Origin of the sequence: Desulforegula conservatrix Mb1Pa, assembly GCF_000426225.1 — a bacterium.
In the GTDB taxonomy this organism is placed as follows: domain Bacteria; phylum Desulfobacterota; class Desulfobacteria; order Desulfobacterales; family Desulforegulaceae; genus Desulforegula; species Desulforegula conservatrix.
Genome location: NZ_AUEY01000029.1, coordinates 1 through 43,951 on the forward strand (window position 1 = coordinate 1; position 43,951 = coordinate 43,951).

Genomic DNA, 43,951 nt, shown 5'->3' on the forward strand with positions numbered 1-43,951 from the left:
CGTCAGTTCAGGAAACTGACCAAGACCAAAGGGGCTTTCCCTAATCAGGACAGCCTCTTGAAACTCCTTTATATGGGTATTCAAAACGCAAGCAAAAAGTGGACTATGCCGGTAAAGAACTGGTCTCAGACACTTTCACAATTGGCAATTTATTTTGAAGGAAGACTGGATAAGGAGTTAAAACTCTGATAGGTCTTTCAAAGGTATAGATGATATCGCAGATTCGCTCCAGCAGAAGCCAGCTCCTCCGACGAGCTACACTTTGGCCCATTCTCGGAGCTGACTTCTGCTTACTCTCATCTATATGACGCTTTGGAAATCAAAAATGTGACACAGAACTTTGAATACTCCCACTATCTGTTTTTTTTCTTGCCTACATTGCACGCTTCAACATATCTGTGCAGCCTCACGTAAGGAGCATATCGTCCGTCCCAGTAATCCGAATGATGTTCCAGCCATTCCTCTATAAGCCTGATATAGTCATCTTTAACCGTTGCGCAGTCATCGGCAAACATTTTTCTGAACATTATTATCTTGCGGATGAATTCCCTGTGATCTTTCCTGTGCTGCTGGTGGTCAGGAAAATGGCATGCGACCATCCCCTTTTCTTCCTGATTAAATCTGTGTCTCACAAAATCAGTGAGATCGGAAATCATGTCATAGATTTCCTTCTGGTCACCAGACGCGTTAACAGCATCCACTATTCCATTTATTCGCTCTATGATCTGTTTCTGCTGATCATCTATTTCAGGCAGTTTTACACAAAAACGATCAGACCATTTTATTTTTACCATCATAATTTAAGAAATACCCCTTAATATACAAAATTTTAAATCTAAACATTTAGATAATAATCAAATAAATACAAAATGCAATAATGAGTATGGGATCTACGGCAATATCAAATAAACTTTGTAATAGACGCCAGAATTTTCCTCGCTTCATCAAATTTATACTCATCAATACAATTCTTGATATCATTCAGTAAACCATTAATTTCAGAACCCAGGCCATTTTTCTCAAGGAAATATGCTTTAAGATTCTGAAAAGTCTTTTCTGAATTTACAGGATCAAAATCCTGGAGCTCGCGGTCAAGAATTGGGAGAATATAATGAAGGTCGGATTCCTCGATTGAAAGGCAAGCCTCAGGTTGCTGCAGGGATGATGCTTCTTTCGTAGCCATGTTCTCAATTTCGAGCTTATGCACGGCTGAAAAAACCTCAGAAAGAGCCACATCAAGATCATCAAGAATTGAATAAGCGGCGCCTGTCTCGTTCTTTTCAAGGGCTTTTTCCATGGACATGGCAAGCTGCCTTACTTTGAGAGCAGATATGTTTGCGGATGCTCCATTCAAAGAATGGGCAAGAAGTCTGGCCTCATTGAAAGAATCTTTATCCATAAGTTCCCTGAGATCTTTGGCCACATTTGTAAAATGCTTAGAAAAAAAAGAAGCAAGCCTGAGGTAAAAATCCATGGAATCCCCCAGCCTTTCCATACCGTCTTTAATGTCAAGCACCTGTGACTGAATCATTTCATTGTTTTCTGTTTTATTTGACATATTCATATCAGCTGCGGATTTGATGTTGTCTGCATCTTTCATATTCAGATTGTTCTTAAGAGCCGAAAAAAGAGCATTCCTATTTATCGGTTTCGTGACATAATCATTCATACCTGCGGCAATGCATTTTTCACGATCTCCCTGCATTGCATGGGCTGTTATAGCTATAACAGGAACGTCAAGCTTAAGCTCCTGCCTTATGATCTTGGTAGCTTCGATACCATCCATATCCGGCATCTGCACATCCATGAGAACAACATCATAGGATCTCTTTGCCAGGGATGAAATGGCCGCGACCCCGGTTGAGGCCCATTCAATCTTCGCTCCGGTGCTTTCCAGTATCTCGAATACGACTTTCTGGTTAATGGGGTTATCCTCAACAAGGAGAATATTGATACCGGCAAAGGAATGATTTTTCAGCGAAGAACTTTTAGTTTCATGTGATCTTTTAATGTTATACCCGAAAACTTCCATAAGTGTATCAAAAAGTATGGATTGCTTGACTGGTTTAAGAATAAACCCTTCTGAGCCGGCGTCTTTTGATCTTTGAAAGTCTGAGTCGCCGCCATAGGCACTTACATTTATGACACGCATCCTTGACCTCAAAGAACCATCCTTGAGTATTCTGGAAAGATCTATTCCGTCCATATCGGGTAAACCTACATCAACTATGGCTAACCCAAAAAAGTCCTTATTTCTTATGCTTTCATCATGGGTAATCATTGCCTGGGAAGCATTTGCCGCCATTTCCACCCTGAAGCCAAAGGAATCCATATAGCGTTTGATCACCAGCATTGTGGACGGATTATCCTCAACAAGAAGAACTTTCATGTTCTTCATATTTTCAGGAAATACAAGGCCAGAATCCCTCTCTTCGATATATCTGAAAATGCCGGTGAAGAAAAAACAACTCCCCTCACCAGGGGTGCTTTCGACCCAGATATCTCCATCCATCATTTTCACAATTTTCTTGCAGATTGCCAGCCCAAGGCCTGTTCCCCCATATTTTCTGGTCGTGGACCCATCAGCCTGGGCAAAAGCATCAAAAAGCCTGTCAAAGAGTTCGGGCTTCACGCCAATTCCGGTGTCCCTCACAGATACAAGCAGTTCAACGCTTTCAAAACCTCTACTCTTGACATTTAAGGAAACGCAGATTTCTCCTTCGGATGTAAATTTAAATGCGTTTGAAACAAGATTTATAAGTACCTGTCTGAATCTCAGTGGGTCTGTGAATATTTTTGATGGAACATCAGAAGATATGTCGATCACGAATTCAATATTTTTTTCAATATTTCTGCCTGAAAACATATCACAGACCTCATAGACAACATCCCTGACATGAAAATATACTGTTTCAAAGTCAAGCTTGCCGGCCTCTATTTTCGAAAAATCGAGGATGTCGTTGATAAGCCCAAGGAGTGATCTTGCAGAAGATCTGACAATATTGACATATTCCCTTTGTTTTCGATTAAGATCAGTCTCGACAGCAAGCTCGCACATGCCAAGTATCGCGTTCATAGGAGTGCGTATCTCATGGCTCATATTTGCAAGAAACTCACTTTTTGCCCTTACTGATGCATCAGCCATTTCTTTGGCTTTCTGAAGCTCCAGATTCATTCTTTTCAACTCTGAAGTACGCTCGTCCACCAGTTGTTCAGCTTCTCCATGGGCCTTCTGGAGGTCGTATTCAACTTTTTTACGTGAAGTTATATCTATGAGGGAGGCAATGCTTTTTGTAGTATCAGGGAGAAGACCAACCCTTACAAAAATATCCTTGATATTACCATTTACGTCAACAAACCTGAATTCATACTCGGAAGGGGCACTGGCCTCACAAGTTCTCCTGTTTCTGTGATATTCAGCCATCTTAGGCAAATCTGATGAATGAACAAAACTTGACCATTTCAATTTGCCCTCAATCTCTTCCTTGGGTCCACCCCAAAGTCTTACAAAAATGGCATTTGCCATGGATACGGTCATATCTTCTTCAATTATTATTGTTGCAGTTCCAGTGTTTTCGAAGACACTTCTGTACCTTGCCTCACTTTCCTGCAGATCCCTTGTTCTTGTCTTGTCTATATTTTTTATTAGCTCAATTCTGTAAACAAGGAGGTAAATATAAAAAATAAGAAAGATGCATATGACGAAAAAAACGATTGAAGCCGGATTATAGCCGAACTCGTTGAATCTCAAAGCAAACACGACTGGGGACAGAAGGCCGAGAAAAACAATCAGGGACTTGAGAATCTTCAAACCATGCTGAAGTCCGTTACCTATTACTGCAACCAATATGAAAATTGAGCAGGGCGGGGGCTGATACGGATCAAAAAGCCATACCATTGCTCCTGCAAAGATATCAACCAGACTGCTAAGGCTGACAGACAGATTTTTTCTTCTGGATGATAAAAAAAAGGCTATTATTGCATGTATCAGAACATACGATATTGCGGCAGATACTGCGGCAATTTTTGAAAAAAAGGGAGAAGGTCTGTCAAGTATGCCAATATAAATCAAAAGCAAAACAATGGCAGATGCCCTGACAAAATACTGTATATTCATCGAGTTTGTTTTATTGCGATGAAGAAAATGATCCAAAAAACTCATACCATGAATCCTGTATGCAAATCAGGCGCAATATACAGTAAAAGCCGCATCCTTTAAATGACACGCACCTGAAACTCTCATAAATTATAAGCTAACTCTAACGAAAACTTCATTAATCAGTAACTGTTATATTAATAGAGCATTTTGATCAATTCAACTTTGTAAAAAAAATACGGAATCCCCATAAATGCTGACAATGACTCAAAAAGCCCGATTACCGTCATTCCGGCGTAGGCCGCAATCCAGAAGCATTTGTAAATACCGGATGCCGGATTAAGTCAGGCATGACGCTGAAGGCCTGTATTGGAATGACGGAATCCGGCTGGTTTTTGTCCATATTTTGACGACTTCAGCCATTAAATTATATGGCTATGGTCAATTCTCAGTAATATATGAAAAGGTCATGGCCTGAACATTTGTAAGACTCTAAAAATATCAGTATTTTTGCCTACTAACAAAACCACAAAGTTTTTGCGGAGCTTTTTCCAAAAAGCAACCCGCCGGAGGCACCCTGCTTAACGTCGGATTATGGACAAAGGGCGTCCTAATCCGACCTACGCATCACCCTTATTTTGATAACAAATTAACCATAAAAGATACTTCTTAACTGAAAATCAGGCAGAGCCAGCTTAATTTATTACCAGGTATACTGATCTTTTTCTGCGACCCGGCCTTTTTGCGACCTTGCCGATTTGGTAACACCACCGAGCTTTATAAGGCCTTTCTATGATAACAATATTTTATTGACCGCAAACGGAGTATCCATTATGTTTCGATAAAAAAATTTAATTGTATGCAAGTTACAATTATTCTTTCCATAACAGCAATGGAGTCGAAATGCGCGGAGACAGAGCAGAGGCAATAGAAGCGGAATGTCCGAAATGCAAGACAACCCAGATTGTCTACATTCCAAAGGAAGAAATACCAATATGCCATATATGCAAAGTCAGAATGGTAATTAAAGAATTGCTTGATGAAGGCAAGAGTAGCTAATATTTTTTAAACATAGGGGAGATTTTTAAATGAAAAAGAACTGGATTCTTGGAGCAGTGACCTTGGTTCTTCTTGTTGCCGGTTTTGCAGGGATTTCAACTGCGGCAGACATCGAACTTGCAAAGAAATCAACACTCGAGGATATCATCAAACGTGGTGAACTAAGGGTTGGTTTTGAAGCCGGGTACATTCCTTTTGAAATGACAGATAAAAAAGGCGGATTTGTCGGTTTTGATATTGATATTGCAAAAGAAATGGCAAAAGCTCTTAAAGTAAAATTTGTTCCGGTGAACACTGCATGGGACGGAATTATTCCGGCTCTTGTAACCCAAAAATTCGACATAATTATGAGCGGGATGACCGTTACCCAGGAAAGAAATATTCAGATAAACTTTGCTGATCCATATATTGTAGTTGGTCAGACAATCCTTCTCAGCAAAAAACATGAAGGCAAGGTAAAATCCTACAAAGATCTGAATGATCCGAAATACACAGTGGTTTCAAAACTTGGTACAACAGGCGAACAGGCCACCAAGAGAGAAATTCCTAAATGTACTTACAAGTCTTTTGAAACAGAAGCAGAAGCCCTTCTTGAAGTTGTCAACGGCAAGGCAGACGCTTATGTCTACGACAAGCCAAACTGCGTTGTTGCCCTTGCAGAACAGGGATCTGACAAACTTGTTTTCCTTGACCAGCCTTTCACATACGAGCCTCTTGCATGGGGCGTACGCAAAGGCGATCCTGACTTCATGAACTGGCTGAATAATTTTCTCAGACAGATCCAGAACGATGGAACCTATGAGAGAATCAACAACAAATGGATCAAATCAACTGACTGGTACAAAGATATCAAATAGTTGATATTTTAATTATCAAACAGGCTGCCAGAATGACCGGGCAGCCTGTTTGATTTTTTTGGCTTAGTCAAACCCCGGAATTTTCCGGGCCAAGAGCAACATAAATACCAAAGGACAGAAAATGGCCTTTTCTCTTAATCCGGGCGCACAGGAAAAAAGCAGACAATATTACGTGATGTGGACCAGCGCGTTTTTTCTTGTAATACTTGGAATCGTTTTCAGCCTGTACTTTTCAACAAAACAGATTGATTATGTATGGCGCTGGAACAGAGTTCCCCAGTATTTCATATATCAGGACAATGTTGGCATTGCAGCCGAGTTACCCGGCGAAATCGGTAATATCGAAAACAAGGGCGAAAACTCAATCGTCACTTTAAAAACCGATGAAGGTTTGAAAGACTATACAGTACCGTCAAAGGGATTGCTTGTCAGCCAGGGAGACATGATAAAAGCAGGAGATATTCTTTCTTCCGTGAAACAATGGAAGCCAGGGATTCTTCTTGAAGGCATGTGGCTGACATTGGTCGTAAGCTTCATTTCGACCATAATAGGAGTAATAATCGGACTTTTCACAGGACTTGCGAGAATCTCCGAAAATCCTGCTCTCAAATGGTCTGCAATAACTTATATTGAAATCATCAGAGGATCACCTCTCCTCGTTCAGATATACATCTGGTATTTTGTTCTTGGAACTCTCACAAACTCGATGCTTGAAAAATACAGCGCAACAGGATGGAAAATCCCTCCTCTGTGGTTTGGCATAGCCTCAATGGCTTTTTTCACAGGCGCATATGTCGCAGAGATAGCAAGAGCTGGGATTCAGTCCATACACAGGGGACAGGTGGAGGCCGCTAGGTCTCTTGGAATGACGGCATCCCAGGCAATGATACATGTCATTCTGCCACAGGCGCTGAGACGTATCCTTCCGCCTCTGGCAGGGCAGTTCATAAGTCTTATAAAAGACTCTTCACTTCTTGGAATAATTGCTGTGAGAGATCTTACCAAGGCAACTAGAGAAGTTGTTACAACAAGCCTTCAGCCTTTTGAGCTATGGTTTCTATGCGCCCTGCTCTACCTTGTTCTTACGTTCGCGCTTTCAATTTTCCTTCAGTATCTTGAAAGGAGAGTAGTCTCAGCATGATAGAAATCAAAAATGTCATAAAAACATTTCGTGTACCGCATGAAGTAAGGGCTCTGAAAAGTGTCTCCTGTTCAGTCGTCCAGGGAGAGGTTGTGGTCATAATAGGCCCTTCAGGATCAGGCAAAAGCACCCTTTTAAGATGCATAAACCAGCTTGAAAGACCTGACTCCGGCAGCATAATCATAGATGGAACAGATATACTCAAACCAGGAACAAATATTAACAAGATCAGGGAAGAAGTCGGGATGGTTTTTCAATCATTCAACCTTTTCCCACACAAGACAGTTCTTGAAAATGTAATGCTCTCACAATTGGTAGTAAGAAAAAGGAGCAAGGCCGAAGCTGAAAAAAAAGCTTTGTTTCTCCTTGAGAAAGTTGGAATAAAGGACAAGGTCAATGTTTTCCCGGACCAGCTTTCAGGTGGACAGCAGCAAAGAGTGGCCATAGCCAGGGCTCTTGCCATGGATCCCAAGGTAATGCTCTTTGATGAACCCACATCGGCCCTTGACCCTGAAATGATCGGAGAGGTTCTGGACGTAATGAAGAGCCTTGCAAAAGAAGGCATGACAATGGTCGTGGTTACCCATGAAATGGGCTTTGCAAGGGAAGTGTCTGATAGAATAATTTTTATGGATCACGGACTCATTGTTGAAGAGGGAATCCCTGACAAAATATTCAATGCAGCAGAGAGTGACAGAACCAAACTGTTTTTGAGCCAAATACTTTAACCAGACATATTAAAAGACTGATCGCTTCCTTAAGGATTATGTTTTAAGGGGCATAAAAAATAAAAAAACAACCACCTGCCATAAAAGTAGGTGGTTGTTTTTTTCTGTCCCCCAAAGGGCAATTCTTAAGTCTGATCAGAACGTCTTTTAGCCGTAATCAGACATCGATCCGAATAAACACCCCATTATAAGCCACAGACTGTGGCTTATATTTGATCAGGCTCATTATATACTTCACATCGTCATAAATAGAACTTTTCTGTTAGATAAAAGGTCAAAGGCCGCTTTTTGAAAAAAGCTTGGCAAAAACTTTTCGGTTATGGGTTCTTTTGATCGAAAAACATATGTTCTCGACTCGTGATAAAAAAACATAAAAGTTTTGGGAAAGGTCTGGAAAACCCTTTTCCCAAAGGGTTTTCCAGTAATAATCCAACAACAGGCTTGCCATTCAAACGGCCTGACTTATTTCAAATGTTCAAGCTGTGACAGTGATGAGTATATTATATGGTCTATCAATTAAGATGGCAACGCAGGGCTCGGACTTTTTGCGAAGCCATCAATATTTCAAGCAGCCCGGCTTTTATTGAGCAGGGCTGTTGACCGTCACAAGACTTCCGACAATTGGCAGTGCCCCAGGCTCATTTTGGGGATCTGTCACAGCTCTTGCCACTATTATATAATTCCCTGGATCAGAAAAAGAATATGAGCATGAATTTGCAGATGAATATTCCTGAACAGTATTCCATGCGGTCGTATCATAGGTCGATGAGCCGTAATTACCGCAGTAAAAAAACTTGTAAGATATGGCGCTTCTGTCAGGAGTGGATGCATTCACAGATATACTAAAAGGAGATCCTGTAACAAGATCAGGCGTAGCTGTTGCTGTGTAACCGGATATATTGACCTGAGACGTACCGCCTCCAACAGAAATCATAGAACCGACAATAGGTAGCGCAGATGGTAAATTTGATGGGTCCGTAACTGCCCGGGCTACGACTATATAATTTCCTGAGCTGGGGAACGAATAGGTGCAGGAGTTTGACGTAGAATAATCCTGAACCTTTGTCCATTGAGTAGAAGAATACTCGGCTGTTCCGTAATTGGCACAATAATAGAACTCATAATAGACAGGAGCAGAACCTGTGGCAGAAGCGTTTACCGTGACTGTAACCGGCTCTGACGCCTGTATTGTCTGCTGGGATGACGAGATATTGTATCCGGTCACAGCAACGACAGGGCTGATACGGTTTACGGTTGTGCCTGAGCTTGAAAAAACAGCATCGGCAAGTCTCTGATGCGCCCTGGTCATGGGATGAATCATATCCCAGAAAAAATAATCCGAGGCAGGTTCATTATGCTCAAGGGTTCTGTTTCCGTTCGCATCATATTTCATATATGTTTCTGTGGTATTTGCAAATGCTCCGCTCGAAAGCTCAGCGTTGATATGACTGAAAACATCGAATTTAATTACGGAAGCGTCGGCATGGGAAGAGGCGAACTGATCAACAAGGTTCCACAGATACTGATTATACATGGTGCTCATCAAGGTAGCGACGGCCCTCATCTCTGATGATGAAGACGAAAATGCAGGGGCCTTGCCAATGTCAGGAAGATTCAGCACAAGAAAATTTCTGCCGCCTTTTTCATAGATATTTTCCATGGCCTGGACAGTAACTCCGGTTGCGCCTAAAATAAGAGAATCAGGTGATGTATATTTGGACTCTCCTCTGCTGTATTCAAGAAGATCATTTCCTCCGATCCATATGGAAAAAAGAGTTCCTGTTGAATCAATTACAGGGTTTGAGGCTAAATATGAATTAACCTGACCACTGAGACCAAGGTCCGGAAGAGCCCCGGAATTTATCATGGACTGGACACTTGAATTTTCGTGGCCTTCGGTCATGGCACCTGCTATTGCCCTGTCATCAAGATCAGAGTTCGTTCTTTTTTTTAGATAGTCAAGCCAAACATCTCCGTTGGACCAGGTCGTGAGCGCTCCGTTGGGATTTGACACAGGATCATAAGCTCCGATATATTTTTGAAGACCTCCGTGGTCACTAAGGCTGTCACCAAAAGCGACTATTCTGGGAAAACTGGCTGCGCCTGCGATGGCGGGCAAAAATAATAAAAAGCAAAGAACGGAACAGAACATGGCTCTTAAAAAACGATTTGGTAGAATTGGCATTCCTATCTCCTTTTTGACTAACAAGATCTGCAGATACAAATTGATCGGAAGTTCCGGAGTATAAATCCGGCCTTATAATGGCGAGAAACGCTGAATATTTATCATCAAAGCACTGTGATTTTCAATAGTAGATTGATTTTATGAAATAAGTATTTCTGTTTATATATCATAAATTTTGACAAAGTCTCATCTAAAGCAGATGGATCTTTAAAATCAAATAAACATTGATGGACTCGCAAAAAGTAAAAAAAGATCGACGCGTCATGCCGGACTTGATCCGGCGTCTTTGTATTCTCAGATGATTCTGGATTCAGGCGCAGGCCGGAATGACGAAAGTCGGACTTTTTGCGACGCTGTCAACATTCAATCATTAATGTGGCTCTGTCTTATTTTCAGCTTGAGAGCCTTCGGCGAGTCGCTTTTTGTAAAAATCTCCGCAAAAACGTTATGATTATGTCAGATGCTTGGAAAACAATACTTTCGTTATTTTTGTAAATCATTTTTTTCAGATCAGACAATCATACTGGAAATAGTGCATAGCCATTATCATTAATGTTTATTTTTAAAACTGTTCCATGGTATAAAAAAATAATAGCTGATCTTATAAGCCACACCATCTTTAACGCCCATAGTTCCGACAAATGTCTTTCCCGTCTTGTCAAGTTTCACGGACTTCAAAATTATTTACTCGCCATAAAAGCATATATTCAAAATGTTTTGTGGCTAAAGGCAAAGGTTTTGAATCATGAATCCTAAATACAAGTCTTGTCCCCAAAACTGTTTTTTCAGTATTAACAGTCTCATTCTGTTCATGTTTATTTTTATCTGCCTTGATTCTGCAATGGCCGGGCAAGGTAAAGGGAATGACCAGATCATCCATCAAATTAACATAATCGACTCATTGATGGATAAAGGGGATTTTAAGGAAGCCTCAATTCTTGCGGAAAAAACCGCTATAAGCTTAGAATCCCAAAAAAAACAAAAAATACGCGCCCAGTTTCTATGTATTCAGGCAGAAGCCTTGAGCTCAATGGGATTTAATTCAAAGGCTCTTGATATTCTGGATAAAGCAGGAAAAGAGGCGGTCAGTATTGATGACATGGACGTTAATACAAAGATTCATCTCCTGAAAGGATCCATTCTCATCCTGAAAATGAAAACCATCGATGCCAAGTCAGAGCTTGAAAAAAGCCTTGATCTGGCAGTAAAAACCGGGAACAAAAGGCTTGAGGCGCTGATATTCAATAGTCTGGGAAACCTTAATGTTGTTGATGGAAATTACGAAGGGGCCATAAGCTCATTTATCAAAAGTTCAGACCTTGCTTTAAGTGTCAGGGACAAAGTTTCATGTGTCAATGCCATGATCAACGCGTCTAAGGTTATGATTGATCAGGGAGACACAGGGAAAGCATATTCCTTACTTGAAAAGGCGCTGGCAGAAACCGAAAATCTTCCTGGTGACAGGGACAAGATATTCAGCATTCTCGCAATATCTGATCTTTCCAAAAACATCAGCTATACGGATCATGAACGCCAAGAAAATCTGAGCAAAAAACTCCCTTCACTCTACGACATGGCTTTAAAGATTTCCGAAAAAAACAGGGATCATATTGCCGCGTCATATGCTTTGGGAGGTCTTGGGTCTTACCACGAAAACAGAAAGGAATATAAAGAAGCCCTTGACCTGACCTACAAGGCAATTTTAAAGGCCCAGATTTCAGGCTCTGGGGAATCCCTGATGAGATTGCACTGGCAGGCTGGAAGAATAACAAAAGCAGTAGGTAAAAAGGATGAGGCCTTATCTGAGTACGAAAAATCCGTTTACTATATCAAAAAGTCAAGAAATGATCTTTCAGACGATTGCAGAAGTGGCAAATCAACATACAAGGACATCGTGGGGCCAGTCTATCTTGAGTTCGTCGATCTGATGCTTGAAAAATCATCAACAAGTGCCCAGGAAGAAAAGCAGACTCTGCTGAAAAAAGTCCTCGTTACCCTGGAAAGCCTTAAAACAGCTGAAATCCAGGATTATTTCAAGGATGAATGCATAACAGCAATGGAATCCAAAATATCTTCAACAGAGGCAGTATCCTCAAATACTGCTGCACTTTATCCTGTAATCCTTCCGAAGAGAACTGAGCTGATTCTAAGTATCCCCGGCCAGATTATCCAAAAAACTGTGAATGTTGATTCAGATAAAATGACTGAAACAATAAACAATTTCAGATCAAGACTTGAGAATTCCGGCAACTCGTATTTTATGAAGGATTCCAACAAGCTTTACGATTGGCTTATTCGTCCGATTGAAGAAATTCTTGAAAAGAATTCCATCAAAACAATAGTCATAATACCGGACGGCCCCATAAGGACAATTCCAATGGCTGCCCTTAACGACGGAGAGTCATTTCTGATCGAAAAATACTCGATTGTGACAACTCCAGGCCTCACCCTCACTGATCCTAATCCACTGGAAAAAAAAGGAATCAAACTTCTGATGGCAGGTCTTACTGAGTCAGTGCAGGGCTTTTCTGCCCTTCCGAATGTCGAAAAAGAAGTCGACTATCTGAACAAAAATTTCAAAAGCAAGGTACTTCAGAACGGAAAATTCACATCATCGAATATCGAAAATTCAATGGGAAACGCGCCATATTCAATAATTCACATAGCGACCCACGGTCAGTTTGACAGGAATCCTTCTAAAACCTTTCTGCTGACATATGACGGACGCTTGACACTGGATGACCTGGATAAACTCATAAAGCCAAGCAAGTACAGCGAAAATCCTGTTGAACTGCTTACACTCAGCGCATGCCAGACAGCGGTCGGAGATGACAGGGCCGCCCTCGGACTAGCTGGTGTCGCCGTAAAATCTGGAGCAAGATGCGCCCTTGCAAGTCTGTGGTTTATTGATGACGAAGCGACGTCCCGTCTCATTACAAGATTCTATGATGAACTTAAAAAACCCGAAATGTCCAAGGCCGAAGCCATCAGAATCGCCCAGGTCAGCCTTCTGAACCAGGATGACTTCAAACATCCGGCATTCTGGTCACCGTTTCTTCTCATAGGAAACTGGTTATGACTCTTTCATTTGTATTTTTCATTCAACATCTGACAACATCAATATCTGACTGATTAATGATCAGAATGGGGAAAATATGAAAAAAAACACATTAATCATGATTGTTCTGCTTGTTGTATTAATACCTTCTATTTCAGCATATTCAGACACAGGCAAAATAAATGTCAGAAAATTCGTATTCAGCGGGAATACCGCCTTTTCAGACAAAGAGCTTTCAGAAATATCCTCGGCTTTTGAAAACCGGGAACTGAGCTTAGGCGAACTTGAGGATCTGAGATACAAACTTAGCATGTTCTATATTGACAAAGGTTTTATAAATTCAGGTGTAATGATTCCTGACCAGAAAATGCCTGATGATAACGGAAATATCGTTCTTAAGATTGTTGAGGGCAGTCTTGATAAAATAGAAATCACCGGAAATGAGAGGCTCAGAAATAGTTACATAGAAGATAGAATAAGACTCGGAGCTGAACCACCATTAAACATGAACAAGATTCAGGAAAGACTTCAGATAATTCAGATCAATCCTCTGATTGAGACAATAAATGCAGATCTCAAACCTGGAATTGCTCCGGGGAAAGCAGACCTCGACGTAAAAATCAACGAGGCAAGGGCATATCATGGAGGACTGCAATACAGTAACAGTTATTCTCCGGGAGCTGGAAGCCAGGTTCTCGAAGCTTTTGCCTCACACGAAAACCTTACAGGCAACGGCGACACACTCGAACTCAAATACGGTTTTACAGAAAGCCTTTACGACTATTCAGGGTCATATTCCATTCCTGTAAGCCCCGAAGATACGCGTATAAGACTATCTTACTCAAGAAACTCTTCAACCCTTATTGAAGAACCTTTTGACGAGCTTGATATAGAAAGCAGAAGCGAAAACTATGAAATATCCATAACCCATCCTGTTTACAAAAAAATGGATTCTGAAGTCATATTAGGATTAATGGCAAAAAAAGAATACAGTGAAACCTATCTTCTGAACAAGCCATTCTCATTTTCAGAGGGAGTCATTAACGGGAAAAGCGATGTAAGCGTTATCAGATTCTCCCAGGATTTTGTCTCAAAAAGTGGCTATCAGGTTGTTGCCGCACGCTCATTATTAAGCCTTGGCATAAATGCATTCGGTTCAACAGATACTGCAATGGCTCCTGACAGCCAGTTTCTTTCATGGATAGGACAGATTCAATGGGCCAGGCAGATGGAAAAGCTATTAAATTCCCAGATGATAATAAGGACAGATATCCAGCTAGCAGCGGACGCTCTCCTGCCCATAGAACAGTTTGCCATAGGCGGAGGAAAAAGCGTCAGGGGGTACAGGGAAAACCAGCTTGTAAGGGACAATGGGATTGTTTCATCAATAGAGCTAAGGATTCCACTCATAAATCTGAAAATTCCGGGAGTAAGCAGTAATCCAGAAGACGGAAGGCTTTCGCTCGCGCCTTTTTTCGATTATGGAGCCGGATGGAACACGAGGAGAAGATCACCTGGAGCGCTAAATATCTCAAGCGCAGGACTCGGACTAAGATATGATCCTTCACAATACGCCCACGCCCATATTTACTGGGGATTCGCATTCAGGGATATTGACACTTCTGATGACGACCTTCAGGATGATGGAATACACTTCCTTGTGTCATGCTGGTTTTAGTTAGCGTTTGAAAATTCAAAAAGAATCATTAATTTAGAAAAGGTTCATGTTCCCCTTAAATGTTGAAAAGCGAAATACTGACCTTTTTGTAATACTGGATCTTGGGGAACTATTTTTAAAAAATTCCTTAAGTCCCCTCAAAAACCTTATGTTTTTTTTATTATCATGCGCAAAGGTTATAAAATTGTATATGCTCAGCTTACTTACCTGAAAGTTTTTGCGGAGCTTTTTTTAAAAAGCGACCCGCCGGAGGTATTCGGACCAATGTTCGGATTACGAGCAAAGGACGCTCTAATCCGACCTACTTATTGGCCTACGAATTGGCCTTTTTTAGCCGAATTACCCTTGATCGACTCGCAAAAAGTCAAAAAATGGCTTTAGCGTCATGCCGGACTTGATCCGGCATCTTTGTATTCTCAGATACTTCTGGGCTACGGCCTGCGCAGGAATGACGAGAATCGAACTTTTTGCGACATCGTCACCCTTAGGCTCATAATTTCTGATTGATGATTTTTGAAACAAAGCGATCAATCATAAATCCAAATTCTAAAATCAAAAATCGTGGTGATGTGGGGACGTTTTATCCCCACACTTATTTCAGAATTAAAACATACCCGGAATTACAGAGTTTTTATTCTTCTTCCTTAACAGCCTTGTCCTTTGGCTCACCAGTCTTTTTAGGAGACTGGGCCGCGGGCGCGACTTTAAGAATAGAGGTAACTTTTTCGCTGTTTTCCGCAAGGAAATAGGCCAGATCCTCCAGCTTTTTTTCATCTATTCCGAGTTCGGCTGTTTTCATGAAATCAAGCAAGCCCTCAGCCACATCCAGCATTTTATCGTAGGCATCAGCCTCTTTTTTGGTTGTGAATACCATTTTCTGGACTCCGTTTCGAACCACAACATACTGAATAACAACTGCCATGGAAAATCTCCTTGTTACACCGGAATCCCGGCGCTTTTTTACTTTGTCTCGACAATTTTCTGATGCGGTTTTACCATCTCTGTCTTTAGCATTTTACGAATAGCTCCCCTCATCTGGGGATCTTTTGTAAGCTCAAACATGGTTGCATTAGTATCCATTGCGCGCTTGTCATCCTGTGGAAAATCATAGATTCCATGATTGTCGAAATACATATGATCAGCCTGGAATACAAATCTGTGGCGACCATATACATCATCCCTGAAAACCTTCATCCCTGCTTTACCAAGAAACGTCGAAGGCCTGACATACGAATCTTTTGCCATCCTGAGGCTCTTTTCAGCCATTTCTCTGATAAGGGCATCAATCACTGAATTATCTGCTGGTTCGTCTGTTATTATATCAACAAGGTTTGCGCCCTGCCATTCAGCAAAGGCTTCCAGGACTTCGCGTATCGGGGCAATCTGGGCAAGCGGGCCTGAAATCATAAAACCAAGCTGTTTGCCGATCATTGTTGGTGTGTGGGTATTATAAAAGCCCCTGTCAAAAAACTGCTTCCAGGTCGATGAAAGGAATCTGTCCTTTATATCTCCGGCAAAAATGAGAATATCGGCAGGTTTTACCTTGTTTTCATAAAAGGCAATAAAATCGTCTTTATCACCATATACGCAATTATGGTCAAAACCACACTGAATGCAGCCAAGACAGCCCCCGCTTACATTTAGATCAGAAAGATCAAGCACTTCTGCTCTTTCAAACTGGGAAGCAATTTTATCTACCATTGCAGGTAGATTCGACCCTTGTCTTTTGGCGTCAATAAGAATAACGACTCTCTTGTCGCTTAAAAGCTTTAGTTCCGAAGTTTCAGTGGATTTATACGCAAAGGCGGATTTTAAAACAGGAAGAAATGCCCTGGAGCAAGGCCTTTTGCTTGTGGCTGTTTCAAAAATATGGCCTGCAAAACTAAGAAGTCTTGAGCGTTGTCCATCTTCAAGCAGATCATAGGAATCGGCTGAATAAGAACCGGCAAAATTCATTCCGAGATCCTCGCACACTGCCCTTAAATATGAATGGGCCGAATGGTCGAAAAAATTTATGGACGTGGTGATGCATGCAGCATATTTACCCTTGAATGCGGCAGCATTCCCGCTCGCAAATATCAATTCTATGAACCGCTTGAACTGGGAAGGGATATTAAAGGTATATACAGGTGTCGCCATAATGATCATTTCAGATGATGAAATCTGGGCTACAACCTCTGACACCTTGGCCGGATCCTTTTCAAGAGATTTGATTTCACGGCCTATGTGAATGATATTCATCTCGTGGGCAGGAAAATGCTTCTGAATAAAAAGTACGGACTGCAATGTGACGGACAGCTCGCCTTTGGGGCTTCCGCTTAGCACACAAATACGCATAATCGCTCCTTTAACGGTTTGTGTCTTAATTACCATGCAATCAATGCACGGAAATATGAAAAAGATAGGTTAAAACAAACTGCTGAACAAGAAAAAAGTGGTTTAAAAAATGTAAATCCTGCCTGTTTTTTGTTATCCATGAAATTTGCGTTTATCTTGCAAAAAAAATAATTCTGGACAGAATCCCGGACAAAAAGGTATGTATACAAAATAAATTAATACATGTTTTTCCCAATAAATAAAGCATATATATTGTCTTCACGCATATTAAATTATTTGGCATATAAAATATTGATTAGTAACCATTATCAATTTGGGCAACTTCAGAGTGCATGAACTTCCAATAACAAAAAGCATACTTGATGTGGTTGTAAAACACGCGGCCCTGAACAGGGTTGAAAAAGTGGTATCCATCACTCTGAATATCGGCGTTCTTTCTGATCTTGAGCCTGAATTCATCCAGAAATATTTTGACTGGATAAGCAAGGGAACTGTTGCTGACGGGGCAATACTTAAAATGAACAAATCACCGCTGATTCTTCTGTGCAGTGCTTGTTCATGGTCTTATGAACAGGACATATCTTCCGGCTCTTTCACCTGCCCTGAATGCGGGGCAAGCGAGGGATTCAGGATAGTATCTGGCAAAGGCTATTATATACAGGACATGGAGGTTATGTGATGGATGAGGTTCGTCTTATCGAAGTTAAGGAAGATATTCTTGCAGACAATGACATCAAGGCTGGAGAATTACGTGAGTCACTAAAGAAAAGCGGGACCTTTCTTATGAACCTCATGTCTTCCCCTGGTTCCGGCAAAACCAGCCTGATTCTGAGAACAGGCGAAAAGCTCAAAAAGAGCCTCCGGATCGGGGTTATAGAAGCCGATATCGATTCAAAGGTCGACGCTGAAAAAGTCGCTGCTTCAGGAATAAAGGCTGTTCAGCTTAAAACCGGAGGTTTTTGCCATCTTGACGCGTCAATGGTTGAAACAGGTCTTGATGCCATAGGAGTTGAGGACCTGGATCTGATCATAATTGAAAATGTCGGTAATCTTGTCTGCCCTGCCGAATTTGACACAGGCGCTGCTAAAAATGTCATGATCCTGAGCGTCCCCGAAGGCGATGACAAACCACTGAAATATCCCCTAATGTTTTCAGTATGCCATGTTCTTCTTGTAAACAAGACTGACTACATGGAACTGAGCGATTTCAGCATGGATGCCATGGAACAGAGAGTGCGCAGATTAAACCCGAACATAAAAATATTCCCTATTTCCTGCAAGACAGGCGAAGGGATTTCCGAATGGACAGAATGGCTTGAAAATGAGGTGAAAAATTTTCAGGGCTTATAGTTTACCAAGAGGCCAATTCGTCGGATTAGGACGTCCTTTGTCCGTAATCCGACATTAATCCGAATGCCTCCTTAGGGTCGCTTTTTTGGAAAAAACTCCGCAAAAAACTTTATGGTTTTTTGATTTTAGAAGTCTTTTTTTGATCATTAATGAAAGATGTTCAGCGTCTAAATGCTGATGGAGTCGCAAAAAGTCTAAAAATGGCTTTAGCGTCATGCCGGACTTGATCCGGCATCTTTGTAATTTCAGCCACTTCTGGATTTCGGCCTGCGCCGGAATGACGGTAATCGGACTTTTTGCGGCCTTGTCAAATGATGAATAGTTAATTTTTTCATATCAAAAGGTTTTTTTATGACTGATACATTATACCGCAAGCTTCAGGAGCACCTGGACAGACTTCCTATAGGATTCCCTGCAACGCCAAGCGGAGCAGATATTGATGTTCTCAGGATCATGTATGAACCATATGAAGCTGAAATAGCGCTCAACCTTACACCAGAGCCGGTTACGGCAGAAATTCTGGCCGGAAAAATGTATACGGCCAAGGATGAGCTTTTTGAGAGCCTCGAGAACATGGCAAAACGAGGACTACTTATGCGTATCAGGATCGAAGGCGTTCCCCGGTATGCACTTGTTCCTTACATAGTCGGCTCATATGAATTTCAGCTTAACAGGATCACAAGAGATTATAACAGAGCACATAACAGACTCATGGCCGAATCAATGGGAATGGAGGTTTTTTCAGGAAAGACCTCCCAGTTCAGAATTCTGCCTGTTGAAAGAAGTCTTGAAGGGAATCAGGCTGTTCTTCCGCATGAAACAATTCGTGAATATATTAAAAATGCAAAAAAAATTGCGGCAGTGGATTGTTTGTGCAGATTAAAAGCCGAAAAAATGGGCAAAGGATGCGGCCATCCCCTGAGAGTCTGCCTCAGCCTCAACGAATTTGCTGACTATTATCTTGAAGCAGATATGCCAGCAGAAGAAATATCTTCCGAAAAAGCACTTCAGATTTTAGACGAATGTGAAAAGCTCGGACTTGTGGCGCACACTCAAAATGCCGGCGACGACATATATTATATTTGTAACTGCTGCAAGTGCGGATGCGGAATCATGGGAGCCGTAAACATGTTCGGTCTTCACAGCCAGATTTCAAGTTCAACTTACGTGGCAAAAACGGATAAAAGACTCTGCACTGGCTGCCAGACATGCCTTGACAGATGCATATTCAGCGCAAGATCAATTGAAAACGGCGTGGCAAAAGTGAAAAAATCAAAATGCCTTGGCTGCGGGCTCTGCAAAACAACCTGTCCTTCGGGTGCCATTACAATGGAAAAAAGAGAAGAAAGCCGCCTTCCTGATGTTCCGGCTGATGTCCAGGAAATGTATGACAGAATTCAGATAGATAAAGGCAAACCCGTAAGAATACTATCCCTTAAAACCATCAAGGAAGGCTTAAAAAGCTGAATCTGGAACAGATCAATTCTTGATGGTCTCGCAAAAAGTCAAAAAATGGCTTTAACGTCATGCCGGACTTGATCCGGCATCCATTATTTTCAAATACTGCTGGATTCCGGCTCCCGGTTTTCACAGGGTCAAGCCCCGCCGGAATGACGGAAATCCTTTTTTTTTGCGAGTCCAGTCCAATTAAGCTTATTGACATTTGGCAGAATAATATCTAACATATGAACAAATGATCATATATAAAGGAATCTTATGAAACAGATCAGGTGTGAAACAGATATTTGCGAGCAACTATGCGAACATCCCAATAATATTTGTCTTGCAAAAGCTGAAATGCTGTCCGAGGAAGAGCTCCAGCGCATAGCAGAAATATTTAAAATACTCGGGGACGCCACACGCATTAAAATATTACATGCTCTTTCAAGACAGGAATTATGTGTCTGCGATATTTCTGCGGTTATTGGCATGGCGCAGTCAGCAGTATCCCATCAATTACGTCTTTTGCGAAGTTTACGTCTGGTCAAATATCGCAAGGAAGGCAAGATGGCGTGGTATTCTCTTGATGACAGTCATATTTTTTTGCTCCTGACCCAGGGTATTGAACATATTAAAAACAAACATTAGGTGATGGCTGTGAATATAAAGACTATAAAAAAGCAGGGTTGCCATGACAAACGCAATGCCTGTTCAACAGAAAATGAAGACAGACCCTCCTCATCAAACTGCGGAGCAGCAGGAGCATGCTGCTGCCAGGATCATGAAACCATGTCTGGCAGAGACAACAATACCTTTAGCGCATTTTATTTAGAGGGTCTGGACTGCGCCGATTGTGCTGCCAGCCTGGAAAATGCCATTAACAGGATAAAAGGCGTAAGCGCAAAAATAAATTTTTCATCAGCAAAACTGAAGGCAACCTATGACAAATCAATAACAGGGCCTAAAGAAATAATAAAAGTAATAGCCGGATTTGGATATAAGGCGACACTTGAAAAAAAAACCGACGAAGAGCCAGTTTTTCTAAGAACTGTTTTCCGCCTCTCTGGTCTGGACTGCGCTGACTGTGCAGCCAAGCTGGAAAAAAGGATAAGCGCCATGCCTGGAGTGGTTGCAGCGACGGTTAACTTCGGCGCAGGCAAGATGACGGTAGAGCATTCCATTAACGATTCAGACATCAGGCAGGAAATTAAGCATGCTGGTTATGACGCTGAGCAGGAAAAAACCGACGGATTGCCTGATAATAATCACAGATGGTGGATAAATGCAAAAACCCAGGCAACCATTGTTTCTGGTATTTTGCTGGCAATCGCCGTCATTTTGAATTGGGCCGGGGTAAATGGCCATATTACGATATCCTTATACATCCTGACCGCAATCATAGGCGGATACCACGCGGCAAAGAACGGTTTTTACGGACTAAAATTTTTGTCGCTCGATATGAACGTCCTTATGACCATAGCTATTATTGGCGCAATGGCCATAGGCGAGTGGAGCGAGGGGGCAGTAGTAGCATTCCTCTTTTCTTTAGGCAATGCCTTGCAGACATACACAATGGACAAAACCCGTCACTCCATCCGGTTGCTGATGGAACTTGCACCTCCTGATGCTCTTGTACGGAAATACGGAACCGAACGACGCATGCCAGTTAAAGACATAGCAAAAGGAGATATAATAATTGTCAAGCCAGGAGAGCGAATCGCCATGGATGGACTTGTTCATTCAGGATCATCATCAGTAAACCAGTCCACGATTACAGGAGAATCTATTCCTGTGGAAAAGACAGAGGGCGATATAGTTTACGCAGGGACTGTAAATGAAAACGGATCTCTTGAAATTGAAGTAACCAGAATTGCATCAGATTCTACCCTGACAAAAATAATGCATCTTGTTGAGGAAGCCCAGGCTCAAAGAGCTCCTTCCCAGCAGTTTGTTGATAAATTTGCAAAATATTACACCCCGGCAGTTATTCTGGCTGCCGCCGGAGTCATGATTCTGCCCTGGCTTTTTTTTAAACAGCCATTTGATCCCTGGTTTTATAAGGGATTGGTGCTGCTTGTAATCTCCTGTCCATGCGCCCTGGTTATTTCAACACCTGTATCCATTGTTTCCGCCATAGGAAATGCCTCACGGCAGGGAGTTCTAATAAAGGGCGGTGCTTATCTGGAGCAAATGGGCGCAATACGAGCCATGGCGTTTGATAAAACAGGCACTTTAACCAAGGGACGCCCAAAGGTTACAGATGTAGTAATGTTGAATAACTATTCAGATACAGATTTTTTGAGTCTTGCAGCCTCCATTGAAAAATTTTCAGAACACCCTTTGGCCCAGGCAATCTTGAAAAAAGCTGAGGGTCTTGAACTTAGACAAATGACTAATTTTAAATCCCTTACAGGCAGAGGTGCTCAAGCTGATATAGACGGCCAAACTATATTTATAGGCAATACCAGGCTGTTTGAAGAAATAGGCCATGATCTGGCCCGATATGAAGCAACCTTGGCCAATTTTGAGCTTCAAGGCAAAACAGTTATGTTGGTGGGAACCAAGGATACGGTTTTTGGAATGATAGCAGCGGCTGATATCATGCGCGATAACAGCATCGAGGCAGTCAGAGCCCTTCGCACGGCAGGCATGAAACACATTTCCATGCTGACGGGTGATAACCCTCGTGTCGCCGGCGTAATTGCAGAAAAATTAGGTCTTGAAAAATTTTACAGTTCCCTGCTTCCGGAGGATAAGGTTGCGGCTGTAAAAAAAATAGCAGCGGAATATGGCAATGTCGCAATGGTGGGTGACGGAGTAAACGATGCGCCTGCGCTGGCATCTGCCACAGTAGGAATTGCCATGGGCATGACCGGATCAGATATGGCGCTGGAAACGGCAGATATCGCATTAATGGCTGATGACCTGCATAAATTGTCCTATGTGGTCAGATTAAGCCGCAAGACCGTTGCAGTCATAAAGCAGAATATCGGTTTTTCTGTTCTGGTTAAGTTTTTATTCATTGTACTAACCTTTCTCGGTACTGCAAACCTATGGCTGGCAGTGGCCGCTGATGCAGGTGCGTCCATCCTTGTGACATTAAACGGAATGAGATTGATGAAAAACCTAAGGCAGAGATCTCCCATCGGAAATAAGACATAGCCATACCAAGTTTTTGAAGGGTTTGGGGAGCTTTTTACAAGGCTCTGTTCCCGTCAAATGTGGAATATTTTATCACCCCAATAAATATACTTTTAATAAAAAAGCTGCCTTGTATGGTTAAATTGCCGTTTAAAAAGGCAAATTCGTAGGTCTGATTAGAGCGTTCTGTGATCGTAATCCGACATTGATCCGAATGCCTCCGGCGAGGCTTTATAACCCAATCGACCAAAGTCAGACGAAGCGTATTCGTTCGGCTGTTTTGAAGTTGATAGGGCGAGTGCCTCGAGCGGGTCGCTTTTTGGAAAAAGCTCCGAAAAAACTTTCAATTATATAAATACAGACAAGGTCGTAAAAAGTCAGATTACAGTCATTCCGGCGCAGGCCGGAATCCAGAAGTAACTGAAAATACAAAGATGCCAGATCAAGTCCGGCATGACACCGATGCCTTTTAAAGACTTTTTGCGAGTCCATCAAATAAAGGGCTGATATCATAAAAAACTTAGAGTTTTTGAGGGGTTTGGGGAACCTTTTTGTAAAAAGTTCCCCAAGAAAAAAATAAAAACAATTTGTTCTACATATTTCAACATTTAACTGGAACACAGCCTTTTGAAAACCTCAACTTAAGACTGTGCCCAATATATACGGTTCATACCCGTCTAAAATTTTTTCCCGCAGCTCGGGCAAAATGCAAAATCATCAGATGGAACAGGATTTGAACAGTCCGGGCATGTTTTTGGAATCGGCCCAAGCTCTACGATCAGCTCGCCTTCCTTTATCGGAACCATCTTCTTGTTCACCTGATAATCAGCAAATTTAAGAACACGCTTGACAATTCCATCTGTCTTTGCGTAAACGCCCTTTTCCTGCTTCATAATTGAAAGGTTGAAAACCTCATCACCTTCCCTGACAATATCGCCCTGTTTGACGTGCATGATCCAAAGATCACCGTTACTTGGAGCGGCGACATGGAATTTGTTATCCTTGTCGGCGTTTTCAAATGAACCAGTCCTGTCTGACTTTGGAGCCTGAACCTTGACACCATATTCAATGGCCTCGAAATCAAGAGAATAACGAACCATGCATATTCCGTCGTCTCCGGGTTCTGAAATGGAATGTATGACTATATGATGGGGTTTTTCATCGCTGTCTGTGAAATCCATTTCCTTGCCAAGTTCAAGGCCTTCGAACCACACGTCAAGCGGAAGCCTGTTGGCCTCGCCGAACTCCTCACGAAATTTTATTGTCTTTATGGCGTCAGCAGGATGATTCAGAAACATGAGAAATTCCTCATGAGTAGGTTCGCGTTCAAGAAGTTTTGCAAGAGCTTCTTTTTCTGCGTCAATATCCACATCCACAAGGTGAGTCAGAGGAGAATCTTCTGTTCGTGATTTTATGGCATCCTGATATCCGGCGCCAAAAGCACTCTCATAAACCCAGTCAGACGGAAATCCGAGGGGAAGCTTACCAAATTTACCCACAAGAAGATTTCTGAAAGCATCATTACTGTCTCTGTAAAGTTTCAGCCTCTTTTTTCTTATATCAGGAGATGTTGGCTCTCCTGGATTTTGAACAGCTTCATCAAGAATCTCAAGAAGCTCAAGAACCCCGTTTTCACCGTCACGTTTGTAGCTTCCTGTAATGGCAAGGAAAGCGGTATTCCATGTAATCTGGGAACCAGGTGTCACGTCATGGTAACGATTGATCTTTCTGGTGCCAGCAAGAAACTTAAGCATGTAAGGCAGAAGATGGATATATCCCTGCTTGAGTGCTCCTTCCTGGGAAGATGATGTCGCGCCGCCAGGCATTCCGTGCTCAACCACATCGTAATCTATGCCACGGAAATAAGGGGAAGTATATTTGTCATAATAAGGCATGATCTGCTTTAGAACAAAATTGCAGTCCCTTATCATGTCTTTATCAAGATAGTTCTGTTTTCCGAACTCGTCTTCTATATATGCCGCAGTTGAAAGAACTTCGCCCTGACCATACCATCTTACTGATGCGCCGATTGCGGTATCAACAATATGCGCGCCTGCTTCAACAGCTGCGCCCACAGCAGGCACGAAAAGACCGTCTGTATAATGACGATGATAATGAACCACAAGCTCAGGGTATTTCTTGCGGATTGTTCCTACAAGCGCCCTCATGAATTTCGGAGGACAGACACCGGCCATATCCTTGAGACCAAGGATGATAATCTTTGTGCACTTGTCCTTCGGGAATCCTGTAACGCTTGAAACAAGGGTGAGAATATCCTCAAGCACGCCCATATAATGATCGACGTCAAAACCTTTTGCCCAGGAAAGCGAGATGGCAGGCTCGAATATATTTCTCTTGTTATTAAGAACAACTTCGGCAAAAGGTCTCATGTTCTCAATATGATTAAGGAAATCGAAACACCTGATTACGTCGTATTCCTCACAAATAGCCTCGCCTGTAAGTCTCATCAGATTCTTTGGCTGGGGTTTGTAACCAAGAACGTTTGTGGATCTGATAAGAATCTGTTTCATAGTTTTAGGAGCAAACTGATTCCATTCCCTTGCTTCTTCAAAAGGATTGGTCATGTTTGCCATCATCGCGACGTGGAAATGAGCTCCTCCGCCATTTTCAAGGGAGAAGAAATTACAGTTGTCAAGATATGGCCCGATCAGCCTGTCTTCGGCGAGCCTGAAACGGTTGCCGCTGTTTGACTGGGTAATATCCCTTGTGGTCGTATCCATGAAATGAATACGCTCAGAGCTTCTGATGAATTCAAGACAAGCGTCTCTGTCATATCTTGGATAAATGCTGTCGGAACACTTCTTGGCATTTGTAATTGCCGGAAGAACCGGATTGACAGAGCCGAGACGTTTGTCATATCTGCCGCGGTATTCTCCAAGCTGAACATAGGAGTTAAATCCTTTGGCTGATATATCCGCAACAAGCCTTGAAAGCCTCAGGGCCTGAGGTTCCTTATCAGTGTATTCCATCAGTTCAGGAGTTTTTTCTATGAATCTTGTGTCATATTTTCCTGATCTGAACTCAGTATTTGTCATTATCTGACTGTGGAAAGGTATGGTTGTCTTGATTCCGCTGATGAAATACTCTTTAAGAGCACGCTGCATTATGCTGACAACCTTATCCCAGCTTCTTCCATAGGCAATAAGAAGCGAGGCGGCAGAGTCATAGTTAGACGGGAATTCATAACCTGCTGCAAGGCAGGAATCAATTCTGATTCCCTGGCCGCCAGGAGATCTGTATCTTGTTATAAGTCCTGTATTTGGAGAAAAACCTTTCTGGGGATCTTCACAGTTAATTCTAACCTGCATTGCCCAGTTAAAAGGTTTTACAGTTTCTTCGCTGAACCTGAGTTTTGATCCGAATGCTATCGCAATCTGCTCTTCAACGAGATCTATTCCGTAGCGGCACTCAGTGATTCCATGTTCAACCTGAAGCCTTGTGTTGGCTTCTATAAGATAAGGCGTTCCTTCATGGTCAACAAGGAATTCGACTGTAACAAGGGAATAATAGCCAGTCGCCTTTACAAGTCTGGTTGAATATTCCTTGAGCCGGCTCCTTAGCTCTTCTGTCATGCCTGGCCACGGTGAAGGAGTGATCTCAACGAGTTTCTGATGATTTCTCTGAACAGTACAGTCACGTTCATCAAAGGCAAAGCAGTTGCCGTACTGGTCTGCAATTACCTGAATTTCAACGTGGCGAACGGATTCAAGATATTTCTCCACAAATAGTTTTGGATTGCCGAATGAAGCAAGGGCCATTGCCGATGCCTTCATAAAGGAATCTTCAAGCTGTTCCCTGGTCTTTATAATATGGATACCCCTGCCGCCTCCGCCGCCTTCGGCCTTGAGCATGACAGGAAGCCCTATTTTTTCTATTTCAGCCCTGGCTTCAGCAATATCAACCGCTCCCTCAGAACCAGGAACGACAGGCACGCCAACTTTCTTGGCAAGATTTCTTACCTCTACCTTGTTGCCAAGCAGATGCATCATTTCAGCAGGAGGGCCAATGAATATTATTCCAGCTTCCTTGCATTTGGATGGAAAACTCATGTCTTCGGCAGCAAAACCCCAGCCAGGATGAATGGCGTGAACTTTTTTTGCCTTGGCCTCGCTGATTATCCGGTCTAAATCAAGATAAGCTCTTGGATCAGATCCCAGAAGTAAAAGCTCCTGGGCGCCGCCTATGGCTGGAGACGTCTTGTCTACATCCGTGGCCGTGACAACAGGAATAGCCCTGAGCTGCTCCTGGATGGAGCGGACAATTCTGCGGGCTGGTATGCCGCGGTTTACGACTAGTATACGTTTCCCTTTGATTTCTTCCAAAACCTGATCAAAACTTTTCTGTTCCATTTTTCCTCCGGATAACCGCTCCTGATACTGGCTGCAAACAAATGCAGATATACATCCACCTGCCCCCCACCTTAAAATCAAATAATTATTGATAAATAAGGATTTGCCGGACAGGCAACCAGACAGGTAATATGATCAATTTAAATACCTCTATAAAAGCGAGGCATTCTATATAATGGCATGTTTAACGTCAACACTAATAATAATGATTTACCTATTATTTACTCTGACCACTGTTCCTGAAAAAATCTCCTTTTCACGGCATGATTCGCCGACTCTAAGACCGCCGGTTGCACCTATTCCAAGTATCTCACCGTAGATCTCGCCTTCCGGTATATCCGAGACCCTTACAAGCTCTCCTTTCCATACAAGCATGCCGCTTGCAATCGATATAAACCCAGACAATCCTATAGAGTAAACAATCTCATAAGTTCTTTTTACAAGTGTATTCATGAAGTCAATCCATATTTTCAGGGGCCCGCCTGCGTTTTCAGGCAAAGAAACCATTCCTGCCGGAAAAGCAAAACCTTCGCGCATTTCCGATAGTGCGGGATTATCTTTTAGGTTAACTCCTATACCCACGATATACCCGGATTGTTTTTTCTCAACGAGGATGCCGGCAATTTTTTTACCCCCAAAAATTATATCGTTCGGCCATTTTAATCCGGGTTCTATCCCGTGTTTTCTAAAAAACTCAATCATAATGACTGAAACAATCATTGAGGCAAGGCTGGAAAAATCTTCATAAATATCCGGGAACTGAATTGCCGCATGAATGTTTCCTGGAGTTGACTCCCATTTTCTGCAGAATCTTCCCCTGCCCTTTGTCTGGGTCACCGAAATTACAGAACCCCAGTCCCTGACAAGTTCCTGTTTTTTTAACATGGGAATCAGATCCATGACAGAAGAGCATTTTTCAAAAACAAAAACAGGATAAAGTGACTCACAATACTGCGCGGAAAAATATTCAAAGGAAAGATCTTTTGAATCAAATTTATTTAATGTCCAGGGCTCAAGGTCGAGGATATCTTTTTTCCAGTTTTCAGGACATTCAGTGAAGGGGAATCCTGAATTTAAAGTATTTATTCCGAAGATCCCTTCTTTGGGAATAATAATTCCGGTAATCATCCGGCAATACCTCCAGTAAGCATTCAATTCAGTAGATATCGCACAGTATAATCAAATTTACAAACACACAATAAAACACTTGATTCAAACAAGTGTTTAAAATATACCATAAGTGGTAATACCTACCCCCGCACAATCGAATTTGACAAAAATTATAAATGAAAGCTGGAGGATTTCCGTGAAAAAATGGATCATTGTTTCTGGCGCCGCACTTCTTTTATTTGCCGCAATCGGTGTCAAGTATATGGCAAAACAGAAAAACTCCGAGGAAAAAGCAGGCGACTCGTCAGATTTAGTTGCTGTTGACACAGCAAAACCTGAAAAAAAGGATCTCCAGCGTTTTGTCGAGGTTTACGGAAGTCTCGCACCCAAAACATCTACTGAAGTAAAAAGCGAGATACCCGGGAGAGTCGCTGAAATACGTGTCAAGGAATGGGACAGCGTTACTCCTCAAGACATCCTTCTTGAACTCGACCCCACAGATTTTAAGGTTGAGCTTAACAGAAACGAGGCAGGACTCCAGATGGCAAAAGCCCAGCATCTCGAAGCAAAGGCAGGTCTTAACAGGGCCATGCGAGAATGGGAAAGGACAATGAAGCTTAAAGAAGCCGGCCTTGTAACAGGTCAGGAAGTTGACGAAAGAAAGTCCGAACTTGAATCAGCAGAAGCAAGGGCAAACCTTGCAGAAGCCCAGATTGGCCAGGCCCAGGCCATGGTAGCTGAATCAAAAAGGAACATGTCCAAAACAAAGGTTTATGCTCCTATCACAGGGGCTGTTTCTGAAAGAAAAGTTGACAAAGGAGACTGGGTGGACAGGGGAGCACCGCTTTTTGCCGTGGTTGACAACAGAATTCTGGATTTAACGGCAAATGTTCCTGCCACAGAATTCCCAAAAGTCAGGGAAGGCCAGAATCTTGTATTTTCAGTTGATGGTCTGCCAGGCCAGACTTTCACAGGCAGTGTTAAGCGTCTTAATCCCCTTGTAAGCTCATCGGACAGATCAGGCAGAATTCAGGCAGAAGTAAGTAACGCAGAAGGCAAACTGAGGGGCGGAATTTTTGCCAGGGGCAAAATCGTAATTGAGGAAAAAAAACAGGCCCTCACTGTTCCAAAAAATGCCCTTCTTTCTTTTAATATTGAAAAAGGAACGGCCTCTGTCTTTGTTATTAAAAGCCCTGATACGGCTGTTCTTAAAAATGTCGCGACCGGTCTTGCCACAGAAGAAACAATAGAAATCACCTCAGGAATTAATGATAATGACGACATTGTTATAAGGGGGGGCTTTAATCTTAAGGACGGAACAAAAGTGACTGTTACAAACAGCAGACAGCAGGCAGAACCCGCAGCAGCAGACAAAGCCGGCAAAGGCAACTCAACCCAGGAAAAAAAATAACAGGCCAAAATCATGCTTATTACCGAAGTCTCAATAAAACGCCCTGTGTTTGCCACAGTTATGATGCTGACCCTTCTGGTTCTCGGCATGTTTTCCTACAGCAAGCTCAGTACGGATCTTTATCCAAATGTAGAATTCCCTGTACTAACAATAACAACTGTTTATGAAGGCGCTCCTCCTGAAACAGTTGAACGAGAGGTTACAAGAAAAATTGAAGAAGCGGTGAATCCTGTCCAGGGTGTAAAGCATATTTCATCTACGTCCCAGGAAGGCGTATCTTTCATTGTCGTGGAATTTACCTTAGAAACAAAGATAAACGACGCATCCCAGGACACAAGATCAAAAATAAACGCCATAAAGGGTGATCTGCCCAAGGAATGCGATGAATCCGTAATACAAAAAATGGACTCTGCATCAGCTCCGGTCATATCGGTTTCAGTGAAATCATCCAAGCTTGGGCCCAAAGAACTCACAACCCTTGTGGATAAAAGGATTAAGCGCAGACTCGAAAACTCGACCGGAGTCGGCAAGGTAAACCTCATCGGAGAGTCAATGAGAGAGGTCAATATCTGGCTTGACCCTGTCCGCCTCGAATCCTTGGGGCTTGGAGTGAATGAGGTGATCCAGGGACTCAGACAGGAAAACGTCGACACCCCTCTTGGAAGGCTAAACAGAAGCGGTTATGAATTCCCTGTAAGGGTTTCCGGAAAACCGTCCGAAGTCTCGGGCTATCCGGACATGATTGTGGCATGGCGTGAAGGCAGACCAATAAGACTCAAGGAAATCGCGTCCATAAAAGACGGAATCAAGGAACCAAGATCGCTCGCCCTTTTAAACGGAGTTCCGGCCATATCCCTTGACATACTGAAGCAGTCAGGAGCCAATACTGTTGATGTGGCCGAAGGGATCAAAAAGATTGTTTCCACACTTTCAAAAGAGCTGCCCGAAGGCGTTGAGATCGAAATCATAAGGGATATGTCGGTCTTTATCCTGGAATCTGTTGAGGATGTTCAGGTGACCATGATTCTTGGAGGTATCCTGACCGTTCTGATTGTTTTCTGCTTTCTTATTTCATGGCGATCCACGGTCATTACAGGCATAACCCTTCCAATAAGCGTAATCAGCTCCTTCATAATAATGCAGGCCCTCGGATTTACCCTGAATACACTTACGTTAATGGGACTTTCGCTTGCCATCGGGCTCCTCATAGATGACGCGATTGTTGTCCGGGAAAACATAGTGCGCCATCTCCAGATGGGGAAGGATCACGTAGCTGCCTCCCTTGACGGAACAAAGGAAATCGGCCTTGCGGTTCTTGCAACAACTTTGAGCATCATGGCTGTTTTTGTTCCGGTAGCTTTCATGAAGGGGATCATAGGAAGATTTTTCTACCAGTTCGGCATAACAGTTGCTTTTGCGGTTGCGATCTCGCTTTTTGTTTCCTTCACCATGGACCCCATGCTTTCTTCAAAATGGCATGACCCTGATGCAGGAAAAGAGCATGATCCGGATCATCAGAAAAACTTCATTTTCAGAATGCTGGCTTTGTTCAATATCTTTTTCGAAGATGTGGCAGACAGATATACAATAACAATCTCATGGGCGCTGGATCATAAAAAGACAGTCATCGCCATGGGAGCAGGCGCATTCATATTCGCCATTCTCATGGCTCCTTTCGTAGGCAGTGCTTTCTTCACCGAATACGATCAGGGTGAAATGCAGATCAATTTTGAGGCATCGCCCGATGCCGGCCTTGATGAAACAAGGAGCAGGGCTGAAGAAATCCTTAAAGTCGTGCACGGAACACCAGGCGTGAAACTGAGTTATGCCACGATCGGCGCAGGAGACAATGGAACTGTGCGCGAGGGCATTATCTACATAAAACTCAAGGATAAAAAGGAAAGAGAACACAGCCAGTCCGAACTGGTCGAGATAATGAGAAAAGGCGTACAGAAAATACCGGGTGTCACAACTAGCTTCATGGACCCGGGCAGTTTCCACGCCATGGCCCCAATAAATCTCAACCTCAAGGGAGACGATCTTGAGGGCTTAAAGATCCAGTCTGAAAAAATCAAAAAAGTTATGGGCGAAGTAAAAGGCGTGGTTGATATCAATTCCAGCCTTGACCAGGAAAAAAGCGAGGTCAAACTTTTTGTGGACAGAGCAAGAGCTGTCGATGTTGGTGTTTCAACAGGCCAGGTTGTGGAAACCCTTGCCCCTCTGATCGGAGGCATGAAGGTCAGCACTTACGAAGACAAGGATGGAGATGCCTATGACTTAAGGGTAAGGCTTTCAGATGAATACAGAATGAACCCTGCCCAGTTAGGAAAACTGACCCTTCTCTCTGTCCGGCCTGACGGCAGCAGGGTGCTTGTGCCTGTGGCGGATGTCGCAGAATTCAAAATGTCCATTTCACCTGCCAAAATCCAGAGGCTGGATCTAAGGCGCAGAATAACCCTGTCTGCGGACACGGCAGAAGGCATGGCTCTTGGCGATGCCATAAACGCCATAAAGGAAAAGGTTTCAAAGCTTGATCTGCCCTCGGAATATACGGTTTCATGGAGCGGAGAGGCAGAGGACATGGCCGAAACTTTCCAGTATATTTTCGAGGCACTCTTGCTTGCGATAATCCTGATCTACCTGATTCTTGCAGCCCAGTTCGAAAGCTTCGTGGCTCCCGTATCCATCATGATGTCCCTGCCGCTTTCCCTCGTAGGGGTCATCCTGACCCTTTATTTCACAGGAGACACCCTTAACATCATGTCCCTTATCGGGCTCATCATGCTCATGGGTCTTGTAACTAAAAACGCCATACTTCTTGTGGACTACGCCATAGTGCTCAGGAAAGAGGGCATGGACAGAAAAAGCTCGCTCATAAAAGCCGGAAGGACAAGGCTCAGACCAATCATAATGACAACGGCGGCCATGATCTTCGGCATGCTCCCGCTTGCCCTCGCTCTTGGGCCAGGAGCTGAAATGCGCGCACCCATGGCAAGGGCTGTAATTGGAGGGCTTGTAACGTCTACTCTCCTTACCTTGATAATGGTGCCTGTAGCATATTCGGTTCTTGATGACGCCACTGCCTTTATCATTAAACTGATTAAAGGCAATAAAGGCCACGATTTAACTCATTGAATTAAACATGGATAAAACAATGAAACATTTTTTAAGGATATCAGCTTTTGTCTTTGCCCTTTCGGCCACAATCGTGCCAAACGCTTCTGCCGGGCAGAAAAACCTCACAATGGAAGAATGCCTGAAGCTAACGCTTGATTACAGCAGGGATATTCTACTGGCCAGGGAAGGAATCAATATATCAGAAGGACGGTATATTGAAGAAAGGGCCTCGGCATTCCCTTATATAGGTACAGAGACAAGCATAAAGAGGTACAGGGACGAAGCCATAGAAAAAACAGGACTGCCACCGACATATTCAAAGATCCTTGGTATTCCAAGCCCGACGCTCGAACAGAGCGAGATGGAATCAAAACTGACTCTTGCCCAGCCTGTTTTTACATGGGGTCAGGTCAGTGCGGCCATAAATGCGGCAAAACACGACATGAAATCTTCCGAATTCAAGCTTCAGGAAGTCCGCCAGCTTGCGCTCCGGGAATCGGCAACCGTTTTTTATGCCCTGCTTCTCGGCATGGAGCTTGAAAAAACTGCAAAGGACAGCATAGCCCAGAAACAGCGCCATCTTAACGAGGCGGAACGCAAATTCAAAATGGAGGTGGCCACAGACTATGATGTTCTTTCCGCAAGGGTGGCCCTTACAAACGCCGAACCAGAGCTTACAAGGGTTCAAAACAGTATCAGACTGCTAAAAGACAGGGTCAGATATTTCACAGGCATGGAAGGAGATTTCGAAGCAAAAGGCACACTTGTCTGCGATATTGAAAAACCTGAAAATCTTGAAAAAATTCTCTCGGAAGCAAATGCTAACAGACCAGATATCAAATACTATATGAGTCAGGTTGACACCTTCAACGAGCTTGTCAAGGTGGCAAAAGGTTCTAACAAACCAAGACTCGACTTAAAGGGAGAACTTGGCATAAAAAAATATGTAGAACATGGAGAGGAATACCCAGGCAAAAACTGGAATGCTGGACTTTATCTCACTTTCCCCCTTTTTGACGGATTAAGAGGCAAAGGCCAGGTAATGCAGGCCGAAAGCAGGGTAACAAGCTACGAGGTTGAACTTAAAAAGCTTCAGGATCAGATTCTTCTTGATGCACGCCAGGCAATAAACGACGTGAATGAAGCTATTGAAATCGTAAAAAGTCTTGAAGCCACCACAGTGCAGGCAGAACGTCTCCTCCAGATGGCTGAAGCTGGTTATAAATATGGCGTAAAAACAAAACTGGAAGTAGATGATGCTGACTCCAATCTTCTTTCAGCAAGGATAAATCTGGCAAAGGCAAGACATGATTATCTTACTGCAAAAACAAAACTCAACTGGGTTAAAGGTCTTGACCTGAATGAATGCCTTGCCAATAACTGCAAGGCTATGAATGGAAAAAACGATAAACTGTAAATAAAAGGCTATCTTCCCGTTAAGTGTGGAATACTTTATTATTCCAATAAACAGCTGATAGTTTTAATAAAAAAGTGGCCTTGCATAATTGACAAGGCCGCAAAAAGGCCAATTTCAGTCATTCCGGCGCAGGCGGAATCCATAACTTAATGTGGCTCTGCCTGATTTTCAGTTAAGAAGTGCCTTTTATGGTTAATTTGCCATCAAAAAAGTGTGATGTGTAGGTCGGATTAGGACACCCTTTGTCCGTAAGCCGACGTTAAGCCGAGTGCCTCCGGCGAGGCTTTATAACCCAATAGACCAAAGTCAGACGAAGCGTATTCTTTCGGCTGTTTTGAAGTTGATAGGGGAGTGCCTCGAGCGGGTCGCTTTTTGTAAAAAGCTCCGCAAAGACTTTATGGTTTTGTTAGTAGGCAAAAAACTGATATTTTTAGAGTTTTAAAAATCTTAAGCCCATGAACTTTCAAATGTTACTGAGAATTGAGCATAACCACATAACTTAATGAAAATACAGGATGCAGGATCAAGTCCGGCATGACGCAGGTGCCTTTTTCTGACTTTTTGCTACTTTGCCATGATTAAATAGCCGTAAAAGCAGGCCAATTCGCAGGTCGGATTAGAGCTTGCTTTGCTCGTAATCCGACGTTTGAATTTTACATTTTAGAATACAGAATCATATTCCCTGACACGTCTGCCGCATCATAATTTAAAAAAATCTCTCGTCTTTACTTTTAAATTATATATTGATAGAAAACAAAATTCACTCGTCTCTACCTTAAAATAAGGAGATCACCATGGACTCTGCAACTGAAGCATCAAAGAACCTCCTTTTAGAAAAAACCGGGGCTGTAATCTCCGGCATAGGTCAGTCAATTATAAACAATTCCTTACGTTTTTATAAAAAAATTGAGAATTCGTCCATTGCCATAAAAGGGCTGATTCTTGAGAAAAAGCTTACCCTTTCAAATTCAATAAAAAATAAAAATAATGGAACATGGGAAGATAACGGCAAAAAATTAATGCTTTCCTTTTTAAGGAAGGGGAATGCCGGATCCCTGGTAATTTCTGTTGAAGCCGGAGTCATGGGGCTTCTTGCGATCAAGGCAGGAGGAGAAGTCCTCGAACTTGGATGTGGTGACGGTTTTGACGCTAAAAACTTTTTCAGTACCAAGGCATACCACATCACGGCAATAGATTCGAATCATGACGCACTTAAGCATGCGTCAGTCAATAATTGTGCGCCCAATATTACCTATAAGTACTGCGATTTTTCCACGGATATGACGGTCGGCATGTTTGACTCCATTGTATGGAACAGGGGGCCTGAAGAATTCAATAAAAATGTGGCCGAAAAAATAGTCTCGGGAGCAAAAATGAGGCTGAACGAAGATGGTATTCTGTCAGGATCGTCAAACATCCTCAAAAGCTCCGGTTGGCTAAACAGCCCGTCAGACCTTGAAAAGTTTCTCTGTGCCCATTTTAGCCATGTAAGAATCAAAGAAAGCGGCTGTTTTCCGGGAACCTGCTATTTTTATGCATCTGAAAAGGAACTGCGGCTGATTTAAGATGATTCACAGAGACGTACCTGGCGGACTGCCTACAAGAACTGTATTAACTGTCACAAACCTTACTTTAAGAATTAAGTCACTTCTTGAGGAAAGCTTCAGCTTTGTATGGGTTGAGGGGGAAATATCGAACCTCAGAATCCCGACATCCGGCCATTATTATTTCACTGTTAAAGACTCCAATGCCCAGATAGCCGCAGTCATGTTCAAAGGCCAGGTTAAATCCCTGAAATTTGCCCTGAAAGACGGCATTGCCATAACAGGACTCGGCAGAATAAGCGTGTATGAGCCAAGGGGCAGCTATCAGATAATTTTTGAATATTTAGAGCCAAAGGGAGCCGGATCCCTACAGCTTGCGTTTGAGCAGCTAAAAGAAAAACTTGCCGGAGAGGGGCTTTTTGATCAATCAAGGAAAAAGCCCCTGCCCTTTCTCCCTTCAAAAATCAGTGTAATAACTTCACCATCTGGCGCAGTAATAAGAGATATCATCACTGTATCAAAACGCAGATTCCCTTCTGTCCGCATTGAGGTAGTTCCTTCAACTGTTCAGGGCGATGCTGCCGTTCCCCAGCTTGTCTCGGCAATTGAGCTTGTAAATAAGATTGCTGACAGCGATATAATAATTATTGCAAGGGGCGGAGGATCGATAGAGGATCTTTCCGCGTTCAACTCGGAAGAACTTGCACGGGCTGTTGCTGCATCTGTTGCCCCTGTCATTTCAGCCGTAGGCCATGAGACTGATTTTACAATATGTGATTTTGTGGCTGACCTGAGGGCGCCAACTCCGTCTGCGGCAGCCGAGATAGCATTGCCTGACATCAGGGATCTTGAAAGACTTGGCTCAAATTACAGAAACAGGCTAATCAACTCCACACTGAGACAAATAGGATCTCACAGAACCCACTATAGGTCTCTCTGTAAAAGACTCGTTGATCCAAGAAAAAAAATCCAGGATCTCATACTCAGATGCGATGATCTCACAGCAAGACTGCACAGAGCCGGCCAGATATGCCTCGACAAAAGAAAATCAAAGATTGAAAATTTAAAAAACAGGCTCATGCTTGGAAAATTTGTTTCAGATATCAGATCTCTGAAGTATAGAAAAATCTTGCTTGCTGAAAGACTCAAGGCTTCGATAATGGGTATGGTAAAAAATAAAAAATCAGACGTGGCGAGACTTGGCGCAACCCTTGAAGCTCTCAGCCCTGTTGCTGTTCTTTCAAGGGGATACAGCATAACAAGAACAATGCCTGATAAAAAAATTATCCTGAAAGAGTCAGAGGTTATGCCTGGGCAGCTTGTTGAAACCATTCTGGCATCAGGTAGGATTGTATCAAAGGTGGAAGGAAAAGAGGAATAATGACCAAAAAGAATTTTGAGCAATCCATGAAGGATCTGGAAAAAATAGTTGAAGAACTTGAAAGCGGAGAGATCCCGCTCGAAAAAGCCCTGAAAAAATTTGAAGACGGGATAAAGCTTTCGAACTTCTGTGCAAAGACACTCGACGAGACAGAAGCAAAAATCACAATGCTGATCCGAACACCTGAAGGTGAAATAACAGAAGAGCCTTTTACTGGTGCTGAAGATGAATCCTGACAACTTCATTTCAGCGTTCAAATGATAGAAAAATACTCGTTGAAAGACTATCTTAAGCGCTGGATATACAAAACGGGCCTTTCCGGGAATACCGATGTTTGATCTTAAAAAATACCTCGAAGAAAAACGGGTCTTAATTGAATCAAGGCTTGAAGAATGCCTTGACAGCCATGATGGCAGGAGAATAACCGCAGCAATGCATCATTCCCTCATGGCCGGAGGAAAAAGGCTCAGGCCTGTGCTATGCCTCGCTGCTATGGAGACCTTGGGATGTGAGCCGTTAAAAGGAACAGGCGTTGCCTGCGCCCTTGAAATGATACATACCTATTCCCTTATTCATGATGATCTTCCTGCCATGGACAATGATGATCTGAGACGGGGAATCCCAACCTGCCACAAGGCTTTTGACGAAGCCACAGCAATTCTCGCCGGAGACGCGCTTCTTACCTCGTCTTTTGAAATACTGGCTGACAGTCTAAAGGGTATACCAGAAGCCCTCGAAATCATAAGTCTTGTTGCAAGGGCTGCTGGCCACAGGGGAATGATAGAAGGCCAGATGAAAGACATAATGTCCGAAGGCAAAAAAATAACCAAAGAAGAGCTTGAACAGCTCCACATGAGCAAGACAGGAGCACTCATAGAAGCTTCTGTGCTGTCAGGAGCTATGATTGCCGGAGCGGATAAAAAGGCCCTTGATGGACTCGGAAAATATTCGAAACTCATAGGGCTTGCATTCCAGGTGGCTGATGACATATTGAATATTGAAGGCGATCCGGCCTTGATGGGCAAGGCCAAAGGAAGTGACGAAGAGCTTGAAAAAGCGACCTTCCCTTCCCTGATCGGACTTAAAGAGTCAAAAATATACGCTGAAGAGCTCATTGACTCAGCAATCAATGCTCTTTCAGTTTTTGACCAAAAGGCTGAGCCTCTGAGGGCCATAGCCAGATATATAATTGAACGTAAGAGATGATTGTATCAAAATGCTCAAAAATATAAAAACACCACAGGATCTTAAAAAATGCCCGAAAACAGGCCTTCCTGAAATTGCGGCGGAAATAAGACAGGAAATAATAAAAACCGTATCTTCAAACGGAGGCCATCTGGCTTCCAGCCTTGGTGCTGTGGAGCTTGCCATTGCCATACATTATGTATTCGACGCACCCAGGGACAAGGTAATATGGGACGTAGGTCATCAGGCCTATGCCCATAAACTGCTGACTGGAAGACTGGACCAGTTTCCCACAATAAGAAAATCAGGCGGACTATCAGGGTTCACAAAAAAAGCTGAGAGCCCTTACGATGCTTTTACGACCGGCCACAGCAGCACGTCCATTTCCGCCGGGCTTGGCATGTCGTGCGCAAAGCATATAAAAAAAGACAAATCCAAGGTCATATGCGTTATCGGAGACGGTTCCATGACCGCAGGCCTTGCCTATGAAGGACTAAATCAGGCCGGCGATTCAGGCAGGGATCTTATAGTCATTCTAAATGACAATGACATGTCGATTTCAGAAAACGTGGGTGCTCTGTCATCTTTTTTAAGCAGGACATTCACCCAGAAACGCCTTCTTGAATTCAGAAAAACATTCGGGGAATTTCTGAAAGCTCTCCCGGGCATCGGAGACGATATTTACCAGATTGCCAAGAGGAGCGAGGAATCTTTCAAGACCTTTGTAACGCCAGGGATGCTCTTTGAGGCCTTTAATTTCGAATATTTCGGCCCGATTGACGGACATCGGCTCAACCATCTGATCGATATTTTAGAAAATATCAAGGAAGTAAACGAACCTGTTCTTCTTCATATCATAACCAGAAAAGGCAAGGGCTATGAACCGGCAGAATCAAATCCGACTTTTTTCCACGGAGTGTCTGCCTTTGACATAGACAGCGGTGAAACAGCTTCTTCAGACCAAGGCCCGCCTACTTATACCCAGGTTTTTGGCGAAAAAATGATCAGCCTTGCCGAAGGAAACCAGAAAATTGTGGCTGTTACTGCTGCCATGCCAGAAGGAACAGGTCTTTCCGACTTTGCCAGAAGATTCCCTGACAGATTCTTTGATGTGGGAATTGCGGAACAGCACGGAGTGACTTTTGCCGCAGGTCTGGCATCAGAAGGCTTAAGGCCTGTTGTGGCGATTTATTCTACATTTCTCCAGCGTGCCTATGACCAGATCATCCATGATGTCTGTATAGACAACTATCCTGTGGTCTTTGCCATTGACAGGGGCGGAGTTGTCGGAGAAGATGGCCCAACTCATCATGGGCTGTTCGATTTTTCTTATCTGCGTTCCATGCCAAACCTCACAGTGCTGGCGCCTAAAGACGAGCATGAATTTTCAGCTATGCTTGAAACGGCTGTAAACCATGAAGGCCCCGTTGCCATAAGGTATCCTAGGGGAAAAGTCACAGGAACACAGACCAGCTCTCAATTCCAACCGATTCAAATCGGCAAGGCGGAAATTCTCAGGGAAGGGTCTGACATCCTGATTCTTGCGATTGGCCAGCCAGTTTCCGAGGCGATTTCAGCTGCTGAAATTCTGGCTGGAAAGAATATTTCGGCATGCGTGGTTAATGCAAGGTCTGTGAAACCACTTGACACAGATCTCATTTGTGAACTTGCAGCAAAAACGCCCAGAATCATCACCATCGAGGATCATGTCAGAATGGGCGGGTTCGGAAGCGCAGTGCTCGAATGCCTTGCTGACAATGGCATTACAGGCATCACAATCGAACGCATCGGATATCCGGACAGATTCATTGAACATGGCAGCCAGATGGAACTCAGGCAGAAATACGGCATATCTGCCAACGGCATAGTCGACGCCTCGCTAAGGCTGCTGAACAGATGAAACCAATCAAGGAGAGGCTTGACATAATTCTGTTTGAAAGAGGACTTTCCCAAAGCAGACAGAGGGCGCAGGCCATAATCATGTCTGGAAGAGTTCTTGTCGATAATGAGCCTGTTGACAAACCCGGCACAAAAGTGATGAAAGATTCGGAAATCAGAATCAAAGGCGACGATGACTGCCCTTTTGTAAGCAGGGGCGGCCTTAAAATCCAGCATGCCATTGACACCTTCGGAATGGATGTAACAGGACTTGTATGCATGGATATTGGCGCATCTACAGGAGGTTTCACTGATTGTCTTATTCAAAGAGGCGCAAAAAAAGTTTTTGCTGTTGATGTTGGATATGGCCAGCTCGCCTGGAAACTGAGACAGGATGAAAGGGTCATTTCAATAGAAAGAACAAACATAAGACATATGCCGCTTGAGATCATCGGCGAACCAGTCGATCTTGCAGCAATAGATACGTCGTTCATCTCCCTCAGAATTGTTTTACCTGCTGTATTGAAGTTTCTTAAAAAACATGCAATTATACTGGCTCTGATCAAACCTCAGTTCGAGGTAGGAAAAGAGAACGTCGGTAAAGGCGGAGTCGTAAGAGATTCTGCCCTGCATGATGAAGTTGTATCTGATTTAACCAGTTTTTTCAGCGAGACAGGCCTTGAAGTAAAAGGGATTACCTCATCTCCCATATTAGGGCCTAAAGGTAATAAGGAGTTTCTGATTTTGTTGGGATATCATTAAAATGTCACATAAAGATGGCAAAGTCTCACGCCACAGCCTGATATACAATCAAATACAGGAAGGAGAGCAGTCTTATTATGAAGGACATGGTGGAAAAGATAAGAAACATCGCGATCGTTGCCCATGGCGGGGCTGGTAAAACCTCACTGGCAGAAGCCATGCTTTTTAATGCCGGAGTAACAAAAAGACTCGGTAGAGTCGACGACGGCAGCTCGACACTTGATTTCATGCCCGAAGAAATTGAACGCAAAGCAAGTCTGACATCCCACTTTTTCCAGATTGACTGGAACAAAAAACGTATCAGCGTAATAGACACACCAGGAGACCAGAATTTCTTCTCCTCTGCAAAAACCTGCATGCCAGCAGCGGACACGGCTCTTATAGTTATTGACGCTGTAGATAAAGTTAACTTGAGAACTGAAAAAGCGGCTGAATTCGCAGCTGAGTATGATCAACCAGTCGTATTTTTTGTCAACAAAATGGACAAAGAACGCGCCGACCTGGAATCTGTACTTGAAAATGCGGCAGAACTGCTCTCCCCTAAGCCCATAAAGACACAGATACCAATCGGAAAAGAAGACGGATTCAAAGGGATAATTGATCTTGTCACAGGACAGGCATTTACCTATGAGGGCGGGAAAAAAACAAAAACAGCCATACCCCAGGATCTTCAGGATCAATTCGAGACCGAGCGGTCAGAACTCATTGAAAACGTTGCTGAAGCAGATGACGCGCTTCTCGAAAAATACCTCGAAGGCGGCGAGCTTGCAGATGATGAAATAAAATCGGCCCTGAAGAAAGGGATAGCTAATAGAGTGTTTGCGCCTGTCCTCTGCGGGTCAGCCACCAAAAACATCGGCATAGATTTACTCTGTGACTTTGCGGCAGACTATATGCCGTCACCATCTGAAAGAGGGCCATGGAAAGCGACCGACGAAAAAGGTGAAGAAATCACCATTAATCCTGATCCAAACGGACCTTTCTCAGCCCTTGTTTTCCATACAATAGTCGACCCTTATGCAGGCCGTCTCTCGATTTTCAGGGTAGTCTCAGGAAACATGGTACCTGACGGCAAGTTCTACAACATGAAGAAAGATTCAAAAGAACGCTTTAACCAGCTTCTTGAAATATCAGGTAAGGAACAGAAGCAGATACAGCAGGCTGTTCCAGGATCAATATGCGCTGTCGCAAAACTTAAAGACACTGCAACCGGCGACACAATCTGCGATGAGGACAAAAAGGTCAAGTTCAAGGCTGCTGCACCTATGAAGCCCATTATTGCCCTTGCAATAGGTCCAAAATCAAAGGGTGATGAAGACAAGCTCTTCTCATCTCTTTCAAAAATTCTTGAGGAAGACGTTTCACTCTCCATAACGAGAAACACTGAAACCAAGCAAATGCTATTGGCTGGTATGGGAACTGTGCATATTGATACTGTCGTTGGCAGGCTCAAGAGCAGATACAATGTTGAAGTTGAAACAAGCACTCCAAAAGTTCCGTACCGTGAAACAATCAAGAAAAAAGTCCGTGTCCAGGGTAAGCACAAGAAACAGTCAGGCGGACATGGTCAGTACGGAGACTGCTGGATCGTCATGGAACCGATGCCAAAAGGCAGCGGATTCGAGTTTGTTGACGCAATTGTCGGCGGCTCTATACCTCGCCAGTTTATTCCTGCTGTTGAAAAAGGCGTTATTGAAGCGTCGGACAGAGGCGTTCTTGCAGGATGCAAATGCGTTGACTTCAAGGTGACTGTTGATGACGGTTCATTCCATGCAGTTGACTCATCTGAAATGGCATTCAAAGTAGCAGGTTCTCTTGCCTTTAAAAAAGCCGCCCAGGACGCAGGCCCTGTTCTTCTTGAACCGATTATGGAAATGTCCATCATCACATCAGACGAGTTTATGGGCGATATCATGGGCGATCTCAACTCAAGACGCGGCAGAGTCCTTGGCATGGACAGTGCCGGAAGAAAACAGATAATCAAGGCCCAGGTACCTCTTTCCGAAGTTCTAACCTACGCTAATCAGCTCCAGTCCATGACTGGCGGACGCGGTACATATGAAATGAAATTCACCCACTATGACGAAGTACCAGGTGACATAGCAGAAAGAATTCTTCCGAATCTCCGCAAGGAAAATAATTACAGCGGGCCAGAAGCATAATAAAAACTTGTTTTTGAAAACTTGAAAATAAAAGGGGGACTCATTCGAGTCTCCCTTTTTAATTTTATGGCTTTTGATTAGGATCCATCAATTTGATTTGAATGGCCTTATATGGCTGACAAGGTCGCAAAAAGTCCGGTTGCCGTCAAAAAACCCGATTCTTAGGGTGCTCAAGCTCTAAGGCTTGCTCACCAGATGCGTGTGCAGACGGGTCGCTTTTTGAAAAAAGCTTGGCAAAAACTTTTTTGATTACCATTTTTACTCCGCCATGCTTATCTTAAAGCAGGTTAAAGATTATCCAGATATGAGAGCTGGTCTGGAAAAATTGGACAGCCATTTAAGTGAAAATCTGCTTTATTAGAACATCAAAAAAAAGGAGCAGAAGAATGGCAAAAGGAATCAGAAGAAATCACGGACCAGCATTCAAGGCTAAAGTGGCGTTAGCGGCTTTGAAGGGAGACAAAACCCTCTCGGAATTATCCGATCAGTTTGGTGTGCATTCCAATCAGATATCAGCCTGGAAGAAAGAGCTTGAACAGAATGC

General features: G+C 43.2%; 29 protein-coding genes and 1 pseudogene. 23 read left to right on the top strand and 7 right to left on the bottom strand.

The genetic code is table 11. The features are described 5' to 3' along the window. Positions 1–189 (top strand): annotated as a pseudogene (locus tag K245_RS0111570) (IS256 family transposase); the annotation flags it as partial. Between the two features lie 164 nt (positions 190–353). On the opposite strand, the gene K245_RS0111575 reads toward K245_RS0111570, so the two are convergent. Further along, a complete protein-coding gene (locus tag K245_RS0111575) occupies positions 354–797 on the bottom strand; it encodes a bacteriohemerythrin (RefSeq protein ID WP_027359414.1) in 444 nt (147 codons plus the stop codon). A 104-nt stretch (positions 798–901) separates the two neighbouring features. Beyond that, positions 902–4,162 (bottom strand): response regulator, encoded by a 3,261-nt coding sequence (locus tag K245_RS26595; RefSeq protein ID WP_051284057.1) that lies wholly within the window; start codon positions 4,160–4,162, stop codon positions 902–904. An 837-nt stretch (positions 4,163–4,999) separates the two neighbouring features. Between K245_RS26595 and K245_RS28055 the strand changes: the two genes are divergently transcribed. The 4 genes from K245_RS28055 (at position 5,000) to K245_RS0111600 (ending at position 7,881) form a co-directional block, all read left to right on the top strand. After that, positions 5,000–5,155 (top strand): hypothetical protein, encoded by a 156-nt coding sequence (locus tag K245_RS28055; protein WP_198013881.1) that lies wholly within the window; start codon positions 5,000–5,002, stop codon positions 5,153–5,155. A gap of 29 nt (positions 5,156–5,184) precedes the next feature. Continuing rightward, a complete protein-coding gene (locus K245_RS0111590; RefSeq protein ID WP_027359415.1) occupies positions 5,185–6,012 on the top strand; it encodes a transporter substrate-binding domain-containing protein in 828 nt (275 codons plus the stop codon). A 121-nt stretch (positions 6,013–6,133) separates the two neighbouring features. Then, the gene (locus K245_RS0111595) at positions 6,134–7,153 is read left to right on the top strand and encodes an amino acid ABC transporter permease (RefSeq protein ID WP_027359416.1); all 1,020 of its coding nucleotides are present in this window, start codon (positions 6,134–6,136) and stop codon (positions 7,151–7,153) included. Beyond that, positions 7,150–7,881, top strand: coding sequence for an amino acid ABC transporter ATP-binding protein (locus K245_RS0111600; RefSeq protein ID WP_027359417.1), 732 nt, complete (start codon positions 7,150–7,152; stop codon positions 7,879–7,881). The genes K245_RS0111595 and K245_RS0111600 overlap by 4 nt, the downstream gene beginning before the upstream one ends. Positions 7,882–8,461: 580 nt before the next feature. On the opposite strand, the gene K245_RS0111610 is transcribed toward K245_RS0111600, so the two are convergent. Continuing rightward, entirely contained in the window at positions 8,462–10,066 is a 1,605-nt protein-coding gene (locus tag K245_RS0111610; RefSeq protein ID WP_027359418.1) for an SGNH/GDSL hydrolase family protein, read from the bottom strand. A gap of 745 nt (positions 10,067–10,811) precedes the next feature. On the opposite strand from K245_RS0111610, the gene K245_RS0111620 reads away from it, so the two are divergent. Both K245_RS0111620 and K245_RS24095 read left to right on the top strand, forming a co-directional pair. Continuing rightward, on the top strand, positions 10,812–13,145 hold the full coding sequence (locus K245_RS0111620) for a CHAT domain-containing protein (RefSeq protein WP_027359420.1): 2,334 nt from the start codon (positions 10,812–10,814) through the stop codon (positions 13,143–13,145). 76 nt (positions 13,146–13,221) lie between these two features. Continuing rightward, entirely contained in the window at positions 13,222–14,802 is a 1,581-nt protein-coding gene (locus tag K245_RS24095; protein ID WP_051284058.1) for a ShlB/FhaC/HecB family hemolysin secretion/activation protein, read from the top strand. 631 nt (positions 14,803–15,433) lie between these two features. Here the strand turns inward: K245_RS24095 and K245_RS0111630 are convergent. Together K245_RS0111630 and K245_RS0111635 are read right to left on the bottom strand one after the other, a co-directional pair. Beyond that, positions 15,434–15,724, bottom strand: coding sequence for a YebG family protein (locus K245_RS0111630; RefSeq protein WP_027359421.1), 291 nt, complete (start codon positions 15,722–15,724; stop codon positions 15,434–15,436). 38 nt (positions 15,725–15,762) lie between these two features. Next, the gene (locus tag K245_RS0111635; RefSeq protein WP_027359422.1) at positions 15,763–17,139 is read right to left on the bottom strand and encodes an NAD(P)H-dependent oxidoreductase; all 1,377 of its coding nucleotides are present in this window, start codon (positions 17,137–17,139) and stop codon (positions 15,763–15,765) included. Between the two features lie 328 nt (positions 17,140–17,467). On the opposite strand from K245_RS0111635, the gene K245_RS0111640 reads away from it, so the two are divergent. The 5 genes from K245_RS0111640 (at position 17,468) to K245_RS24105 (ending at position 23,091) form a co-directional block, all read left to right on the top strand. After that, positions 17,468–17,818 carry a hydrogenase maturation nickel metallochaperone HypA gene (locus K245_RS0111640; protein ID WP_035277056.1) on the top strand — a complete coding sequence of 117 codons (351 nt, stop codon included), beginning with the start codon at positions 17,468–17,470 and terminating at the stop codon, positions 17,816–17,818. Next, positions 17,818–18,489 (top strand): hydrogenase nickel incorporation protein HypB, encoded by a 672-nt coding sequence (hypB, locus tag K245_RS0111645; RefSeq protein WP_027359424.1) that lies wholly within the window; start codon positions 17,818–17,820, stop codon positions 18,487–18,489. Before K245_RS0111640 ends, hypB begins: the two co-directional genes overlap by 1 nt. Before the next feature lie 351 nt (positions 18,490–18,840). Continuing rightward, on the top strand, positions 18,841–19,956 hold the full coding sequence (locus K245_RS26600) for a 4Fe-4S dicluster domain-containing protein (RefSeq protein ID WP_027359425.1): 1,116 nt from the start codon (positions 18,841–18,843) through the stop codon (positions 19,954–19,956). 249 nt (positions 19,957–20,205) lie between these two features. Then, positions 20,206–20,577 carry an ArsR/SmtB family transcription factor gene (locus K245_RS0111655; protein WP_027359426.1) on the top strand — a complete coding sequence of 124 codons (372 nt, stop codon included), beginning with the start codon at positions 20,206–20,208 and terminating at the stop codon, positions 20,575–20,577. 9 nt (positions 20,578–20,586) lie between these two features. After that, complete coding sequence (locus K245_RS24105) at positions 20,587–23,091, top strand: heavy metal translocating P-type ATPase (protein WP_198013882.1); 2,505 nt, start codon at positions 20,587–20,589, stop codon at positions 23,089–23,091. Positions 23,092–23,747: 656 nt separating this feature from the next. Here the strand turns inward: K245_RS24105 and K245_RS0111665 are convergent. Next, positions 23,748–27,440: a pyruvate carboxylase gene (locus K245_RS0111665; RefSeq protein ID WP_027359427.1), complete on the bottom strand. Its 3,693-nt coding sequence runs from the start codon at positions 27,438–27,440 to the stop codon at positions 23,748–23,750. Positions 27,441–27,650: 210 nt separating this feature from the next. Further along, a complete protein-coding gene (locus K245_RS0111670; RefSeq protein ID WP_027359428.1) occupies positions 27,651–28,568 on the bottom strand; it encodes a biotin--[acetyl-CoA-carboxylase] ligase in 918 nt (305 codons plus the stop codon). 178 nt (positions 28,569–28,746) lie between these two features. On the opposite strand from K245_RS0111670, the gene K245_RS24110 reads away from it, so the two are divergent. The 11 genes from K245_RS24110 to K245_RS24120 form a co-directional block, all read left to right on the top strand. Continuing rightward, positions 28,747–29,961 carry an efflux RND transporter periplasmic adaptor subunit gene (locus K245_RS24110; protein WP_051284059.1) on the top strand — a complete coding sequence of 405 codons (1,215 nt, stop codon included), beginning with the start codon at positions 28,747–28,749 and terminating at the stop codon, positions 29,959–29,961. 12 nt (positions 29,962–29,973) lie between these two features. Continuing rightward, complete coding sequence (locus K245_RS0111680) at positions 29,974–33,096, top strand: efflux RND transporter permease subunit (protein ID WP_027359429.1); 3,123 nt, start codon at positions 29,974–29,976, stop codon at positions 33,094–33,096. A 19-nt stretch (positions 33,097–33,115) separates the two neighbouring features. After that, a complete protein-coding gene (locus K245_RS24115; protein ID WP_051284060.1) occupies positions 33,116–34,495 on the top strand; it encodes a TolC family protein in 1,380 nt (459 codons plus the stop codon). A 794-nt stretch (positions 34,496–35,289) separates the two neighbouring features. Continuing rightward, a complete protein-coding gene (locus tag K245_RS0111690) occupies positions 35,290–36,060 on the top strand; it encodes a class I SAM-dependent methyltransferase (RefSeq protein ID WP_027359430.1) in 771 nt (256 codons plus the stop codon). Between the two features lies 1 nt (position 36,061). Continuing rightward, entirely contained in the window at positions 36,062–37,420 is a 1,359-nt protein-coding gene (gene xseA / locus K245_RS0111695; RefSeq protein WP_051284061.1) for an exodeoxyribonuclease VII large subunit, read from the top strand. Further along, on the top strand, positions 37,420–37,656 hold the full coding sequence (locus K245_RS0111700) for an exodeoxyribonuclease VII small subunit (protein WP_027359432.1): 237 nt from the start codon (positions 37,420–37,422) through the stop codon (positions 37,654–37,656). The genes xseA and K245_RS0111700 overlap by 1 nt, the downstream gene beginning before the upstream one ends. 94 nt (positions 37,657–37,750) lie before the next feature. After that, entirely contained in the window at positions 37,751–38,626 is an 876-nt protein-coding gene (locus K245_RS0111705; RefSeq protein WP_035277057.1) for a polyprenyl synthetase family protein, read from the top strand. A 4-nt stretch (positions 38,627–38,630) separates the two neighbouring features. Then, a complete protein-coding gene (gene dxs, locus K245_RS0111710) occupies positions 38,631–40,505 on the top strand; it encodes a 1-deoxy-D-xylulose-5-phosphate synthase (RefSeq protein WP_027359434.1) in 1,875 nt (624 codons plus the stop codon). Beyond that, positions 40,502–41,245, top strand: coding sequence for a TlyA family RNA methyltransferase (locus tag K245_RS0111715; protein ID WP_027359435.1), 744 nt, complete (start codon positions 40,502–40,504; stop codon positions 41,243–41,245). The genes dxs and K245_RS0111715 overlap by 4 nt, the downstream gene beginning before the upstream one ends. A gap of 77 nt (positions 41,246–41,322) precedes the next feature. Then, complete coding sequence (fusA, locus tag K245_RS0111720; protein ID WP_027359436.1) at positions 41,323–43,407, top strand: elongation factor G; 2,085 nt, start codon at positions 41,323–41,325, stop codon at positions 43,405–43,407. 386 nt (positions 43,408–43,793) lie between these two features. Beyond that, positions 43,794–43,951 (top strand): helix-turn-helix domain-containing protein (locus K245_RS24120; protein ID WP_035277058.1); only part of this gene is annotated, 158 nt, incomplete at its 3' end.

What these genes read in the sequence shown, in the direction of transcription:
- K245_RS28055 (WP_198013881.1), top strand. Translation starts at nt 5,000, where the DNA reads ATGCGCGGAGACAGAGCAGAGGCAATAGAAGCGGAATGTCCGAAATGC.
- K245_RS0111600 (WP_027359417.1), top strand. Translation starts at nt 7,150, where the DNA reads ATGATAGAAATCAAAAATGTCATAAAAACATTTCGTGTACCGCATGAA.
- K245_RS26600 (WP_027359425.1), top strand. Translation starts at nt 18,841, where the DNA reads ATGACTGATACATTATACCGCAAGCTTCAGGAGCACCTGGACAGACTT.
- K245_RS0111655 (WP_027359426.1), top strand. Translation starts at nt 20,206, where the DNA reads ATGAAACAGATCAGGTGTGAAACAGATATTTGCGAGCAACTATGCGAA.
- K245_RS0111700 (WP_027359432.1), top strand. Translation starts at nt 37,420, where the DNA reads ATGACCAAAAAGAATTTTGAGCAATCCATGAAGGATCTGGAAAAAATA.
- K245_RS0111680 (WP_027359429.1), top strand. Translation starts at nt 29,974, where the DNA reads ATGCTTATTACCGAAGTCTCAATAAAACGCCCTGTGTTTGCCACAGTT.
- K245_RS0111670 (WP_027359428.1), bottom strand. Translation starts at nt 28,568, where the DNA reads ATGATTACCGGAATTATTATTCCCAAAGAAGGGATCTTCGGAATAAAT.
- K245_RS0111665 (WP_027359427.1), bottom strand. Translation starts at nt 27,440, where the DNA reads ATGGAACAGAAAAGTTTTGATCAGGTTTTGGAAGAAATCAAAGGGAAA.
- K245_RS0111590 (WP_027359415.1), top strand. Translation starts at nt 5,185, where the DNA reads ATGAAAAAGAACTGGATTCTTGGAGCAGTGACCTTGGTTCTTCTTGTT.
- K245_RS0111630 (WP_027359421.1), bottom strand. Translation starts at nt 15,724, where the DNA reads ATGGCAGTTGTTATTCAGTATGTTGTGGTTCGAAACGGAGTCCAGAAA.
- K245_RS0111575 (WP_027359414.1), bottom strand. Translation starts at nt 797, where the DNA reads ATGATGGTAAAAATAAAATGGTCTGATCGTTTTTGTGTAAAACTGCCT.
- fusA (WP_027359436.1), top strand. Translation starts at nt 41,323, where the DNA reads ATGAAGGACATGGTGGAAAAGATAAGAAACATCGCGATCGTTGCCCAT.
- K245_RS0111690 (WP_027359430.1), top strand. Translation starts at nt 35,290, where the DNA reads ATGGACTCTGCAACTGAAGCATCAAAGAACCTCCTTTTAGAAAAAACC.
- K245_RS0111715 (WP_027359435.1), top strand. Translation starts at nt 40,502, where the DNA reads ATGAAACCAATCAAGGAGAGGCTTGACATAATTCTGTTTGAAAGAGGA.
- xseA (WP_051284061.1), top strand. Translation starts at nt 36,062, where the DNA reads ATGATTCACAGAGACGTACCTGGCGGACTGCCTACAAGAACTGTATTA.
- hypB (WP_027359424.1), top strand. Translation starts at nt 17,818, where the DNA reads ATGGATGAGGTTCGTCTTATCGAAGTTAAGGAAGATATTCTTGCAGAC.
- K245_RS0111595 (WP_027359416.1), top strand. Translation starts at nt 6,134, where the DNA reads ATGGCCTTTTCTCTTAATCCGGGCGCACAGGAAAAAAGCAGACAATAT.
- K245_RS0111705 (WP_035277057.1), top strand. Translation starts at nt 37,751, where the DNA reads ATGTTTGATCTTAAAAAATACCTCGAAGAAAAACGGGTCTTAATTGAA.
- K245_RS0111635 (WP_027359422.1), bottom strand. Translation starts at nt 17,139, where the DNA reads ATGCGTATTTGTGTGCTAAGCGGAAGCCCCAAAGGCGAGCTGTCCGTC.
- K245_RS24115 (WP_051284060.1), top strand. Translation starts at nt 33,116, where the DNA reads ATGAAACATTTTTTAAGGATATCAGCTTTTGTCTTTGCCCTTTCGGCC.
- K245_RS0111610 (WP_027359418.1), bottom strand. Translation starts at nt 10,066, where the DNA reads ATGCCAATTCTACCAAATCGTTTTTTAAGAGCCATGTTCTGTTCCGTT.
- K245_RS26595 (WP_051284057.1), bottom strand. Translation starts at nt 4,162, where the DNA reads ATGAGTTTTTTGGATCATTTTCTTCATCGCAATAAAACAAACTCGATG.
- K245_RS24095 (WP_051284058.1), top strand. Translation starts at nt 13,222, where the DNA reads ATGAAAAAAAACACATTAATCATGATTGTTCTGCTTGTTGTATTAATA.
- K245_RS0111620 (WP_027359420.1), top strand. Translation starts at nt 10,812, where the DNA reads ATGAATCCTAAATACAAGTCTTGTCCCCAAAACTGTTTTTTCAGTATT.